This window comes from Aliidiomarina indica (assembly GCF_015354615.1).
Taxonomy (GTDB): Bacteria; Pseudomonadota; Gammaproteobacteria; order Enterobacterales; family Alteromonadaceae; genus Aliidiomarina; species Aliidiomarina indica.
In genome coordinates, this window is record NZ_JACAVQ010000006.1 from 115344 (window position 1) to 160334 (window position 44991).

Below are 44991 nucleotides of genomic sequence, written 5' to 3' on the forward strand. Positions count from 1 at the left end.
AGGCAATTGAACGGCACGGACACGACAGCCTTATTCAAACCGTACGAGGCGTTGGCTATCGGTTCTCAACACGCTAAATGGAAAGGCATTATACCCTCTATCGCATTTTCAAACGCTTACTCCTTTGGGTATTACCGTTTGCTTTCGTCGGCTGGATAACTGGCCATTTTTGGCTGTCTATTAGCTTATCGTTGGCTTGCGCGCTGCTCTGGAACTACCTCTTTTTACATCGCTTGAATATGTGGTTGTGGCAAAGCCGCACCATGTTGCCACCCCATGCGCCGGGAATGTGGAGTGATATTTACGATGGTATATATCGAACCCTGCGCCGTGCTCAAATAAAGCGTCGCCAACTGGCGGTATTGCTGCAACGCTTTCGACAAGCGGCGGAAGCTATGCCAGATGCCAGTATGGTGTTGCAACGCAATGGCAATATCGAGTGGACCAACAAACTTGCGCAAATTTATTTTGGCTTACGCTGGCCGGCAGACAAAGGCATTCAAGTCACAAATCTAATTCGCGATCCCCGCTTTAAAAAATACTTTGAGAAGGGCGAATTCGATGAGCCTTTTACGCTAAATTCGCCACAGGGGGATGATCGAGAGTTAGAGCTGCGCGTGATGACCTATTCAGAAGATGAACTCCTGTTAATTGCGCGCGATGTGACGCAATTGCGAAAGCTTGAACGCATGCGTAAAGACTTCGTCGCTAATGTGTCTCACGAATTGAAAACGCCTCTTACGGTCATGAATGGGTACTTGGAGATGATGGACTCACCCACAAAGCTGCCGCCCGAAATGCTAGATAAAGCGGTTCATGATATGAGCTTGCAGACGCAGCGGATGCAAAAAATGGTGAATCAACTGCTGTTACTCTCGCGCATGGAATCGCAAATGCAGGATAACTTCACGAAACGCGTTGAAGTGGGAGCTGTGTTGCGACAAATACTAAATGAGATGCGGCCGTTGTTTACTGACAAAGATATTTATTTAGATGCTCATATCGATGAGAACTTGCACGTGTGGGGTAACGAAGAAAAACTCCACGCAGCCTGTTCAAACTTGCTTACCAACGCCATTAAATATACGCCACCGAATGGTCAGATAACCCTCCGTTGGCACAAAGTAGGGCCTTTTGCGGAATTCTCGGTTGCAGATACTGGAAACGGAATCGCCCATGAGCATATTCCGCGCCTCACAGAGCGTTTTTATCGAGTCGATAAAGATAGAAATAGCGCGACGGGCGGAACGGGGTTGGGCCTATCCATCGTAAAACATGCACTTGAACATCATCGCACCTACCTTCAAGTAGAAAGCCGTATCGGCCAGGGCAGTCGGTTCTGGTTTCGTCTTGCGCCAGAGCTGTTAAGTCAGCCTGATTAATCTCTCCCCTCAAGCGCTAGAAATTGTCATGCAATTGTCATGAAAGTGACAGATGACTGTCATTTACCTGCCTCACAATGTCTCCCAGACATGCAGCAAGTCTAGCGTCTAAGAAAAAATTCCGGTTGTCATTTTAGTGTCACAATTCATCACTATGATGGCGTCGGCTTAACTTGAAATACCTGTAACAGCAGGAATTGGAGACAGACATGAAGAAAACTATCTTAGCAACCGTAACCGCCGCAGTGTTCGCTGTGGGTTTCGCTGCATCAGCTAATGTTGATCCGCGTTTACCTGATTATGAGCGTGCGTCTGGTGTGTCTGGAAACATGAACTCAATTGGTTCAGACACGTTGAACAACCTGATGACTTTATGGGCTGAAGAGTTCAACAAATTCTATCCGAATGTGAATGTGCAGATTCAAGGTGCGGGCTCATCTACAGCGCCACCAGCGATTACTGAAGGAACAGCAAACTTCGCACCAATGAGCCGGGCGATGCGTCAGTCTGAGATTGAAGCCTTCGAAGCACGTCACGGTTACGCGCCTTACGCTATGCCAGTTGCTATCGATATGTTGGCAGTTTATGTCAATAACGATAACCCTATCGAGTGTTTGTCATTACAACAAGTCGATGCCATTTTCTCTGCTACTCGCCGTGGTGGCTACCCGAACGATATCACGCGCTGGGGCCAAGTAGGTTTAACCGGTTCTTGGGCAAACCGTGATTTCGCGCTGTACAGCCGTAACGCGGTATCAGGCACCTACGGTTACTTTAAAGATAACGCCTTATTTGGCGGTGATTTCAAATCAAGCATTAATGAGCAGCCAGGTTCTTCGTCAGTGGTTCAGGGTGTGACTGAATCTTTGAACGGTATCGGTTACTCAGGTATCGGCTACCGTACCTCGGGAGTTCGTGCTATCGCATTGTCAGCAACGGAAGGCGGTGAGTGCTTCGAACCAACTGCAGAAAATGCTGCCACAGGCGACTACCCATTAGCGCGCTACTTATACGTGTATGTGAACAAGCATCCGAATCGTGACCTCGACCCGATGACCCGCGAATTCGTAAAAATGTTGTACTCGAAAGTAGGCCAGGAAGTTGTTGACCGTGACGGTTACGTGCCGTTGCCAGAGTCGCTAGCTTCTCGCATCCGCCGTGAACTAAACGTTCAGTAAACGGTGTGTGAAATAACCCCAAAAGAGGCACAGGATGTGCCTCTTTTTTTATTTATGACATTTTTATGTCGTTGTCATATTGCTGTCATAAAAGTTGGCTACATTCGCCTTCAAGATATTCAACTATCTGCCACTATGAGACTTTCGTATCATGACAGATTCAATTGCTAGCTCGATGCGCCACCGGCGTGAGTCCCGATTACCTAATGCGGAGTTACGTGCAAAGCGTCGTCGCATTCGGATGTTTAAAAATGGTTTATCTCGCTGGGGAATTACCGCTGCCGGATTTGGGGTAGTGTTGTCGTTGGCGACGATTTTCATATATCTCTTTTATGAAGTGATGCCCATTTTTAAAGGCGCATCGGTCACTCAAGAGCAGACATTCCAACTACCCGGTGAATCGTCCCTGCATTTAACCATTGAGCGTTATCAGGAACTGGGCTTGAATTTTGATGCCAGCGGTCAAGTTACGTTCTTTGAACTCGACTCAGGCACAGTGCGATTTCAAGATCAGGTGATGGGAAACCCAGGCGCGACCATTAGCACCTTTGCGAAGGGCGAAGATATTGGTGGTTTAGTCGGTTTTGCCTACGATGACGGTTCTGTGAATCTTGCACGTCCCGAATATCAAGTAACCTTCCCCGATGATGAGCGTTTAATTACGCCATTGTTAGCGCGGCCTTATGGCTCTGAACCCATTCAGCTTGATCCCGAAGGACACGCTATTACTCACTTAAGTGTTCAGGAAAGTACCCGCGGTGCTCGTTCGGCGATGCTCGTAGGTTACACAGACGATGGCCGTTATGTCACCGCGCGCCTGACAACTCGGGAAAACTTATTTACCGGTGAGGTGGAAACACAGGTGACGCGTGGCGTGCTCCCGGCACTGCCAGTTGCTCCTCGCGGCATTCTTGTTGATAAAGAAATGCGCAGCGTGTTTGTAGCAGATGCCGCCGGTTACTTGCACTACATTGATATTCGAAATCCTCGCCAAGCGGAGTTAATGCACAGCATACGGGCAGCCGACGGCGAGTATATTACCGCAATGGATTTCTTAGTCGGGTCAGTCTCAATCATTGTGGGCACCGACAAAGGTACGTTGAGCCAATGGTTCCTAGTACGGGATGATGAAAATACGCGGGTACTGGTGCGAATTCGTGACTTTAAGTCACACCCAGCAGCAATTACGCACATTGCGCCAGAACATACGCGCAAGGGCTTTATTGTAGGAGATGCCAGCGGCACTGTGGGTGTTCATTACGGAACCTCGGCGCGCACGCTGTTGCAGCAACAGCTTCTCGAGGGCGGAGTGCAAGGTTTAGCGCTGTCTCCGGTTAACCGTCGTTTGATGGTCTTGGATCAAGCAAACAACCTTCATGTTCATGAGCTTTGGAACCGTCATCCACAGATTTCGTTTTCTGCGCTGTGGAATCGGGTGTGGTACGAAGGCCGCAGCAATCCCGAATATATCTGGCAGTCATCTTCCGCCAGCGATGAATTTGAATCGAAATTCAGTTTGGTGCCGTTGTCGATAGGAACGTTAAAGGCCGCTTTCTTCGCCATGTTGTTTGCCATGCCTTTGGCGATTATGGGGGCGATCTACACCGCTTACTTTATGACGCCGAAACTGCGCGGCATGGTAAAACCGACCATTGAAATTATGGAAGCGTTACCGACAGTTATCTTGGGCTTCTTGGCAGGGTTATGGTTGGCACCCTTTATGGAGAACAATCTACCTGCGGTGTTCTCCTTGCTTATCGGTATGCCGATTGTGATGTTACTGATGGCGTTCTTATGGCGTTTCTTACCTCTGCAGCTGCGTAATCGCATTCCAGGAGGATGGGAAGCGGCCATTTTGGTGCCCGTGGTCCTTCTGTTCGGATGGGCCATGGTCACCCTGAGCCCTCATATTGAAGTGTGGTTCTTCGATGGCAGTATGCGCCAGTGGTTTACCGAAAACGGTATCACGTACGATCAGCGCAACGCCATGGTTGTTGGTGTGGCGATGGGGTTTGCGGTTATCCCAACGATTTATTCAATCGCGGAAGACGCTGTATTTAACGTGCCTCGGCATTTAACCCAAGGTTCGTTGGCATTGGGCGCTACCCCTTGGCAAACCGTATTGGGCGTGGTGCTTCCAACCGCAAGCCCAGGCATTTTCTCTGCGATTATGATTGGTTTCGGACGCGCTGTCGGTGAAACCATGATCGTACTGATGGCTACCGGGAACAGCCCGATTGTGAACTTCAATATCTTTGAAGGCATGCGTACCTTGTCTGCCAACATCGCTGTGGAATTACCAGAAACAGCAGTAGGCAGTAGCCACTTTAGAATTCTGTTCTTGGCGGCGCTGGTGCTCCTCACCTTCACATTTATTTTGAATACCATCGCTGAAGTGGTTCGTCAGCGGTTACGTAAACGTTACAGCAGCCTGTAATTACAAGGGGTATAAACGATGAAACAGTGGTTTAGAAGCGGTACGCCTTGGATCTGGTTAACTGGCGGCGCGGTAACGATTAGTATTGTCATGGTGGTCGGCCTACTGAGCTTGATCGCCGTACGAGGCCTGAGTCATTTTTGGCCGGGCAACGTGGCTGAAGTAGAGATTACCAATTTTCGCACCGGTGAAGTGAGCTCGGTGATGGGTGAAATAGTCCGCAGTGAAACCATCACAGCGACCATGGCACGGGAAGGCGGTAATCCAGTTTCCGAAGGACAGGATCTAGTCACCCGTTATTTGTTTAAGCAAGGTAACCGTGACCAATTTGGTACCGATTTCGTGTGGCACTTTGGCAACACCATGGGCGAAGTCACCTATCCGAAAGGCGTGTTTGCTGTCGAGCGCCGGGAGTGGGGGAATTTCTATGGATTTCCGGTGGCCTTGCTTACCGATGGTTTGGTGGTTTCCACCGCTGACGATGTCGGCTTTTCCGCGCAGTTAAGCGTAGCGCTCGATCGGGCAATTACACGTGCCGATGAGCAACGCCAAATTGAGCGTCGCGAAGTCGGGCGCATTAACACGGCCATGGAGCGAATCCGCCTTGAACTGCGCAGTATGGAGCTTCAGGGGTTAGATGAGTCCGAACTGGCAACTCGTCGCGCTGAGTTAGATCGCCAACGCGAAGCCTTAGATGCGGAATATAGTGTGCTGCGTCAGAAAATGGACGAGCTGCAGCGGGAGCGTCGCCGTGATGCATTAGTGATGCGCATGACCGATGGCCGTGAGGTTACGTTAAACCTAAGCACCATCATTGCCATTACTCAGCCTAATGATATGTCGCTGACAGCAAAGTTTATTCAATACTTTGCCAAAATCGGTGAGTTTCTCAGTACTGAACCCCGTGAAGCGAATACCGAGGGCGGGATCTTCCCGGCGATTTTCGGCACCATTACCATGGTGTTTATCATGTCGATCATGGTGACACCCTTCGGTATTTTGGCGGCGATTTACTTACGAGAGTATGCCAAGCAAGGCCCGGTGACACGCATGATCAGGATCAGTGTGTATAACCTTGCGGGTGTGCCTTCCATTGTGTTTGGTGTGTTCGGTCTCGGCTTCTTCGTTTACTACCTAGGTGGAAATATCGATCGGATATTCTACGAAGCGGCGTTACCGTCACCGACATTTGGTACCCCGGGTTTGTTCTGGGCATCGCTTACGCTGGCGCTGTTAACGCTACCGGTGGTGATTGTGTCTACCGAGGAAGGCTTAGCGCGCATACCGAGCACGGTACGTCAGGGTTCGTTAGCCCTGGGTGCGACCAAGTCAGAAACCCTATGGCGGGTTGTAGTGCCGTTAGCGACTCCAGGCATGATGACCGGATTAATTTTGGCGATTGCCCGTGCAGCCGGTGAGGTTGCACCATTGATGCTGGTGGGTGTGGTTAAATTGGCACCGAATTTGCCGATTGATGGTGAGTTCCCCTTCGTTCACTTGGAGCGGAAAATCATGCATCTTGGCTTCCATATTTTCGACGTCGGCTTCCAAAGCCCGAACGTAGAAGCCTCACGACCATTAGTTTATGCAACCGCCTTGGTTCTGGTATTGCTGATTGTGCTGCTGAATTTAACCGCAATCAGTATCCGTAACCGCTTGCGTGAAAAGTATCGCAGTGATTCGGATTAATCCGAGTCACCTCGTCGCTGCAACGAATTCAATTTGAGAGCAAAGTGAATACTATGGAAAAACAAACTGAAAAGCCGACCCTTAAAACGCATTTAGCGGCGCCAAGTGAAGTGAATATTGCGGAGCTTCCTTGCAAGTTGGAAGTGAATAATCTGCGCTTGTCGTACGGCAAAGATGAAGCGTTAAAAGGCATCAACCTTGTGATTCCCGAGAAGCGAGTCACGGCATTTATCGGACCTTCTGGGTGCGGTAAATCAACCTTGTTGCGCTGCTTTAATCGCATGAATGATCTGGTGGATAGCTGCACGATTAGCGGTGAGATTTTGCTTGATAAGCAAAATATTTACGCGCCAGGTGTGGACGTTGCCGAGTTACGTCGTCAGGTGGGAATGGTGTTTCAGAAGCCCAACCCATTCCCTAAATCGATTTATGAGAACGTGGCCTACGGCTTGCGCCTGCAAGGCGTAAATGACCGCCGAACCCTTGATGAAGTGGTAGAGCAATCGCTTCGCGGGGCAGCACTGTGGGATGAAGTAAAAGACCGTTTGCATGACAATGCGTTTGGCTTGTCAGGTGGTCAGCAACAGCGTTTGGTGATTGCCCGGGCCATTGCCATTGAGCCAGAAGTGCTGTTATTGGATGAGCCGGCATCGGCATTGGATCCGATTTCAACGTTAAAAATTGAAGAGTTAATTAACGATCTCAAAGAGCAGTACACCATTGTGATCGTAACCCACAACATGCAACAGGCGGCTCGGGTTTCCGATCAAACCGCGTTCTTGTACATGGGAGAACTTATTGAGTACGCCGACACCAATACCTTGTTTACCACGCCGGCGAAAAAACAAACTGAAGACTATATTACCGGACGTTACGGTTAAGGGTGAATGGGGGTGAATGATGGAAAATAAAGGCAAACACATTTCCGAACGGTTCGACAGTGAACTCGAAAGCGTGCGTAATGCGGTACTGTCGATGGGCGGCATGGTTGAGAAGCAACTGAGCGATGCCTTGTTGGCAATTGAGAATAACGATAGTGAGTTAGCCGATGCGGTTTTGTCCAACGACAAGAACATTAACTCGTTAGAAATGGATATCGACGGTGCCTGTACGCGCATTATTGCCAAGCGTCAGCCAACCGCCAGTGATTTACGATTGATTGTTGCGACCCTGAAAACAATCGCCGATCTTGAGCGCATTGGTGATGAAGTAAAGCGCTTAGCACGAGTAGCCAAAGAGAGCTTCAGTAGTGATCAGAAGCACTTGCTCGTGAGCTTAGAAAATTTAGGGCAGCTGGTGATTCACATGTTGCGTCAGGCGCTAGATGCATTCGCCCGCATGGATGGTGAAGCGGCCCTTGAAGTGCATAAACTAGACGGCAATATCGATCGTCAATACGAAGCGATGATGCGTCAGTTAATGACCTACATGATGGAAGATCCGCGCAGCATTCCAAAGGTGATGGATGTGGTGTGGTCGGCGCGATCGTTAGAACGCATCGGTGATCGCTGTCAGAACATTTCCGAATACATTATCTACAATGTATACGGTAAAGATGTGCGCCACACATCAACAGAAACCATGACAGAAACCGTGCAACGTAAGCGTTGATTCGGGCAACGTGACCAACGCACTGCGTTGGTCACGAAGGAATACGGCACCACGGCACGTAGCCAACGCACTGCGTTGGTCAGGTGCCGATTTTCGCAGCCAAACAATTATCCATTAAAACTCCAGATATAGCGAAGCGCCGGTCTGAAGCTTTCTTCATACAATTTATCCCAAAGATCGAACAAGGCAGGGGTGCAGCCAAGCACATCGACCAATTCAAGGGCTTCCTCATTGAAAAACGCTTCGTCGACACCTTCCTCACTCACCATGTCCAGCGCTTCGAAATAACTGTAACTGGTTTTGTTGCGAATGATTTCATCGATCCGGAGAATATCGTGCATGGTAAGCAAGGAGTAATTGCATTGTTGACGAATGCGCTCGTTGATTTCCATGTAATACAGTACTTCACCGAGGCTCTCAAATAGCTTCATTTCTGCGTCGCTTGCCTTGGCAGCGGGTACACTTGGAACGAGTGCGAAAAGGACGGCAAAGGCCCCGATGATGAAAGATTTCATATCCATATATCCCGTGAAGGTTGAACCTTAGGTATATCTGTTTATAAAACAATCAGCAAATTTTTCTGGTGCGGCAGCCAAAGCGATGCGATGGTGCGGAGTGCGGTAACCAACGCAATGCGTTGGCTACGTTAGTGCAGTACGCGGCAGCGAATGGTTCCGGGTACTTGCTTTAACTGCTCAAGCGCTTGTTCCGCTAGCTCACTATCAACATCCATCACAACATAACCAAGTTCGTTGTCGGTTTGTAAGTACTGACCTGAAATGTTCACGCCCAACTCTGCAAAAATTTGGTTGATGCGGGTAAGTACGCCGGGTTGGTTGCGATGAATGTGGAGTAAACGACTGCTCTGTCCGTGGGTGGGTAAGTTCACCTCGGGGAAGTTCACCGCCGATAAGGTGGAGCCGTTATCGGAGTATTTAATCAACTTATGAGCGACCTCTGTGCCAATGTTTTCCTGCGCTTCTTGCGTGCTTCCCCCGATATGGGGTGTCAGAATAACATTGCTTAGGCCGCGTAACGGCGAGTGAAAAACATCATCGTTACTTTTCGGTTCGACCGGGAACACATCAATGGCAGCACCATTAAGATGGCCTGCTCGCAAGCGCTCTGCCAACGCTTCCAGATCAACAACCTGTCCGCGAGAGGCATTAATTAAACTGGCGCCTGGCTTCATTAGCGCAAGCTCACGGCTTCCCAGCAAGTTATGAGTTTGTTCAGTTTCAGGGACGTGTAAGGTGACGATATCGCTCGCGCTTAATAAGGCATCGAGGGTGGGCATCGGAAACGCATTGCCCAGAGATAACTTGGTTTCAATATCGTAGAACACCACCCGCATACCTAATTGTTCAGCGAGCACACCGAGCTGTGTTCCAATGTGACCATAACCGACAATACCGAGCGTTTTACCGCGAGCTTCGTGAGAGCCTTGAGCTGATTTCAGCCAGCCTCCGGCATGGCAGGCGCTGCTTTTTTCCGGCACCTTACGCAGCAACATAATAATTTCGGCAAGCACTAACTCAGCAACACTACGAGTGTTGGAGAATGGCGCGTTAAATACCGGAATACCAAATTCACGGGCCGCCGCGACATCCACTTGATTGGTGCCAATACAAAAGCAGCCAATGGCGTTTAAGCGCTCCGCATGTTGCAGAACGTTGCGCGATACCTGTGTGCGTGAGCGAATACCAAGAAAATGATAGTCTCCGATTCTTGCTGCAAGCTCATCTTCATTAAGCGCCGTGCTGACTTGATCAATTTCGGTGTAGCCATGCTGCTCAAAACAATCTACCGCACTGGGATGCACCCCTTCGAGCAGCAAAACCTTTATTTTTTCCTTGGCAAGCGAGTACATCGGGGGCATTGAGCAGGCTCCTAACTATTTACGGGTTTTTGTAAAAACGTCTTTTCCGTCACTTAACAGCGCAACGTCTGCGCCACGGGCAGCAAATAAACCGTTGGTGACTACCCCTGTAATTTGATTGAGTTTGGCTTCAAGCGCTATGGGCTCTTCGATATTCAGATTATAAACATCAAGAATAATGTTGCCGTTATCGGTGGTGACACCATCGCGATAAACCGGATCGCCACCTAACTTCACGATTTCGCGGGCCACATAAGAGCGCGCCATGGGAATCACTTCAACGGGGAGGGGGAAGGCACCGAGTACGTCTACTTCTTTGCTGGTATCTGCAATACAAATAAAGGATGTGGCCACGGCTGCGACAATTTTCTCGCGAGTAAGGGCACCGCCGCCGCCTTTAATCATCTGTAAATGACGATTAATTTCATCGGCGCCATCGACGTACACGGCAATATCGCTTACGCCGTTTAAGTCGTACACAGGAATACCATGAGATTTTAACCGCGCCGTCGAGGCTTCAGAGCTAGATACGGCACCGTCGATATCTTGTTTCAGCGCCGCAAGTGCATCGATAAAGAAGTTCACAGTGGAGCCAGTGCCAACCCCAACCACGGTTCCTGGTTTGACGTAGGCGATGGCTGCTTCTGCAGCGAGACGTTTGGCGTGATCTTGCGTGCTCATAGGTGCTCCATTCTGACGTTAAGGGGAAGGAATATGTTGCTGTCAGGATGGACACTCATTATACGTCTCTGGAGGAGAACTGCCAGCTTTTAGACGGTGTAATAATTCGTGGGAGCGGAACATCCCAGGGGGCATGTGGCAGTGTGTCTGCTTGTTGCTCATCGAAGGCAATGCCAACGGGCAAAAGATGCGGAAGTTCACCCCGTAGCCACGGCGCCAAAGTACGGTCGTAGAAGCCACCGCCCATGCCTAAGCGGTTGCCCACCGCATCAAATGCAACGAGCGGAACAAAAAGTAAATCGATGTCTTGCAGCGGAATAATGCGTTTTGCCTCATAAGGTGGCTCTGGAATACCATACTTATTGGCGCGCAGTGGCGTATTGTGATCGGTCTGCAAAAAAACTAAGTGGTTGCGGTCGAATTGATGAAGCACGGGCACGGCGAAGCGTTGGTCGTTATCAATATGATGGAGCAGTGGTGTTAGGTCGGGTTCACCGTCATTTGGAAAATAGGCACCAATAGTTTTGGCACCACGCTCATCAATGAGCGTTAACACGGCCTGAATAATGGCCTGTTCGGCGTGCACACGCTGCTCTGCTGTTAAATCCCGTCGAGTGCTTCGAAAATGTTTGCGCAGCATCGTCCGCGCTAAATCATCGGCGGCATTAAGCTCCGTCTGGATTGGCTGATTCGTGGTCACTTGCAGAGCCTCCTGATAGCGATACTTTACTTCAATACGAGAGCTTGCCACACTGACGCAGGCATTATGTCACAGTATGCGAAACTCAATCCGAGATTAGAAGCCTGAATACATATTAATTGGAAGCATTCATGAAAGCACACGCCACAGCAGGACTTGTTCACACAATCGCCAAGCATTGGCATGTCACCTTAAGCGCAATGGTTGCCATAGTATTGTTGCTGTCACCGCTCGCTCACGCGGCCAGTGAAGGCCCTTTTGAGCGCATTATTTTGCGTGGTGGCATTTTAGTGAACGGTGAAGGGGCGCCGCCGGTGGGGCCCGTTGATATTGTGATTGAAGGCGACACCATTACGCGGGTAGATGTGGTCGGGTATCCCGGGGTGCCGATTCATGAGCGCCGGCGTCCCCAGGCCGATGCCAATACCCGTGAAATTGATATTAGCGGTCACTATGTGCTGCCGGGCTTTGTGGACATGCATGGACACATTGGCGGCTCAGCGCAAAATATTCCTGCTGAATATGTATATAAACTGTGGTTAGCCCACGGTATTACCACGGTGCGGGAGCCGGGAAGTTTTCGCGGCGTTGAATGGACGGTGGAGGAAGCACGAAAGGCGGCCGCCCATGAAACCATCGCACCGCGCATTATTCCTTACGCGGGCTTTGGCCGCGGCTCTGAGGAGCCCATTATCACAGGGGAACAAGCGCGAGCCTGGATTCGCTCGGTTCAAGAACGGGGCGCGCAGGGCATTAAGTTTTTCGGAGCCACACCACGGGTAATTTCTGCCGCCATTGACGAGGCGAATCAGTTGGGTATGGGTACCATGATGCATCATGCCCAGCTCAACGTGGTGCGCACCAATGTATTAGATTCCGCACGCATGGGTTTGGGCAGTATGGAACATTGGTATGGTCTGCCGGAGGCGTTGTTTACCAACCAAGTGATTCAGAATTATTCGCCGGATTACAATTATCAGAACGAGCAAGACCGTTTTGGCGAAGCAGGCCAATTGTGGAAACAAGCGGCGCGCAAAGGCTCGGATCGTTGGAATGAGGTGCGTGATGAACTCATTGCTCTCGATTTCACCATCAACCCGACCTTAAATATTTATGAAGCGAGCCGCGATGCCGCCGCGCAACGCAACGCAGAATGGCATGATGACTACACCTTGCCAACGTTGTGGGAGTTCTTTAAGCCAAGTCGCTATGCGCACGGTTCTTATTGGTTTGATTGGACCACGGATCATGAGATTGCGTGGCGGGAGAACTATCGCCTGTGGTTTGAATTCTTAAATGACTACAAAAACCATGGTGGTCGAGTCACGGCGGGATCGGATTCAGGGTATATCTATAAGATTTACGGATTTGGCTATATTCAAGAGCTCGAGCTTCTGCGCGAAGCCGGATTTAACGCGCTAGAAGTGGTGCGCGCCGCCACGTTAAGTGGTGCTGAAGCTTTGGGTCTTGAAGATGAAATAGGCAGCATCGTGCCTGGAAAACGGGCCGATCTATTTATTGTGAAAGAGAATCCGCTAAGAAACTTGAAGGTTCTGTATGGAACAGGGCACTATAGGTTAAACGACCAAAATGAACCGGAACGCACTCAAGGGGTTCTATGGACGATGCGCGATGGTGTGTTGTACGACGCTCAACAGCTGTTAGCCGATGTTCGCGAAATGGTACGCCAGGCTCGAGAAGAGGCGGCTGAGTAACAGTTGAATGACAATAACGGAGTCTAAACTCCGGAGACAGTAAGATGAAATTATCATTTAGAACGCACCGCGTTATGTCCTATCAGCGTGCGACCGGCGCCGTGATCGGATTGATGCTAACGCTCTCGCTTGCAGCCTGTGGCCCTACTTATGGTCCAGAGCTTCGCGGCGAATGGAAGATTAAACAAATCCATACTACTGCGGCGGCCGATCTTGATTCGGGGCGAGCATTGGAATGGTTGGGTTATAGTGCTTATTTTGAAGAGCGCCGTATTCGCTTTAGTAAGTACGACTGTCGAGATCCGGGTATGACCACGGATTGGCAACAGTGGGGCTTAGTGGCAAATCGTATTGGTGTGAATCCCGACCTTTTTGGGACCCGCAGCGATACGCCCGTGCAATTGCTTTATATCGAGTGCGATGGGGAAGATTGGTTTACGCCGGGTGCGGAATTAATTCGCTTGGATGATGAGCGTCTGCTCATGGCATATCGAGGCGTTATTTTCGAGTTTCGCCAAGAGCGCTAACCATCAGTAACAGGCTCGACAGCTTCGCGGGCCTCTTCTTCGAGAGCTTCAGACCACGTTGAACGATTACTACAGGTATTCAAAATAAGGATGGTTGCGATCACAATGATTATCGCTGCAACTATTTCTACTTTTTTCATCGCTTAAACCCTAGTTACATTCGTCGTAAAGGTGTTCTCCAAGGTGCCGCTGCATCGTGTCAGCCCTTGAACCCATTGGTTCAAGGCGGGTGCTGGAGATACTACCGCAGGCTTCCCGATACGGGTCGGGCTTGCACACAGGTAGTTCAACAGGACCCTATACTAAGAGTATCGGCTCAGGGACATTCACATGCTGGCAAACACCCCAGAGAACAAAGCCAGTGTATCATATTCTGTCTGTAGCCTGTACCCAACGCATTGCGTTGGTTCGTTATTGGTTCGGGCCTCGGGTTTCTTATCGGCACCTGACCAACGCGGTGCGTTGGCTACCTAATCTCGCTGAGACCAACGCGGTGCGTTGGCTACGTATTCGCGCTGAGACCAACGCGGTGCGTTGGCTACTGTTCTTGATCGGATCGGGAGGGTTGTTCTTCTTCCGTGAGCTCAAGTGCGTGTGTTTCCGCGATTTGTTTCTCAGCAGCACGGGGATCACCGATGGCCTTCTCGATAGTGGCTTGCAATAAACTAATCTTATCCTCAAGCGCTGCAATTTTTTTGGTTTCAACAGCCCGATCTTGAATCCACTCATGACATAAATTGAGGGCCGCCATGATAGCGATTTGCTCCATATTCGTGAGCTTGGTCGAAGTACGCGTTTCTACCATGCGCTCGTCGAGTTGTTTGGCAGCTTCGCGCAACGCTGTTTCTTGACCATCCGGGCACATTACCCGATAGCTACGGTCTAGAATTTTGATGTCTACGACATTACTACTCATGTCACGCTCCCTCAAATCAACATATAGTGGTGAGTATAGTCCGTTTCTGAATCAACGAAAATGCCATAAAAATTTGATTTTCTCGTGTTCACTGCGGGGTGTCGCTACCGTGCGGACGACTAGCCGCAGGATAGCCCTAGTGCTGAGAAGTTGCAATGCCTCTGCGCAAGTAGTTTTGTAAGCCGATTTCTGGCTGAGAAGCGCAAGCAATGGTAGCATTAGGAATGTGATACCTATCCAAATTGGACCGATTAATATGAGTGAATCAAGTTCACAGTGGTTTGAGAAACTAACCCGACTCTTAGCCCAAGAGAATGTTATTGTCAGCGCTTCTGAGATGCACGGCATGCTTACGGGCCTGGTGGCCAGCAGCGCGCCCAGTAAAGAGCGTGATTGGCTGTTAGCACTATCAGACCTAACCCACGAGGGTGAAAAGTTTAGTGCAACACTGATCCACGAACTTGAAGCGCTGCATACCCATACTGTTTCGGGCTTAGAATGTCCTGATTTAAGCTTCCAGATGGTGCTGCCCAGTGATGATGAGCCTTTAGAAGATCGCGTCATTGCTCTCACCGAGTGGACGCAGTGCTTTTTAGTTGGATTCGGTATCCATCAGCAGAACCTTGCTAAAGCCTCTGAAGATCTAAAAGAAGCCATTCAAGATATGGCAGAAATCTCGAAGCTCTCAAGTGATGTGATGACGGGTGAGGAAGACGAGCGCGCGTTTTACGAAGTAAGTGAGTACGTACGTATCACGGCCATTATGTGTTTTAACGAGTTAAGCTCGGTATCGACACCGGTAGCCCCAATTAATCAAACGATTCATTAATCTGTTCTGTTGAGGACTCTGCGTTATGCCACAGGCGGCTGAATACCAAAAAAGGCGGCAAGCCTTTATGCAATCCATGAACTCTCAGGGCGTGGCTATTTTTCCCGCCGCCAGTGAGGTGATTCGCAGTCGTGATACGCATTTTCCTTTTCGCCAAGACAGTGACTTCTTCTATCTGACCGGTATTAACGAACCGGATGCCGTGCTTGTGCTTATGCCGGATACAGAAACCCCAGAGGTGTTATTTGTACTGCCGCGTGATGCCCATGCGGAGGTTTGGCATGGCCGCCGACTTGGGTGCGACAAGGCGCAAGAAATTTCTGGAGTGAGCCACTGTTATAGTTTGGACACCCTTGATGTTCAGTTGCCTGATTTTCTCAATGGCAGCGAGCATTTGTACTTTGCCTTTGATCAGTTTCCTAAGTTTGAAGCAGATCTGCGAGAGCACCTGCGTAACTTGCGTTCAGCGCCAAAACGCACAAAAACGGCACCGGCGCATTGGCACGATAGTCGTCCGCACGTGCATCAACAGCGTTTAATAAAGTCCGAGGCGGAAATTGCCTTGATGCAACAAGCCGCAGATATCAGCGTGACGGCGCACAAGCGAGCGATGCAAAGCGTGCAGCCGGGTGTTTTTGAGTACCAAATCGATGCGCTTCTCAGCCATGAGTTTATGCATCAGGGAGGCAGTGGCCCCGCTTATGGTTCCATTGTCGGTGGTGGCGAAAATGCCTGTATCTTACATTACACGGCCAATACCGATGTGCTGAAAGACGGTGATTTACTGCTGATCGATGCGGGTTGTGAATATCAGGGGTATGCCGCGGATATTACCCGCACGTTTCCGGTAAATGGTAAATTTAGCCGGGCGCAACGGGCCATTTATGAATTGGTACTGGCGGCCCAGGAAGCGGCATTTGCGCTGATTAAGCCAGGAAGCTCGCTTCCTAAAGCGCAAGATGCGGCAGTAAAGGTACTCACTGAAGGATTGCTGCACCTTGGTATTCTCAAAGGCAGTGTGCAACAGCATCTTGACGAGCAAAGCTGCCGGCGTTTCTTCATTCATGGGTTAGGCCATTGGTTGGGCTTAGATGTTCACGATGTGGGCACATACCAAACAGATGGCATCCCCATAAAGCTGCAGCCGGGCATGGTGCTCACCATTGAGCCAGGGTTATATTTTGCGCCGGATGACGACTCGGTTCCCGAGCAATACCGGGGCATGGGTATTCGCATTGAAGACGATTTATTAGTCACCAAGGATGGTTACTGCAACTTAACCGCCGGTGTGCCGAAAAGCGTTGAAGGCATTGAGGCACTCATGGCGAGCGGTCATCGCGATCGCGCAACCACGCGGCCCCAGCGTAACGAGGATTCCCAACGTGCGTCACGTTGATATCGTTATCGCGGGTGGCGGACTTACCGGTTGTTTGGCCGCGTTAGTATTTGCCCGGCGTTATCCTGATTTATCAGTGGTTTTGCTCGATCACCAACAAGGGGCCACTTATCAAGACCCACGTGGTCTTGCGTTAGCGCTGCGTACACAGCAGGTGCTGGCGGATTATGGGGTGTGGCAGGGTGACTTGCAGCAAAGTGCGGCGATTGCCAATATTCATGTGTCCGAAACCGAAGGGCCGGGCACAATGACCATGCATGCGGAGCGCGAGAATTTGCCCGCATTAGGGTACGTGGCGATGGCCGGGGTGTTGCAACAGGCGCTCGACCGTCGCTGTGCTGCGATTGCAAAAGAGCACAAAGAATTTAGCCACGAGCAGGGGGTTCATATCTCCGCCCTCAACGCCAATGAGAGCGGGTATCGGCTCTCCGTTGAGGGAATGGCAGAACCGCTCCAGTGTCGGTTATTGGTGGTGGCTGAAGGGTCGAATTCACACACCCGTCGGCTATTGGGCATAGAAATGACGCGTTCAGCCTATGATCAGGTGGCTCTGGCTGGCGTTGTCACTTATCAAAAACAGCACCAGGGTTGGGCTTACGAACGCTTTACCCCACATGGCCCAGCGGCCTTACTTCCGCAAGGCAAACAGCAAGCCGCATTGGTGTGGTGTATGCAGCCGGAGCGCGCGCAGGCACTACTGGCGCTTCCTGAAAAGGAGCAAGTTCGTGCGGTGCAAGCGATCTTTGGCGCAGCTCCAGGGCGCATTGAACAGGTTTCTTTGCAGGGACAATTTCCGTTGCAGTTAGCCTTGGCTGAGCGGTTTATTGGCCATCGGGCGGTAGTGATTGGCAATGCATGCCACACGCTCCATCCTGTTGCAGGACAAGGCTATAATTTAGGGGTGCGCGATATCCTCGAGCTGGCACAGCAGTTAGATGCTCGGGATCCGGGCGCCATTGCAGGGCTTCAGGCCTATCGTCAGCAGCGACAACGGGATTACGCGGAAATTATTAGCCTCACCCACGGGTTGGTGAATATATTCTCAAATCCGAATCCGCTGCTTCGGCACGGTCGCAGTAAAGCGCTTTATGCCTTGCGTGCATGCAGTACCTTAAGCAAACCGCTGATGCGAAAGGCTATGGGTTTTCGCTCACTTTTCTCGTCGGCCGGGCAGTAACCACAGGATAAAACATGGCTATTATTCGAACGCAAATCATCGTAGTTGGCGGCGGCATGGTAGGACTCGCATTTGCGACTGCCATGGCCAAGCATGGACGCGATGTCGTGGTTATTGAAAAACAAGCCCGCAGTGGCGCCATGCCGGATAAACCAACCCTGCGCGTGTCGGCGTTAAACCATGCGGTGCGCACGTGGCTGCAAGAGCTCGGTGCATGGGAGCGTATTCCCGCCGATAAATGCGGCGATTATCAAGGGATGCACGTGTGGGAGCACGATTCTTTCGGGCATATCCACTTCTCCGCCAATCAAGCTGATCTTGCCGATTTGGGCACCATTATAGAGAACGCGGTGGTTGAAGCTGCCTTGTGGCAAAGTGCCGAGGCCGCTGGCGTGCGCTTGCTCAGTGATGTCACTTTCACCACCCCGGAATATCATGAACACGATGTGAGTGTGCAACTGAGCAACAACGACGTCGTGATCGGGCAATTATTAATTGCTGCCGACGGTGGCCAATCGCGTTTACGCGGCATCTCCGGCACCCCAGTTCATCATCGCGACTATGAACAAGAAGGGGTGGTGTGTACCATTCAAAGCACGGAGCCACATCAGGGCATTGCCCGGCAAGTATTTTTGGGCGATGGGCCCTTGGCACTATTGCCGATGGCGGATCCGTTCCAGTGCTCTATTGTGTGGAGCACGCCCAAAGATAAAGCACAATCGCTGTTGGCACTAAGCGATAGCGCGTTTAATCAGGCCTTAACGGCGGCGTCCGATGGCCAACTCGGTGTGCTCTCTGTGGTGAGCAAACGGGTGAGCTTCCCGTTAACCATGCGTTACGCAGAAGATTGGTTATATGGCCGGCAAGTGCTTATGGGCGATGCTGCGCACACTATTCACCCATTGGCGGGGCAAGGCGCAAATTTGGGCTTCGGCGATGCCTTTGTATTGGCAGAGCGCTTGCGCAGTTTGGGAACCTTAAATGGTCAATGGAATCAAGACGAACTGATGCGCGCCTTGCGCGGTTATCAGCGTGCCCGAAAGGCCGCGGCGCTGCGGCACATTGCAGTGATGGAAGGCTTTCATCAATTGTTTACCAAGAAGCACCCGTTGGTGCGCTTAACGCGCGCCGCAGGCTTAGCCTTAACCCAAGAAATAAACCCACTAAAAGATTTCTTTTTAAACCAAGCGAATCACTTTTAGGCGGTTTTGCGTCCGGTCAGGCCCAGATCCGTATTAGGGATTTAAGAAATCACTTAAATACGAGAGCAAATGCTCGGAAGCGTCGTTGGGCGATTGGCTATGGCGCTCAAGATAAATCCCAACCGTGCCGAGTTGCGGAAGATCTGGGTGGCGAATTTCCACTAAATCACTCGGCAGCGAGCTTTTGGCCAGCACGGTAATGCCCAAATCACTTTTCAGTGCGCTGCTAATGCCAGTGAGATCGGAGTTGGTGTAAGTAATGCGACAGCTTCGTCCGCTGTGTTTTAATGCCTGCAAAGTACGCCGCCGATAAATGCAGCCTTCTGCGGCAAGCACCAAGGGCACCGGACCTTGCCAAATAAATTCGGAACGACCGCTCACCCACACCAGCTGATCTTCTTTTACTTGCACCGCCGTTGGCGGCGCTTGCTCGGCCACGGTAAGAATGACATCAAAATGACCCCGACTGGCGCCAAGACGCAAATCACGACTTAGGGCAGAGGTTACTTCCAAGGTGATTTGCGGATAAGTTGCAGCAAACTGACCGAGCACGCGGGGTAATAGGGCCGTGGCAAACTCACTGGGAATGCCCAAACGCACCTGGCCGGAAATCGGTGTTTTCTCAAAGCGGGCTAGCAGTTGATCATGACTTTGCAGCAGTTGTCGGGCGCCTTGATACAATTCTTGTCCCGCGGCCGTTAGCTTAAGTTTGCCGCCCTCACGATCAAACAAAATAGCGTCGATTTGCTCTTCGAGTTTCTTTAACTGCAAACTAATGGCCGGCTGTGAGCGCCCTAAGCGTTCACCAGCAAGGGTAAAGCTCTGTAAATCAGTAACCATGACAAAAGATCGAAGGCTCTCGAAGGATAAGTGTTTCATAGGACGCCCTAGTGTTCGTTGGTGCCACATTGCTGCGGTTAAGTATTTATTTTAGCAATGTTTAACGCCTCTGTATAAGAAAACTTAATACAGGTATTAGGGTTTTTAATTTGTTGGCAACCTCTGAGCAACCTATAATGAGGGCCATCGAATCGAACAAAAAACCAACAGAAGTGAAATACGCAATGGCGCAACGCACTCCGTTATACCCACAGCATCTTGCTGCTGGCGCAAAGATGGTCGATTTTCATGGCTGGGACATGCCGCTGAACTACGGCTCACAAATTGAAGAGCACCATGCAGTGCGTCGTGAAGTAGGCATGTTTGATGTGTCTCACATGACGATTGTTGATGTCACTGGTCCCGAAGCTAAAGCTTACCTGCGTCGGTTGTTAGCCAATGACGTTGAGAAATTAAAAGTCCCGGGTAAAGCACTGTACTCTGCCATGTTAAATGAAACCGGCGGTGTGATTGACGATTTGATTGTGTACTTCTTTAGCGATGTTTCTTATCGCTTGGTGGTTAACTCAGCAACCCGTGATAAAGATTTGCAGTGGCTTGAAAAGCAAGCGGGCGAATTTGATGTGGCCATTACTGAGCGTACTGAATTTGCGATGCTGGCCGTGCAAGGCCCGCAAGCAAAAGAGAAAGTAAGTGTACTGATGAACGAAGATCAGCATGCGCTGGTAAGTGACATGAAGCCGTTCTTTGGTATGCAGCTCGATGATTTATTTATCGCCACCACAGGTTACACCGGTGAAGCAGGCTACGAGCTAATTATTCCAGCCGACCAAGTGGGTCAGGTGTGGGATAAGCTGTTACAAGCAGGGGTTCACCCTTGTGGCTTGGGCGCACGTGATACGCTGCGCTTGGAAGCGGGCATGAACCTTTATGGCCAAGATATGGACGAAAATGTATCGCCATTGGCTGCCAACATGGCGTGGTCGGTTGCGTTTGAGCCAAGTGAGCGTAACTTCGTAGGTCGTTCAGCGCTAGAAGAGCAAAAAGCTGCAGGTACAGAAAAACTGATTGGCTTGGTAATGGAAGAAAAAGGTGTTCTACGTGCCGGCCTAAAAGTAATTGTTGAGGGTGGTGAAGGCGTGATTACATCAGGCACTTTTTCGCCCACGTTAGGATACAGTGTCGCCATGGCTCGAGTCCCTCAGCCAGTAGGTGATACCGCGCAAGTGGAAATGCGCAAAAAAATGGTTACAGTAAAGGTGGTGAAACCCTCCTTTGTTCGGCATGGCAAGGCGGTTGTTTCCGCTTAAACTTCAGCACACATTTTTCAACGGACTTAGTCTTTTGACACAAGGGTTACAACATGAGCAATGTACCAAACGAATTAAAATATGCGTCAACCCATGAATGGATTCGCGATGAAGGCGATGGCGTATACACAGTAGGCATCACAGATCACGCGCAAGAGCTATTAGGCGACATGGTGTTTGTTGAATTGCCAGAAGTTGGCGACAGCGTTGCAGCCGGCGACGATTGCGCAGTAGCCGAATCGGTAAAAGCTGCCTCTGATATTTACGCACCTATTGCAGGTGAAATTATCGCTGTAAACGAAGAGCTAGAAGACTCACCAGAGTTAGTAAATAACGACCCATTTGGTGATGGTTGGTTATTTAAAATTAAAGCCGACGACGAGAGTGAAGTGGCAGGCCTGCTCGACGCAGAAGGTTATGCAGCTTCTATCGAAGAAGACTAACATCTTGAACACAGCAAGGCCCCGGTATTGCCGGGGCTTTGTTGTTCATTAATCCAAGAACAAGGCAACTTGTTCATACACGCTGAAGCAATGCAGGTATAAGGTCAATGAGCAGTAAATCACTGAAGCAGCTCGAACGTCATGATGAATTTGTGGCGCGTCATATTGGTCCGGATGAAAATGAACAGCAGGAGATGCTGGCATACGTAGGTGCCGAGTCATTAGAAGCAATGACCGCACAAACCGTTCCTGGGTCGATTCTTCGCGACCCGTTTTTGGCCGTGGGTGATTCGATGACAGAGCGAGATGCTCTGGCGCGATTAAAAACCATCTCCAAGAAAAACAAAGTATTTAAGAGCTTCATTGGGCTCGGGTATTACGATACCTTGCTGCCGAATGTTATCTTGCGCAACGTGTTGGAAAACCCGGGTTGGTATACCGCCTATACGCCGTATCAGCCTGAAATCGCGCAAGGTCGCTTACAAGCTATTTTGAACTTCCAACAGATGACCATCGATTTGACCGGCCTTGAGCTGGCGTCGGCGTCTCTGCTTGATGAAGCCACCGCTGCAGCAGAAGCCATGGCGATGGCCCAGCGTGTGAGTAAATCAAAAGCCAACGCATTCTTTGTGGCCGACAATGTGTTCCCACAAACCATCGACGTGGTAAAAGCACGGGCTGAAATGTTTGGCTTTGAAATTATCCAAGGCCCTTGGCATGAAGCGGGCAACCACGACGTATTTGGTGCCTTATTCCAAAGCCCAGCAGCTGACGGTGAATTGCTCGACCTCACCGACGTGATTGCCCAGGTGCAAAGCAAGAAAGGCCTCGTGGCTGTTGCCTCTGATTTGATGGCTTTGGTTGCCACTAAATCGCCGGGCGAAATGGGCGCCGATATGGTGTTCGGTTCTGCCCAGCGCTTTGGTGTACCTATGGGCTACGGCGGTCCACATGCTGCTTTCTTTGCCACTCGTGAGAAATTTAAACGTGCGCTGCCAGGACGTGTTATCGGTGTATCTAAAGATGCCCGTGGTCGCGTCGCACTGCGTATGGCGATGCAAACGCGGGAGCAGCATATCCGTCGTGAGAAAGCGACGTCTAACATTTGTACGGCTCAGGTACTACTGGCCAACATCGCGTCGTTTTATGCGGTGTACCACGGCCCTGAAGGCCTAAAGAACATTGCTGATCGTATTCACCGTTTAACCGACATTCTTGCGCTGGGTTTAAGCAAGAACGGCTTTTCACCGGTGCATCAAAAGTATTTCGATACCTTAACCATTGAAGCCAGTGGCGAGCAGCGTGCCGCTATTTTAGCGCGCGCAGAAGCCGCGGAAGTGAACTTCCGTACCGATCGTCCGGGCATGCTTGGCATTAGCGTAGATGAAGCGAAAAACCGTGCCGATATCGCCACCTTGTTTGATGTGATTTTAGGCGAAGGCCATGGTTTAGACGTGGCTGCGTTGGATTCAGAAGCACAATCCATGCAATCTATTCCAACGGAGCTAAAACGTACGTCGGAGATTTTGACGCACGAGGTATTTAACCAGTATCACTCTGAAACCGAGATGCTGCGTTACATCAAACAGCTTGAGAACAAAGATTTAGCCTTGAACCACAGCATGATTTCATTGGGCTCATGCACCATGAAATTAAATGCCACCGCGGAAATGATTCCGGTGACGTGGCCAGAGTTTGGCGGATTGCATCCGTTCTGTCCGCTGGATCAAGCCCAAGGTTACCAAGAGTTGTTATCAACCCTTTCAACCTGGTTACTGGACATTACCGGTTACGATGCAATGTCGATGCAGCCGAACTCAGGTGCGCAAGGTGAGTACGCAGGATTGCTAGCGATTCACCGTTATCACGCCAGCCGCGGGGAAGGGCATCGTAACATCTGCCTAATCCCTGATTCAGCTCATGGCACCAACCCAGCGTCTGCACAAATGGCGGGCATGAAGGTGATCGTGGTTGATTGTGATAAGAACGGTAACGTGGATATCGCCGATTTACGCGCCAAAGCCGAAGAAGTGAAAGATCAGCTAAGCTGCGCGATGGTGACGTACCCATCAACTCACGGTGTGTACGAAGAGAAGATTCGTGAAATCTGTGACATCGTGCATGAGTTTGGCGGTCAGGTATACATGGACGGTGCCAACATGAACGCACAGGTGGGTGTGACCTCGCCTGGCTATATCGGCTCCGATGTATCCCACCTGAACTTGCATAAAACCTTCTGTATTCCACATGGTGGTGGCGGTCCGGGTATGGGTCCTATTGGCGTGAAGAGCCATTTAGCACCGTTCTTACCAGGGCATGCGTTGCTGAATGGCGAAGGCTTAGCAACAGGCAACCCAGCAGTATCGGCAGCACCCTTTGGTAGTGCCAGCATTCTGCCTATTTCGTGGATGTATATCGTCATGATGGGCAGCGCCGGCTTGCGTAAAGCAACCGAAGTAGCCATGCTCAACGCGAACTATATGGCGAAACGTCTGAAAGAGTACTACCCAGTGCTGTATACAGGCCGTAACGACCGTGTAGCGCACGAGTGCATTATCGATTTGCGCCCACTTAAAGATGCCTCTGGCATTGCTGAGATTGACGTGGCAAAGCGCCTGCAAGATTTTGGCTTCCACTCGCCCACCATGTCGTTCCCGGTAGCGGGCACGCTCATGATTGAGCCAACGGAATCGGAATCGAAAGCTGAAATGGATCGCTTCTGCGACGCCATGATCGCGATTCGCCAAGAAATCGACAAAGTGGCCAACGGCGAATGGAGCTTAGAAGCGAACCCACTAGTGAATGCCCCGCATACCTTAGCGGACATCACCGAAGCGTGGGATCGCCCATACAGCGTTGAGCAAGCCGTATTCCCGAAAGCCTGGTTACGCGACCATAAATTCTGGCCAAGCGTAAACCGCATCGACGACGTGTACGGCGACCGCAACTTTATGTGCAGCTGCCCACCGTTGAGTGCTTATCAGGAGTAGGTGGGGGTTGATATTCCCATGAAATAAGTCGTTTAATGGGAATAAATAAGTCGTTTACGGTAAATAAGACGTTTAAAAGTGAAGCCCGCCTTGTGCGGGCTTCACTTTTCAATTTGCCTAACTGTGCTTTTGTAAAAATTGATGCTTGTCTTCGAAGCTTCTGATCCTGCTACTTCGGCTGTCTGCATAGTTCTTAGCATACGGAAAGGTCGTAGTTGAATAGCAGCGATTCATTTGTAAATAATTCTCTAAATCTCTAATTGGACGAATATTCAAAAAGATTATAAAAAAACTCTTAACTACTCATTTTTTATATTGTGATAAAAACTTTTCATCAACAAAGTACAGATTTCCATTTGCTCTAGTACAAGCGACGTATAGCTTATTTCTTGTTGTAGCAGCCAGAGAAGCTAGTCTACCCTGCTTAAATGCCTTGTATGTAGTCGGGTTTAATACAGCGCAGACATCAATGTGGTGATCAATACCCTTAGTATTGCCCCAGTTATCTGTGTTTCCTGTATATTTATTGCTCTTCTGATAAAATAGTTTAACAATAGAATTATCTGCATAAATGGCATCTATTTCATCGGGACGATCTATCAATCGAACCTCAACTTCGGATGATTTATTCGAGCCAATATTTATACCTAGATTGTCTTCGACAAATGAGCAAACAGCAGGTGGGCAACGGTAGCTATTCGAAAGCGTTACTAAATCAATAGTATATCCTGCTTTTATAAGTTGTCTAGAATATGCCTCAAAGCTGTCATGGAGGCTTTTTTGAACATTCAGATCTATGCTAGTTTTGAATGTATGTTGATAGAAGTCACCGACCAGACAAACATTAACATTCAGTTTGGCTAGCTCACAGGCGAAATTGAAGTCATTGCCTGATAAATCTTGAATTTCGTCAATATAAACACTGTCAAAAAACTTTTCTATTCGTTCAAGAACCTTATTGATTGCTTTGGATTTGATAAGTAGTTTAGATATTCGGTTCGAAAAAACTCTTCCATTCTTATCGATATAATGTTCTCGCTTATTCATCTTTGAGAACTGAGCGTATTTCGGAAGAGGATAATCAAAATTTATACCTTTGGTTTTTAGGTCATAACCTAAGATTGGTCTATAGCAAAAAGCGTAAAGAAATGAGAAATAGCTATAAACCCTTACACCCTTTGGAATGCATCCTAACTTTTTAATTATTCGACGTACTAGTTGATCTGTGTTGTTGTCTGTATAAGTTATAATCAGACAACGACTATCCTCAGTAACTGAATTGATTATTAGAGATGTTTTACCTGCTCCAGCAACCGCAAATACTACTCGTTTATCCATGCAACCGCCTCTGCTATATAGCTTGGAATTATTAATTCAGCAGCATGGCTTTCCAGTAGTCTTAGAGCACTCTCTGTTTTGTTGTCTAACATGAACTGTAAAGGTGTCTTCGTGATGTTCCCCCCGGAAAACAAAGCATCACAAATAGCTGAGTTGGCCTGATACAGACAAATTTCAAAGGTGGATTTGGTAACATCTTTTTCAGCAAATATCGCTATAGCTTGATCAGTATACTCGGAATAGTTATCTACGCATTTTGACTGAAAATCACCATCATTATCCCGAACAACGGCGGTTCTAATGCTAAGAATTCTTGCCAAATCTAAATATCTCTTAAAACTAGTTCCCCCGACAGAAATGAGATGCACACCGTCTGCCTCTGGTCGTTTCCCTGTAGCCAATTGGTAGAACGCATCAAAAAGGATATATTCAGCATCACCTTCAACCAAAATTACCTTTTGTGAAAGTGCGAACTCTAGAATGTTATTGTCAGGTGCTTTCACAAAAAACTTAGCAGTTGATGCAGGTAAGGTATTAAGTGTCAATGGTTCGAGACTTGAGCTGTTTATCAGTATTGAATTCCTTAGGTCTAATCGTGAACTGATTAGGCTGTTATGAGTAGCAATTATTATCTGATTTTGATGAGATTCCGATATTTTTAAAATCAACCGCTTCATATTTGTGTGGCTTAGGTGATTTTCTGGCTCTTCAAGTAGCAGTGTATCTATTACTCTCTTCTCTGAGTTTCTGCTCAGTGCAAATTCAGTTTTAATAAAACACTGCTGCCCTTTACCTCTTTCATCTATCGGAATATTGTCTTGAGTTAAGGTGATATCAGTTTCTAGGTTATATTTTGAGCCAGTTCGAAGCGAGAAATCATAGTCACCCAGAGTATCATTTACTATCTGCAATGAATTATTTTTAAATGAAAGTTTTTGCTGTCGATAGTCGTTTTTTAACAGCGCTCTATTTGGGGAGTCAACAGTAGATTCATATACACTTTTGATATACTCCCGATTGGCGTGTTCACTGTTAATTTGAGAACTGTCTATGGTTAAGCATTTAAACAAACGTCTATATCCAGAGAATGCCTCTCCACTGAAAGTGATAAACTTTACTTCATAAAACTCAAATGGAAAGTTCTGGCTACCAACCGCAAGCACTGTATTTATTTCTTTTGCTAGCTCTTGATTCGGCTCACAGACCATATGTAGGCCGCTTGCATCAACTTTATCGGTATTGTGATTTCCGAATAAATCAGGATTAGTCTCGTCACTTAAATAAATTTCTACATGTATCTTTGGTAAATCTTCGAATTGTTGCGTTCCGTGCAAAAACTCATCAACACATTCTTTGTTAAATAAGGTTTCAAAACCAACATTCTCTAACTTACTTCGGTTACCGCTGGCAACCAGTTCAATGGCTTGTAGTATCGTGCTTTTACCAGCCTCATTGTCACCAATAATGGTATTTATGTTTGGATTAAAGTCTATCAATAGCGTTCTAAATCGCTTGAAATTTGTCAGCTTAAGTTTTGTAACATTCGCCATGCTTAATCAATCCTTGAATTGTTTGAGATATCTAGACGCCTGCTTAATTGCCACCAATAAACTGCGCACTGATCAATCATTTTTAGCCGAGACTCTTCCTCTTAGGGGAGGGGAGTTCCGTTTTTCGTTCTAACCTTACAGTCCAACCCCACTAAAGTGTGTATATTTCATTGACTGCCGCTGCTGCATGAAAATATGCTGGAACACCAGCTCTGCTTTTTCGTCCACTTCATCGGGGCCAAAGCTGGCTGGTAGGCCGCTGTTTTCGTCCCATAGGAAGTCTTTGATCTTTACCTTTATTTCGTCGCGGGTGCCTTGCTTGGCGGCGAAGTCTTGAATTCGTTGTAGCTCTTGGTTGAGCGTTTTATACAGCGATTCGGCAACCTTCTTTATTTTGTTTGTGTCGGCTTTGGCTAGATTTGGTTTGAGTAGAAGATCAAATAGCGCTAGCGACTCCTCGGTTAGACCTTCTTTCACTGCGCGTTGCTCTTCTTCAGATAGGTCTTCAACTAATTTGAGCAGCGCATCAAACGTAGCTTCGATGGTCACACGGTCTTTCTCGCTGTTGTATTCGCTCACGATTTCTTCGTAATGTTTTTGAAAGTCGGTACGAGTAGGGTTTTGCATCAGCAGCCTTAGTAACTTGCGTTCGACCATTTCTTTGAGGCTTGCAACGGTGCTGTTTTTGGCAGGGGATCGCTCAAATTCCTTGCGTAAGCGTTCAAAGTCGATTTTGCTGATATCGTAGGGCTTGGTTGGCTCTCGCGTGCCACCGCCTGTCTCGATGCTATCCTCGATGATTTTATGAAGCTCTTGCATAATGTCTGAGATGTCTGCTCGCTCAACATCTTTCTGCAAGCTCTTATAAATAATATTGATGGCATCGTAAGCTGCTCGATATTGATTGATCGCCTTGATTGTCAAGCAAGCTTTGAACTTCTTGAATACTTCACGAGATAAAATCTCGTAGCGTTTTCGGGATTCATCGTTTTCGTTCACGGCCTCTTTGGCGTCAATAATAGCCTTGTTGCGGGCAAAACCAGCTTTTTCTAATACGTCCTCAAGTCGGAACTGTTTCGCAGTCAAAAATGCTCGAACGGTATCAATTGACTCGCTCAAATCAGCTAGCAACTCTTCATCAGGCTTAACTGGATCGACTTCATTGGGGAGTTCGCCTTCACCACCGCCGATACCAACATGCCCGGCGAAAGTGGCAAGTGCTTTACGTAGGTTTTTAAGAATGCCGCAATAGTCGACAATTAATCCATTGTTCTTGCCTTCAGCAACACGGTTCGCACGGGCAATGGCTTGCATCAGTGTATGAGCCTTCATTGGCTTGTCGAGATAGAGGGTAGAAAGTGTAGGGACATCAAATCCAGTGAGCCACATGGCGCACACAATAGCTACCCTGAATGGATGTTCTTCTCTTTTAAAGGCACTTTCCATATCGATGCGTTTACCATCGGGTGTTTCAAATCCTTCTTTTATCAGTCGACGGTGCGGGGTGATATCCAAGCCCCACTTTCTGAATTTATCGACTTCACCTTGCTCTTCACTGACGACTACCGCCGTGATGGTTTCTTCCATCCAAGCCAGTTTGCGTTCAATCTCCATAATGGCTTGTTCATCGCTCAGCCTGTCGCGTTCTTTTTTAAGTTCTGCGACCTTAGCTAGCCACTTCTCAATAATAATTTGCTGCATGCGCACGCAGGTGACTTTATCGATGCAGACCAACATCGCTTTGCCTGTTTGCCAGCCTGTACTGTAGTGTTCAACAAAGTCTTCCGCGATACTGTCGAGGCGGGACTGAGCCGTAATGATATGATAATCGCGTTTCAGTTCGCGCTCTAAACGCTCTGAAACATCCTGATCATCAATTTCCAGCTCTTCTACTTTCGCGGCAATTTTTTCATTCAATTCATCGGTTGCCAGTCCCAACTTCTCACCTCGCGCATCGTAGTAAAGTGGTACTGTGGCGTTATCTTCTACAGCGCGCTGGAAACCGTAGGTTGAGATGTAGTCGCCGAATACGCGTCGGGTTATCTGGTCATCTTTGAAGAGTGGGGTGCCGGTGAACCCGATATAACTGGCGTTGGGCAATGCATTACGCAGATTTAGCGACAAGCGACCATATTGCGAGCGGTGTGCCTCGTCGGTAATCACAATAATGTCACTACGATCTGAGTAAGGCTCGTCAGGGTCGACATCCTGATTAAATTTCTGAACCAACGAGAATACGTAGGACTTATGCTGATTCAGCAGTTCTTTTAAATGATTACCTGATGATGCGCGGCAAGGATCTTTGTCATTGTCGACTAGTTTACAGCCAGCAAAGGTGTTGTAGATTTGCTTGTCGAGATCTTCACGATCGGTACAGATTAAAAACGTGAAATTACCGCCCAGTTTGCGGTGGATTTTGCGAGCAAAAAATACGATAGAATAGGATTTGCCCGAGCCCTGTGTGTGCCAGAAGACTCCCAGTTTTCCCTTGCGCGCTTCGCGATCTTCGAATGCGCTGATAGCCTTGTTTACCCCGAGGAATTGGTGGTTGCGGGCGATAATTTTGACCAGCTTACCGTTGCTCTCATCAAAAACGGTGAAGTTCTCAAACAAATCGAGGAAATTGTGTTTGTTACAAATTCCTTTGAATAGGGTTTCCATATCCACTATGCCGGGTTCGGCTTCGGCCAGTCGCTTCCAGTCATTAAAATGTTCAAACTTACTGGAGATTGAACCGATCTTGGCATCCACACCATTAGCTAAAATTACAAAGGCATTGTGATAAAAAAGGTGAGGAATAGTGTCTTTATAGTCAGATAGGTTGCTCTCGTAGGCGTGACGGATGTCCTTGTGAATGGTCTTACACTCGATAAACAGCAGTGGAAGACCATTCACAAACCCAACAATATCAGCACGGCGGCGATAGATATCACCGCGCACCCAGAGTTCGCGTACACAGAGGAAATGATTGTTCTCTGGGTTTTCAAAATCAAACACCTTCAGACGTTTCTTTTCCAGCTCACCTTTGGCATTGCGATATTGTACGAGCACACCCTTTTTTACGCGCTCGTACTGCTCAAAGTTGATTTGTAGGGTGTTTTCAGTCACAGGAGCTTCGGTGATTTGACGAAGCGCATCCTGGTAAGCGGCCTGAGGCAGGCCGGGGTTAAATTTAACGAGCGCCTCACCAAGATAGCGGGTTAACACCACCTCTTTATCGGAATCACGGCCAAGCAAACCCTCCTTGCCAAAGGTTTCCATGTTGTAGGCAAACACGTTGTCCCAGCCCAGCTCGGTTTCCAGATAGTCGGCTGTAGTGGCTTGAACCAGCGTATCTTCGTTCAGTGGTGGGTTCATACGGTAAGTTCTCCGCTCATGAGTTTAGGCAATAATAAATTTCTGGCACGAACCAATTTATTGTTTTGGTCTATCAGGTTTAAGCGTAGTGAAAAGCTAGATTCCGTTTGATCTAAAAATGAATGTAACATTTTAAAGGGAGGACAAGGGCAAGGAATGGATTCAATTTGCTTAGCACTAATATTAGGTTGAGCTGCACCACCAGCCAAATTTGAAATTGAAGCTTGAGCACTATCAGAGTTAAAAAAGGAGAGTAAAAATGGTGTTACATCTCTTCCTATCAAAGAAGTAAACTTGCCGACTCGCTGATTTAAATAAAAGCGTTTTGAACTCGGTGGTAGTATTCCAACTTTGCCCACCGTTGCTCCAGTCATTGCGATAAGCATGTCACCTGCTCGCAATTCGAACTTTGCGGCTTTTTCGGCCACACTATCATCAACGCATTGGCAGTTTTCGGTATGTATCGTGTTGGCGCTGCTAATATTTTTAATTTTGATTACAGGGTTCCCTTCATCAATCCAGTCTCTACTCTTAAAAGCAAACCCTGAAAGCACTTTAGAGAAATTACCTACACATCCTTTCGCCCATCCTTCTGGCACTCCATCGACAATTCTGGCGTGCTCATGGCCGGGGAAACGGAAGCGGACGAACCATTCTTTATAAAGCTGCCGCGCCGATTCTTCCAGCAAGGCAATCCTGCGCTTGTTGTTTTCAATAAGGTCATCGTATGAAGATAAAATATTACCTATTACTATCTGCGTTTTTAAGGGGAAGTAATCAATCTCAAAACGCTTAATTATTCCGATGCTTAAATTTCGTTGGGCTCCGGCTACAACCAAACCAAGAAGCCTTCTTCGATTTTGCATTAGAGAATAATACAGAAACCTGTAGTCACACTTTTCTGGGGCCGCGAGCATTGCACAGCATGCTTGGTTAGTTGCAAGCTCACTTTGCAGTATGCCTAGGCTGGTGATTGTTTTACCATCACCATACATCGCCATTAAAATTGTATTTTCAGGAAGCTTCTTGGCTGACGAGTTCTCAAGTCCTGCTATTGTTATTTTCTCTTCGGCGTCGAATATTTTAGAGTCTTTTAACTCTCCAGTTTTAACCCAAGGTATAGTGCCTCCCTCCCAGTATTCTTGTACTTTCCTTGAGGGCGTTCCGCCGCTAGAAACTCTAATGCAAAGCTCTTCAATGGAGATTTTGGTTGGATAACCACTCATACACCTAACTCCTCAAAGTTCTTCTGGATCTGAGCAGCAAGCTGGTCGGCTTCTTCATTAAGGCCTTTTAGTTCAATATGGATATCCCTCAGAGTTTCTTCAAAATCGAAGTCTTCATCTTCGACTTCTGCGGCAACGCCGACATAACGTCCGGGGGCTAGGCTCCAGTCGTTCGCGGCAATTTCTTCTCTGTCTACTAACCTCACAAGTCCTGCAACGTCTTTTAGATCAGCATCGGGGAAGCGCTCTTGCAGCCAATGAGCTTGTTTGTAGAAATAACGAATAAGTTTCAGCTGCTCGACTGTCTTTTTGCGATGTTCATCTAACCCTTTAATCAGTTTGTTGAGGCCTTTCTCGCCGCTCTCTTTCGCCCGCTTTTCGGCGAATTTGTATAGCTGGTCGATTTGCTTGATTAAGTCGCGGCTAGTTTCGGCAATCGGCTCCAGTCCATTGGCGAAAGCAAGCAGTCCTGAATTGTCTTTATTGGCTTGCTGCCATGCTGTGCTTTTAGCATCAATGTCTGACCCAAAGGACGCGATGTCTTGGCGTAGCACATCAAATGCAGAGCTTGTATCGGCATCCACCTGAGGCAGCTTGTTTAGCAAATCTTGGGCTTGATCAACAAAGGTATCCATGGCTACCTTGCTTGTTGCAGCTTCCTCCAACGCATGCGATAGATGCTGCTCAACGAGTCCAACATAACGGTCGGTTTCACCTCGATACAGCCAAACAATAGCGGTCAGATTGGCGAGTTGCTCAGGAGAGAAGTCATAGATTTTACGGGTAACTTTGCGATACACATGACGCGCATCCAGCATGAGTACTTTGTCGTTATGTTTGGCAGGCTTTGCCTTGTTGAAGAACCATAGTTCACAAGGAACAGAGCGGGTATAGAAAAAGTTTGAGCGAATGGATACCATGGCATCAACATGGCCGGTTTCCACCATCTTGCGCCGCACCTCAGTCTCGCCACCACCAGAACTGGAAGCTTGTGATGACATGACAAAGCCTGCGCGGCCATTCTCATTCAAATAGCTGTAAAAATACGACATCCATAGGTAGTTGCCGTTGGATACACTGCCTTTTTTATTGACGCCCGGAAGACCAAACGGCAATCGCGGATCGTTTTTGATTTTCTCGGCGTCCACATCGTCGACGTTGAATGGTGGGTTCGCCATAACAAAGTCGGCTTTGCCGATAAAATCGTGCGGGTCTTCGTAATAAGAAATCGCTTTGTTGATGCGTCCTTCTAAGCCATGAACTGCAAGGTTCATTTTGGCTAAACGGATGGTGGTCGGGTTTTTCTCTGCCCCATAAAAAGTAACCAAATCCTGCGGGTTCTTGTGCATACTCTCTATGAAGTGAGCACTTTGCACGAACATGCCGCCAGAGCCGCAGGCAGGATCAATGACATTGCCGTGGTCGGGCTCAATTATATTCACGATGAGCTGAACCAGTGAAACTGGTGTAAAAAACTCCCCACCGTCATGAGCGCTTTGGTTAGCAAACTGGGTCAGGAAGTATTCGTAGATACGGCCAAAGATATCCCCCGTCGCCTTCTTTAGTGCAGGATCATTGAAGGTGCGTATTAAGTTACCCAGAACATCATTGTCCAGCTCCTGATACTCGCTTTTGGGCAAAATACCATGAAGTGTTTCATAGTCAGCTTCGATGGCTTCCATGGCATTAATAATGGCCTGAGCACGGTCGTCGGCTTCAGTTAAATTAACGAGGAATTCAAACTGGGCTTCATCGCGTAAGAAAATCGCGCCTTTACTGGAAAAGTCCTCTTTGGTTAACGGGCGGGTAACGCCGCCACGCGAGGGTAGCGAAGCCTCAATTTTTGGTTTCACCGCAAGGTAGCGACTGTAGGCATGGCGCAAGAAAATCAGCCCCATCACGGGCATAAAGTACTCGTTACTGGCGTAGTTACTATTCGCCCGCAAGTTATCTGCGCTGCCCCATAAGCGATTTTCAATTGCTTCGATATTTTCCAGTTGTGCCATTACTTCTTCTTCTCCGGCCTATGGCCTAGTGTTATTTGTCTCAAAGGATACTTTTGGCTAAATGCGCCGACGCAACTCAAAAAATAAAACCTGTGATTGCTACCGCTAAAGCAGCAACTGAGATCCATAAAGCTTTCTTAGCGGTTTGCACTGATTTATATGATAAATAGCTGAAGTAGGCATTGGCATTTAACTGCCAATGACAAAAAGTATTATCGGCATTGGTGTTATCTACCGTGGTATATCTTGCAAGGCTACCATCATCTTTCGGGTCGAGGCAGATATCCCGCATGATCCGAGCAAGTTGATGTCGACTTAATCGGTTTAACTCTTTGCTTTTAGTCGCTGACTGCACGCTGAATGCTTCATTCTGCGATGCTTTTTCTAAAACGTATTCAACGACCCTCAGCACATCAGGGTGCTTCTTGCGTATCATTTGACCAATCCTTAGTATCAACGCATGTTGGTGTAACCTTGGCGATTCGTGCTAATGCAAGCGCTGCGAGATATATTAAATTTCTTCGATATCGTGCCACAAAGGCGGTTTAAACGGAAATGATTCAAATCATCAAGTATACATATCCTACTGAGAAGATATTTGTCAGCTCCTGCATGGATTCTGGAGAGGATGACTTCAGTGGTTTTGACTGGAGCGCATTCCGTAACGACCTATCCAAATTGCCTAAAAGTCAGCAGGCAGACTATTTTACTCGACGTGAAGTGCTGTCGGAGCACAATGATTGTCACAAGCATACGATGATGCAAATACTCAATGAATCCATAAACCAATATCAGTCCAACGATCCAGCGATTGGATATAACCTGTCTCAAGCGGGGTCAGAGGGCTGTGATAATCACTTGGATGGCTGGCGAGTGGGTATGGATGGCTGCAAGGCAGGATGGCTTTACATAGCTTCCTGTGGCTCAGAAACAAGGTTTGGAATCATAGGCACAGTAAGCGAAATATTTGAATTGTTTGATAACATCACTGGTGTTTTCATTGATATTCCAATTGGCCTTTACGATAGAGACGCTCAAGCGCGAGAATGCGATACGTTAGCTCGTAAAGCACTTAAGCCTAGAGGGTCAACCGTTTTCCCAGCACCTGTTCGACCATGCTTGCAAGCCGAGTCGTATGATAACGCCTGTAGCATTAGCGCTGAGCTTACAGGCAAAAGGTTGTCTCAACAGGCCTTCCATATTTTCAACAAGATAAAAGAAGTTGACGATCTATTGCAGCAACGCCCCGAACTCAAAAGCATAGTTCGAGAAGTCCACCCTGAACTTGGCTTTTGTATGCTCAACAAGCGTATCCCACTGCTAACGCAAAAGAAACGATCTGAAGGTATTGAAGAGCGGCTGCATCTGCTTGAAAAGTACATTAGCGATGCTCGCGCCATCTACCAAAGCGCCCTTGCACAATACCCACGCAAATTGCTGGCTAAAGACGATATAGTTGATGCGATGATGTGCTGCTGCATAGCTAGAGCACCTGTTAGCGAAAGAGCGACACTTCCTAATGCCCCAGCTAAGGATGCCATAGGTATTGAAATGGCTATGCATTTTTATTTGCCAGCGAAGTAACAGGTGTAGTGGCGAAATCAGTTAGTTTTTAACACTAACGACCTGATAGCGTCAGCACAATTATCGCTCTCCAGTAATTCGAAAACAGCTTTATCTTCGAAGCATGTCTGAGGTGAAGTAAATGCCTCAAAGGCACTGTTCTTACCGCACTTTTGGTGGCTTAGAAATAACTCAAATGCAATTAGTTTGTCTTCAGTGACTTTAATCATGACTAGACTCGTAAATGTTTTCTATTAATTTATTAGTCTGCCTCAGAGCCATTGTCAAAGGGAGGTGTGTTGACGTTTTAATATTTTTTGTTATTATAAAGAGGTTCTCGCCTATATTTCATAGTCAATCAGTCATAATTATAAAATAAAAATCTGAAATGGTCTCATATAATGATCTATAAGCGTTAGTTATTTTTTTAGATTTGCGTATTTTATTGGCTTTTACAATGGATATTGTGTTTTTTAAAGGTTTTGTTTGATCGGTTTGTTATTTGCGTCTAATTTCAGATTTGTAGCCACTGGAATTAGACAATGAAGAACCCAAATAAACCAAAGATTAAACAGCCAAGAGTCACCGAGCTGACTCAAAACAAAATTGAGGCGTATCTTGAGCGCCGAGCTTTTGAGGGTAAATACGTTTCGTATATAACTGCGCGACAATTCTCAAGTGCGGGAAATGCTTCTTCTGAGCAGCTCGGAGCAGACTCAGGCCGACATGAATACTTCTCAGACTTAGAGCGCCGATTCGGAATCACGCTCTCATATCTTAAAAACGTATCAGCTGTTAAGACGCAGTATCCGCTTCTCGATGTTGATACAACCCTGAGTGTAGCTTCTCGCTTGAATATCCCTCACCCTCGATTTGCACCAAAGAGAGGGTTGGTGAAAGAGGAAAATCAAGGCTATCAAGCAGCCATCATGACGACTGACTTTCTCTTTCAGTACGCAGATGTCATAACGGGCGAGATAAAGAAAATTGCCGTTTCGCTCAAGTATGATGACGATATCGTGGTAAAGGATGACTCGAACAGGGTTATTGCGCGAACGCAAGATAAGCTTGAGATTGAGCGCACCTATTGGATCGAGGAGCGTAAAGCTGAGTTTAAGCTAATTACTTCCTCTCATTGGACAGTTGGCTCGATATTCGTTAACAATATCGACACCGCTCGCCGCTTTCGAGATCTTGATATACCGCATGGTATTCTCAGAGCGTCCCAAATAGCGTTTTTGGAGGAGCTTCAACGTTCACCAAGATATCGCCTAGCAGACTTAGTCCATAAAGTGTCGACTCGAACAGTCATATCGTTTGAGAAGACATTCGCCATATTCTGGTATTTGATATGGCACAAAGGTCTACAGCTCGATTTGTTTCGACCATTGAATGATGCAAGTTTTGTTTTCCCTGCGAGGGAGGACTTTGCATGGGCTTGGTAGTAGCACATTCCTCCGGCAAATTTGATTTTAGCGTCAACGAGTTGTTGGTTCATAAATCATCTCCCGACAAGGTGTATACCGTCTGTTGGGTCTTTCCAAAACGCAACCAGATAGCGCTTTCTCTTCAGCGAACTCGGCCAACAAAACCAATTATCTTACCCGTCGGTGGTGATATCGATGGTGATGCATGGGAAGAGTATGAAAGGAAGCCTAATGACTTTACAGGGTCTCGATTATATTGCTCAGAAACGAACGAAAAGCGGGCTATAGCGCTAGCCAAGTACGACAAGATAAAGCCAATTATCGAGTCAGGGGATATTGAACTTTACGTGAAAGGCGATCTCGGAGGGTTGCAGCTCCGAACATATGTAAAAGAAGCCCGGCTCACGGTACAGACGCTCTACAAATATCTCAACCAGTATCTTGCTTTTGGCAGCCACCCGCTGGCGTTGCTGCCGCTGACATTCGTGTGTGGAACCCTTAGAGAACTTCCACTTAACGCAAAATTAGCCGAGCAGAGACGTATTGAACGAGGGGGAAATTACTTTGGTGTCAAAGGTGCTTCGGACGATTACCTGCGGCGTGAATTTACTGCTGAAGATCTGGAAAGACTACAGAAATTCATTTCAAAATTCTTGCCGAATGCTCCAGATCATAAGCTAGCATCCTTACATGGATTGTTTGGCGCCACCCTTTGTAAATCAACTACTACGGTATTTGGCCAAGAAGAGGCATTTACAGACCCCCAAAAGCGACTATCGATTAATCAATTCAGTTATCACTTTATTAAGCATGTCGATCATGTGGCTTGGGCTAGCTATCGAAAAAGCCAAAAGCACGTTCAGAATAATAATGATATCTCCAGAGGTAAGGCACAAGACTACTCACTCGGGCCATCTCACACTTATGAAATTGATGCCACTCGCCTGAACCTATATGTCGTGTCCCGTATTCCAGCAAAAGATGGGGAAAGTAAGAAAAGGATTCTGGGTAGGCCTTACTTGTACTTCGTGGTGGACAGCTTTTGCAGCAAAATCGTTGGATACGCCATCACTTTTCAGGAGGGCACCTCAGCGGTAAAGAAGGCCTTGTACAACGCGTTTACAGATAAGGTAGCTTTTTGCGAGCGCTATGGAATTCGAATCAATGAAGATGATTGGCCTTGCCATCATATTTGTATCCGACTGCTGTGCGATAGGGGAGCGGATTACAAGAAAAAGCTCTTCGATGACATGGTTGCGGCTGATCTTCTTCTCGAAACTATCACCTACGCAACCGCTTATATCAGTCGTAGAAAAGGAAGCGTGGAAGTTAACTTCAACGCCTCAGATTTGATCTTGTTTCAACAATTACAGGGAGCTGTAAAGCCAAATCCTGCAAAGGACGCGGCGCATGTATCCAACGATGCGGAAGTTGATATAGTGACGCTAAATCAACTTATTATTGAAGCAATTTTATCGTTCAATAAGCGCAGAATTAACTTTACTCGACTGCAAACTTTTGATGTTTTTGAGGGCGTCAAACCCACTCCTTTAAGTCTGTGGAAGCGCCATATTTCTCGACGCATGGGCGGCGGCATCCAAAAACCAAAGGAATTGGTAATGTACTCGCTACTAGATCAAGAAGTGGGTGTAGTGAAAAAGGATGGGATTCATTTAACTTCAAATAAATTAGTTTACCGCACGACTCATAAGGGCTTTCAAAGCTGGCAGCAAGAATGCCTAGTAAGGGGCAAGGCTCCCGAAATCAAAGTCAGAGTAAACCCTGATGATCCCAGATATATGTGGTTTCGCTCTGAGCAGTTTGGCAATGAAATCATCGAATTCACGCTTGCGTCTCACTGCGAGAGATTTGAGGAGCTTCTGCAACAAGAGATTGAGGAGGTTCGGGCCATGGAAAAACGCAGTACTTCAATAAATAATAAAGATCGAAGCGGAGACCGAATTGAGTTACAGGAGTCTATTCTTGAAGCCCAACATGCAATCCATGAAGGCGGCGCTGCACCGAAAGTTGACCGAAAGGGAATCGCTGCGGGAATCAAGGAAAACTTTAAAACTGAACAAAAACTTGAAGTGGCTGGTGACGTCATTGAGACCCGTCGAGTTTTTGGTACTTCGGCTGAAGACTATTCGTATAGCCCTGAATCCTCCTCAAATAAAGGAGGGTTTGACGATGAGTAACAATGTATTTTTGCAACAATGGGTGGATGGAAACCCATTCATTATGACTCTTGAAAAGTTGAAGCTGACTGAGCCTGAATTGATGTCAAAGCTGGCAGAGCGTGACGATTTACTAGACGGTTTTAGCGCAGCTCCCGAATCTATCAAACGTATTGGCCTTTCAAAAAAGTTTTTTGTGCCACCTGAGTACAGCTACGAACTCTATGAGCGTATTTACCACTTGGTGTTAGTTGGCTACTTGAATCGTCACCCAAAGACGGATGACTATGACAAGTATCTGCATGATATCGAAGCAGGCAAGCAAAGTGTAAAAAATGTCCCTAAGCCAACGTCTATTCTTGATGCTGGTACATCGATGTTGATGTTAGGAAGGTCTGGGCATGGCAAAACCAAAGAGGTCGATAAGATTTTGTCTTGCCTAGATGTAAAGGGTCACTTCCACCCACCTAGTGAGGAAACTGGCTGGCGTCGCGTTCCTCAAGTTTTGTGGATAAAAGTGTTCATCAAAAGCACCAGCAGTAAACGCCCATTTTTGCAGTCAATTCTCAATGCTATAGATGAAAAGCTCGGTAGTAATTTAGCCTCTCGGTTGCCGTCCGCGACAGTAGGTGACGAAATAATCTACGTGATAAAGATGTGCCGAATGGTCGGGCTAGGGATGATTGTCGTTGACGATGTCCAGTTCGTATTAAATGCCAATAAAACCAAAGACGCGAAGAAGCTAACGAACGAGTTTTTGGAGGATTTATATAACGATCTGTGCATTCCCATGTTTTTCATTGGAACACCTGAGGTTACGGACTTATTCGCTGATAAAAATCAGCCTGAACAGACTGAACGACGCTTGATAAGTGATGGGTTATTTCGCGTTCAAGACTACAAATCTGACTCTCCCACGTGGCACGAGCTGGTTGAGGCGACGATGCTTAACTTCCTAGGTTTAAAACGAGACTGGCTTAATGACAATCTTAAACAGATACTTTTTTACTACTGTGAGGGAAACGTAAGTAAGCTCAAACGGTTAACTGAGTTTTTGCTGACTGAGAAACAAAAGCTAACTAAATCAAGCCTGTCAGAGCGCATTTACCGTGCGCATTGTGAAACTCATATTCGAAGCGAATCGATAAAGCCGAAACTGCGAGGACCTCAGGCGGTGTCTCCTGTTCGCAAGCAAACTGAAGAGCCTGTAGCGGATAATAAGGAGCCAACAGAAACACTACCCGTAGACCCTAAAGTGCAAGCTCGTAATGAGCGTGTGAAAGCATTGATTGCGCAGGACATGGAGGTCGAGTAGCCATATGAACAATGACTCACTCGTAACCATGATGTTTGACAATGTGCTGCTTCAAAAGGAGGAGTACTTCCCCAGTTATGTGTATCGATTGATGCAATTTGCCAACTTTATGGGGGCAAACCATTTTCTTGATTTACTGAAGATCTCCAGCTCGCGACAGATTGGTGAGACACTCCCCCGGTGGGCGGTATCCTTGGTTACTCAGAACTACGGTAATCATCGAGTTTCAGAGGTTGTTGATAACAACTTACTTGGGTGCTTCTGGCGAAGCTTTATTGAAGATGATGAAGTTACGCGATTCCTAAATCAGCAAACGGGCAAGCGAGCGACTGGAAGAGTCCTGTTTAACGCCGAAAAGGTATTTCTGCCTTTTCAGTCTATCAAGCTGTGCCCTGAGTGTTTTAATACATCGGTAGAGGCGTATGGCGTTGGCGTTTGGAATGCTCAGCATCAGGCTGCGACATCGTTTATTTGCCATAAACATCAGCAAATACTTCTTCAGCGCCCCGTGTCTCAGTTTAACGGCTTTGAATTCAGTCAGTCGTTCTTTGATAAAGACGCATACGTTGCCCCCAGCATAACACTGTTTCATCGATGGCTGGATTTTGAGACAAATCGAATTTACCAGTTGGGCGTTGAAGCGCACAGGGAGGAGGTAAAACTTCACAGAAACGTATTCATGGAAAGTAGTTTTTACTCACACAAGCGCTGCGCAAAGGGTGTTTATTTGGATAAAAAGTGGAGACGGGCGCTGAGCAAATACTTAACGATTCTGTTCCCGCATATGAAAAACGAGGCTGAAAAAATTTCGAGCAACGCTGCACTGCACGCTAGCAATATCATGAGCGTTAAGTCATCCGTACACCCTTTGCTTTACCTGCTGTTTAAGTTCTTTTACTTGTACGATTTTAAGCCATGAGCATCGCTCTCTACGCACCAAGGATTCAGCCGGATGAGACGCTCTACTCATACGTAGCAAGGTGTCAGCACGTATGGGGCATGCGCAATTCTCGGAGTCTTGCTAAAGACTGGTTTGGTCGAGAGTCGGTAAGCATCAACCAAGTGCTCCCAATTGAAATCAGCAAGATCGCGAATTGGTCTGACTATGAAACGAATTATTTGTTGAGCAAGCATACGCTACTTGATCTGTATGGCATCTTCACTGGCCGCAATACAGAGTTGAAGCGTGTAATGCTGGGCAGCAATGCGCTATCGCTGGCTAACACATCGACGTTGTCACAGCTCGGGCATAAGTCGGTGGGTTATTCTTGTATCTGCCCCATTTGTTACAACAGTGATGTTGCAAGAATTGGTGTGGGTTACTGGCATTTAATTCATCAGTTCAATGGAGTAACAGCTTGCCCTACTCACCAGTGTGAGTTGGTTGAAAGCCGAACGGACAGTCGTCAATACATACTGCCATCGTTACCCAACAATTATGTTTATGACCGAGCGCCTGAGATGCAGGTGAGATTTGCTAAATTTGTGGCTAACTGTATTGAGCAATCAAGGCTGTCAAATGAGAGAGCCCACGATGATTTGCATCGTTATCCAGTTCTCTTCAAACGAGGACAAAATCTGGATATGAGAAGTTTAATGCATTTGCTTGATGCAATTGAGCTTGGACTGGACATCCCGAAAATCGTTAACGAACACCACGTTCGTAAAATCCTCCGCAAACCCTTAAGTCCGATACATCCATTTAAGGCTCTAATCTTACGGTTTGCGCTCTCATTCCTATCCGTAGACAACAGAGAAGCGCCTGTCAGCGCCCCTAAAGGCGTGACCGACAAACAGGCTCGTCGGTGCGCTGTACTGCTTCGCGAAGCAAAGTACAGTATGCGAGAGGTTTCAAGACGCGTTGGAGTCAGTGTCGGATATGTAAAGCAAACTGCCAAACTGATGGGGGTGAGTATCGACCAGCGACGACAAACGATAACCCCAGACATTGAGCGCAACATTAAAGGTATGGCTATCGGAGGGGCGTGCCGGAATGATATCGCTAGCAAGTTTGAGGTATCAGTTGGTGCGGTAGAGCAGATTATTCAATCTGTGAGTGGTTTAGTGGTTTGGCGACAATATTTGCGTTTGCTTTCAAAGCGAAATAGCGCTCGTAAGGTTTTATTGGAGATGATGAAGCAAAACCCAAATCACAACCGGACCCAGCTTAGACAGCTTGTTCAGAAAGAGTATGGTCTGCTGTACAAGTACGATAAAAAGTGGCTCTTTGATGCACTGCCTGCCAATGAGAAACGGCAATATTATGGGCACAAATTATGGTTGCGAAGAGATAAAGAGCTGCTCCCTCAACTGAAAGAGTTCATTCGTTTAGCTCTTGAGGATAAAGGGGAACTGCCATCGCAATATGAAACCGATCAAGCATTAGGCGGACACAGTTGGTTTAACAGATCACCAGCAAAGCTGCCAGTTTGTAGCCGCTTTTACCGAAGAGTCACGAGGAAATTTTCACACTGTAAGGATAAGGAAAATGTCACAGTCGCAAGATAACAAAGGCGAAATAAGCATTGACGATGATTTGATTGCCGCTGCCGAGGCTGCTTTGGAAGAACTACCCAAGACAGTTGATGAGATGATCGAGAGATGGGTCTATCTCGGCAAAGCTGCGGCTAATCAGCTCACTGAGGAAGAACAGTTACTGCTTATGGTTGGGTCGGGAAGGATTGTAATTAAAGATGCTAATGGCAATGGTTGATGACAGAATTTATGCTCTACCGATGTATTTCAACACTTACTACCTCGATGGCAAAAGCCCGCAGTAGCTCTATATAAGCTCGTGCTCTTAATGATTTGTAAAGTTCAAATTTTATGATAACGTTAGATAGTCGTCGTACCGACGATTCGTTACGCCACTGATAATAGATTCAGCTGATCTTTCTGATTTAAATCAGAAGCTCTCAAATTGGAGAGCAATAGGGGAGAACTCCGACAGCCTCCTCAACGAACCGCCGTTGAGTTGGACGGTAGGATCAGCCATGGTAGATAGTATCATTATCAGCTGAGAGTTAGTGGTATTCGAGCTATCTACCTGAGCTCTTTAGTATGGGCTGGCTGATTCCTATATCGGAAAAGGAATTAAATAATGACGTATAGGATGTACTTTGAAAGAAAAGTAAGCGGTCCGATAGATTCCAGAGCTAAACTCTGCCAAGCCCTTTCCATAGGTGACGAAGAGTTAACGCAGGCTCTAGCGCTCACTGAGGCTGAGAGATACACTGAAAGCAGTGTGCCTAAAGCAGATGGAACTACTCGAACTATATACAACCCTCACCATAAAATCAGAAAACTACAGCGACGTATTAACACTCGATTTTTTAACCCTAGCAAAAAGATTCACGGAAATGACTCCGGCATCATTCGATGGCCATCTTACATATTTGGTTGCGTCCCCAACGACATAGGGGATGATGGTGAAACGGAAGTACAGAAAGATTATGTAGCCTGTGCTCGTGTCCATTGTCCTTCAAAAAGTATCCTTAAAATGGATATTAGCGATTTTTACAACAATGTTCATCGGGATTTAGTTTTAGAAGTCTTCAAAGATATGCTTGGATTCACAGATGATGAAGTAGCATCTCTTCTGACAGATATATGCTGTAAGGGCGATAGCTTAGTTCAAGGCGGTTTAACATCTAGTTACTTAGCATGTTTAGCGCTCTACGATGAAGAGCCAGAAGTAGTTAGAAGGCTGAAGCGAAAAGGCTTCAGGTACACGCGTTTAATTGATGACATAACGATTTCAAGCCCAAATGAAAATGTTAATTTTGACTACGTAAAAGATCTAGTAGTCAATATGCTTCACGCAAAGGAACTCCCTGTTAACAGAGATAAGACGAAAGTTCAGTATGTTTCGACCGAACCTTTGTTAGTTCACGGACTTAGAGTTAACTTTAAGGAACCAAGACTCCCAAAGGGAGAAGCTGCACGAATTCGCGCCAATGTTCATAACGTAGAAAGGTTGGCGAAGGAGAGGCATTACCGCACTATTCACCCATACAGGCGTGACTTTAATAAGTGTATGGGGCGCGTCAATAAGTTGGCTCGTGTTAATCCCCCTCTGGCAGGATAGTTGTCACCCCTTAAAATTTAACCAGTTGGGGCGTTAAGGCTTA

Annotated in this window: 36 protein-coding genes, 1 other RNA gene and 1 pseudogene (1 of these 38 cut by a window edge); 24 read left to right on the forward strand and 14 right to left on the reverse strand. The window is 47.5% G+C overall.

The window, feature by feature from the left end:
• The 7 genes and pseudogenes from phoB to phoU all read left to right on the forward strand — a co-directional run.
• Positions 1 to 77 carry the end of a phosphate regulon transcriptional regulator PhoB gene (gene phoB, locus HXZ99_RS09840; RefSeq protein WP_194757124.1) on the forward strand. 610 nt of this gene lie to the left of the window's left edge, so the window shows 77 of its 687 coding nt (coding positions 611–687); the start codon falls outside the window, past its left edge; it ends in the stop codon at positions 75 to 77.
• Positions 78 to 1382: a phosphate regulon sensor histidine kinase PhoR gene (gene phoR, locus HXZ99_RS09845; RefSeq protein ID WP_194757125.1), complete on the forward strand. Its 1305-nt coding sequence runs from the start codon at positions 78 to 80 to the stop codon at positions 1380 to 1382.
• A gap of 209 nt (positions 1383 to 1591) precedes the next feature.
• Complete coding sequence (locus tag HXZ99_RS09850) at positions 1592 to 2560, forward strand: PstS family phosphate ABC transporter substrate-binding protein (RefSeq protein ID WP_194757126.1); 969 nt, start codon at positions 1592 to 1594, stop codon at positions 2558 to 2560.
• Between the two features lie 151 nt (positions 2561 to 2711).
• Positions 2712 to 4997, forward strand: coding sequence for an ABC transporter permease subunit (locus tag HXZ99_RS09855; RefSeq protein ID WP_194757127.1), 2286 nt, complete (start codon positions 2712 to 2714; stop codon positions 4995 to 4997).
• A gap of 18 nt (positions 4998 to 5015) precedes the next feature.
• Positions 5016 to 6686, forward strand: a complete 1671-nt coding sequence (gene pstA / locus HXZ99_RS09860; protein ID WP_194757128.1) for a phosphate ABC transporter permease PstA — start codon at positions 5016 to 5018, stop codon at positions 6684 to 6686.
• A gap of 137 nt (positions 6687 to 6823) precedes the next feature.
• Positions 6824 to 7567 (forward strand): annotated as a pseudogene (pstB, locus tag HXZ99_RS09865) (phosphate ABC transporter ATP-binding protein PstB); the annotation flags it as partial.
• 16 nt (positions 7568 to 7583) lie between these two features.
• Positions 7584 to 8297, forward strand: a complete 714-nt coding sequence (gene phoU / locus HXZ99_RS09870) for a phosphate signaling complex protein PhoU (protein WP_407928517.1) — start codon at positions 7584 to 7586, stop codon at positions 8295 to 8297.
• A 107-nt stretch (positions 8298 to 8404) separates the two neighbouring features.
• On the opposite strand, the gene HXZ99_RS09875 is transcribed toward phoU, so the two are convergent.
• The 4 genes from HXZ99_RS09875 to HXZ99_RS09890 form a co-directional block, all read right to left on the reverse strand.
• Positions 8405 to 8812: a hypothetical protein gene (locus HXZ99_RS09875; protein ID WP_194757130.1), complete on the reverse strand. Its 408-nt coding sequence runs from the start codon at positions 8810 to 8812 to the stop codon at positions 8405 to 8407.
• Positions 8813 to 8943: 131 nt separating this feature from the next.
• Positions 8944 to 10176, reverse strand: coding sequence for a phosphoglycerate dehydrogenase (serA, locus tag HXZ99_RS09880; protein WP_194757131.1), 1233 nt, complete (start codon positions 10174 to 10176; stop codon positions 8944 to 8946).
• 15 nt (positions 10177 to 10191) lie between these two features.
• Entirely contained in the window at positions 10192 to 10857 is a 666-nt protein-coding gene (gene rpiA / locus HXZ99_RS09885; RefSeq protein ID WP_194757132.1) for a ribose-5-phosphate isomerase RpiA, read from the reverse strand.
• 58 nt (positions 10858 to 10915) lie between these two features.
• The gene (locus HXZ99_RS09890; protein WP_194757133.1) at positions 10916 to 11608 is read right to left on the reverse strand and encodes a 5-formyltetrahydrofolate cyclo-ligase; all 693 of its coding nucleotides are present in this window, start codon (positions 11606 to 11608) and stop codon (positions 10916 to 10918) included.
• Positions 11609 to 11757: 149 nt separating this feature from the next.
• Between HXZ99_RS09890 and HXZ99_RS09895 the strand changes: the two genes are divergently transcribed.
• Both HXZ99_RS09895 and HXZ99_RS09900 read left to right on the forward strand, forming a co-directional pair.
• Positions 11758 to 13272, forward strand: coding sequence for an amidohydrolase family protein (locus tag HXZ99_RS09895; protein WP_194757168.1), 1515 nt, complete (start codon positions 11758 to 11760; stop codon positions 13270 to 13272).
• A 44-nt stretch (positions 13273 to 13316) separates the two neighbouring features.
• Positions 13317 to 13799, forward strand: coding sequence for a hypothetical protein (locus HXZ99_RS09900; RefSeq protein WP_194757134.1), 483 nt, complete (start codon positions 13317 to 13319; stop codon positions 13797 to 13799).
• Here the strand turns inward: HXZ99_RS09900 and HXZ99_RS09905 are convergent.
• The 3 genes from HXZ99_RS09905 to HXZ99_RS09915 all read right to left on the reverse strand — a co-directional run bounded on the left by HXZ99_RS09905 (position 13796) and on the right by HXZ99_RS09915 (position 14715).
• On the reverse strand, positions 13796 to 13939 hold the full coding sequence (locus HXZ99_RS09905; protein WP_194757135.1) for a hypothetical protein: 144 nt from the start codon (positions 13937 to 13939) through the stop codon (positions 13796 to 13798). The genes HXZ99_RS09900 and HXZ99_RS09905 overlap by 4 nt on opposite strands.
• Before the next feature lie 31 nt (positions 13940 to 13970).
• Positions 13971 to 14154, reverse strand: a non-coding RNA gene (gene ssrS, locus HXZ99_RS09910) — 6S RNA.
• 183 nt (positions 14155 to 14337) lie between these two features.
• Positions 14338 to 14715, reverse strand: a complete 378-nt coding sequence (locus HXZ99_RS09915) for a cell division protein ZapA (RefSeq protein WP_228517891.1) — start codon at positions 14713 to 14715, stop codon at positions 14338 to 14340.
• A 256-nt stretch (positions 14716 to 14971) separates the two neighbouring features.
• Here HXZ99_RS09915 and HXZ99_RS09920 point away from each other — a divergent pair, with 256 nt between their 5' ends.
• The 4 genes from HXZ99_RS09920 to HXZ99_RS09935 are packed head-to-tail and all read left to right on the forward strand — an operon-like array spanning position 14972 to position 19319.
• On the forward strand, positions 14972 to 15544 hold the full coding sequence (locus HXZ99_RS09920) for a UPF0149 family protein (protein ID WP_194757136.1): 573 nt from the start codon (positions 14972 to 14974) through the stop codon (positions 15542 to 15544).
• 25 nt (positions 15545 to 15569) lie between these two features.
• Entirely contained in the window at positions 15570 to 16940 is a 1371-nt protein-coding gene (pepP, locus tag HXZ99_RS09925; protein WP_194757137.1) for a Xaa-Pro aminopeptidase, read from the forward strand.
• Positions 16927 to 18117 carry an FAD-dependent monooxygenase gene (locus HXZ99_RS09930; protein WP_194757138.1) on the forward strand — a complete coding sequence of 397 codons (1191 nt, stop codon included), beginning with the start codon at positions 16927 to 16929 and terminating at the stop codon, positions 18115 to 18117. The genes pepP and HXZ99_RS09930 overlap by 14 nt, the downstream gene beginning before the upstream one ends.
• A 14-nt stretch (positions 18118 to 18131) precedes the next feature.
• Positions 18132 to 19319 carry a UbiH/UbiF/VisC/COQ6 family ubiquinone biosynthesis hydroxylase gene (locus HXZ99_RS09935; RefSeq protein WP_194757139.1) on the forward strand — a complete coding sequence of 396 codons (1188 nt, stop codon included), beginning with the start codon at positions 18132 to 18134 and terminating at the stop codon, positions 19317 to 19319.
• A 33-nt stretch (positions 19320 to 19352) separates the two neighbouring features.
• Here the strand turns inward: HXZ99_RS09935 and HXZ99_RS09940 are convergent, their stop codons facing one another.
• The gene (locus HXZ99_RS09940; protein ID WP_194757140.1) at positions 19353 to 20198 is read right to left on the reverse strand and encodes a LysR family transcriptional regulator; all 846 of its coding nucleotides are present in this window, start codon (positions 20196 to 20198) and stop codon (positions 19353 to 19355) included.
• Between the two features lie 185 nt (positions 20199 to 20383).
• Between HXZ99_RS09940 and gcvT the strand changes: the two genes are divergently transcribed.
• From gcvT to gcvP, 3 genes are all read left to right on the forward strand, one after another.
• On the forward strand, positions 20384 to 21469 hold the full coding sequence (gene gcvT, locus HXZ99_RS09945) for a glycine cleavage system aminomethyltransferase GcvT (RefSeq protein ID WP_194757141.1): 1086 nt from the start codon (positions 20384 to 20386) through the stop codon (positions 21467 to 21469).
• A gap of 53 nt (positions 21470 to 21522) precedes the next feature.
• On the forward strand, positions 21523 to 21912 hold the full coding sequence (gene gcvH / locus HXZ99_RS09950) for a glycine cleavage system protein GcvH (protein ID WP_194757142.1): 390 nt from the start codon (positions 21523 to 21525) through the stop codon (positions 21910 to 21912).
• A gap of 107 nt (positions 21913 to 22019) precedes the next feature.
• The gene (gcvP, locus tag HXZ99_RS09955; RefSeq protein ID WP_194757143.1) at positions 22020 to 24902 is read left to right on the forward strand and encodes an aminomethyl-transferring glycine dehydrogenase; all 2883 of its coding nucleotides are present in this window, start codon (positions 22020 to 22022) and stop codon (positions 24900 to 24902) included.
• A gap of 303 nt (positions 24903 to 25205) precedes the next feature.
• On the opposite strand, the gene HXZ99_RS09960 is transcribed toward gcvP, so the two are convergent.
• The 6 genes from HXZ99_RS09960 to HXZ99_RS09985 form a co-directional block, all read right to left on the reverse strand.
• Complete coding sequence (locus tag HXZ99_RS09960; RefSeq protein ID WP_194757144.1) at positions 25206 to 26240, reverse strand: UvrD-helicase domain-containing protein; 1035 nt, start codon at positions 26238 to 26240, stop codon at positions 25206 to 25208.
• Positions 26225 to 27790 carry an ATP-dependent nuclease gene (locus tag HXZ99_RS09965; RefSeq protein ID WP_194757145.1) on the reverse strand — a complete coding sequence of 522 codons (1566 nt, stop codon included), beginning with the start codon at positions 27788 to 27790 and terminating at the stop codon, positions 26225 to 26227. Before HXZ99_RS09965 ends, HXZ99_RS09960 begins: the two co-directional genes overlap by 16 nt.
• 135 nt (positions 27791 to 27925) lie before the next feature.
• Positions 27926 to 31147 (reverse strand): type I restriction endonuclease subunit R, encoded by a 3222-nt coding sequence (locus tag HXZ99_RS09970; RefSeq protein ID WP_194757146.1) that lies wholly within the window; start codon positions 31145 to 31147, stop codon positions 27926 to 27928.
• Positions 31144 to 32373 (reverse strand): restriction endonuclease subunit S, encoded by a 1230-nt coding sequence (locus tag HXZ99_RS09975; protein WP_194757147.1) that lies wholly within the window; start codon positions 32371 to 32373, stop codon positions 31144 to 31146. Before HXZ99_RS09975 ends, HXZ99_RS09970 begins: the two co-directional genes overlap by 4 nt.
• Positions 32370 to 34379 (reverse strand): class I SAM-dependent DNA methyltransferase, encoded by a 2010-nt coding sequence (locus HXZ99_RS09980; protein ID WP_194757148.1) that lies wholly within the window; start codon positions 34377 to 34379, stop codon positions 32370 to 32372. The genes HXZ99_RS09975 and HXZ99_RS09980 overlap by 4 nt, the downstream gene beginning before the upstream one ends.
• A 76-nt stretch (positions 34380 to 34455) precedes the next feature.
• Complete coding sequence (locus HXZ99_RS09985) at positions 34456 to 34815, reverse strand: hypothetical protein (protein ID WP_194757149.1); 360 nt, start codon at positions 34813 to 34815, stop codon at positions 34456 to 34458.
• A 119-nt stretch (positions 34816 to 34934) separates the two neighbouring features.
• Between HXZ99_RS09985 and HXZ99_RS09990 the strand changes: the two genes are divergently transcribed.
• The 8 genes from HXZ99_RS09990 to HXZ99_RS10025 all read left to right on the forward strand — a co-directional run bounded on the left by HXZ99_RS09990 (position 34935) and on the right by HXZ99_RS10025 (position 44948).
• A complete protein-coding gene (locus HXZ99_RS09990) occupies positions 34935 to 35963 on the forward strand; it encodes a DUF429 domain-containing protein (protein WP_194757150.1) in 1029 nt (342 codons plus the stop codon).
• Between the two features lie 521 nt (positions 35964 to 36484).
• Positions 36485 to 37387 carry a TnsA endonuclease N-terminal domain-containing protein gene (locus HXZ99_RS09995; protein ID WP_194757151.1) on the forward strand — a complete coding sequence of 301 codons (903 nt, stop codon included), beginning with the start codon at positions 36485 to 36487 and terminating at the stop codon, positions 37385 to 37387.
• On the forward strand, positions 37375 to 39567 hold the full coding sequence (locus tag HXZ99_RS10000) for a hypothetical protein (protein ID WP_194757152.1): 2193 nt from the start codon (positions 37375 to 37377) through the stop codon (positions 39565 to 39567). Before HXZ99_RS09995 ends, HXZ99_RS10000 begins: the two co-directional genes overlap by 13 nt.
• Positions 39560 to 40861, forward strand: a complete 1302-nt coding sequence (locus HXZ99_RS10005) for an AAA family ATPase (protein ID WP_194757153.1) — start codon at positions 39560 to 39562, stop codon at positions 40859 to 40861. The genes HXZ99_RS10000 and HXZ99_RS10005 overlap by 8 nt, the downstream gene beginning before the upstream one ends.
• Before the next feature lie 4 nt (positions 40862 to 40865).
• Complete coding sequence (locus HXZ99_RS10010) at positions 40866 to 41780, forward strand: TniQ family protein (RefSeq protein WP_194757154.1); 915 nt, start codon at positions 40866 to 40868, stop codon at positions 41778 to 41780.
• Positions 41777 to 43369, forward strand: a complete 1593-nt coding sequence (locus HXZ99_RS10015) for a TnsD family Tn7-like transposition protein (protein ID WP_194757155.1) — start codon at positions 41777 to 41779, stop codon at positions 43367 to 43369. The genes HXZ99_RS10010 and HXZ99_RS10015 overlap by 4 nt, the downstream gene beginning before the upstream one ends.
• The gene (locus tag HXZ99_RS10020; protein WP_194757156.1) at positions 43350 to 43574 is read left to right on the forward strand and encodes a hypothetical protein; all 225 of its coding nucleotides are present in this window, start codon (positions 43350 to 43352) and stop codon (positions 43572 to 43574) included. The genes HXZ99_RS10015 and HXZ99_RS10020 overlap by 20 nt, the downstream gene beginning before the upstream one ends.
• A 387-nt stretch (positions 43575 to 43961) precedes the next feature.
• Positions 43962 to 44948 (forward strand): reverse transcriptase family protein, encoded by a 987-nt coding sequence (locus tag HXZ99_RS10025; protein WP_194757157.1) that lies wholly within the window; start codon positions 43962 to 43964, stop codon positions 44946 to 44948.
• Positions 44949 to 44991 lie beyond the last annotated feature (43 nt).

Bases quoted from the DNA above. Each gene is read 5' to 3' on its own strand.
- HXZ99_RS09970 (WP_194757146.1), bottom strand. From the start codon at position 31,147: ATGAACCCACCACTGAACGAAGATACGCTGGTTCAAGCCACTACAGCC.
- HXZ99_RS09935 (WP_194757139.1), top strand. From the start codon at position 18,132: ATGGCTATTATTCGAACGCAAATCATCGTAGTTGGCGGCGGCATGGTA.
- HXZ99_RS09995 (WP_194757151.1), top strand. From the start codon at position 36,485: ATGAAGAACCCAAATAAACCAAAGATTAAACAGCCAAGAGTCACCGAG.
- HXZ99_RS09915 (WP_228517891.1), bottom strand. From the start codon at position 14,715: ATGAGTAGTAATGTCGTAGACATCAAAATTCTAGACCGTAGCTATCGG.
- HXZ99_RS09920 (WP_194757136.1), top strand. From the start codon at position 14,972: ATGAGTGAATCAAGTTCACAGTGGTTTGAGAAACTAACCCGACTCTTA.
- HXZ99_RS09940 (WP_194757140.1), bottom strand. From the start codon at position 20,198: ATGAAACACTTATCCTTCGAGAGCCTTCGATCTTTTGTCATGGTTACT.
- HXZ99_RS10020 (WP_194757156.1), top strand. From the start codon at position 43,350: ATGTCACAGTCGCAAGATAACAAAGGCGAAATAAGCATTGACGATGAT.
- HXZ99_RS09895 (WP_194757168.1), top strand. From the start codon at position 11,758: ATGGTTGCCATAGTATTGTTGCTGTCACCGCTCGCTCACGCGGCCAGT.
- pepP (WP_194757137.1), top strand. From the start codon at position 15,570: ATGCCACAGGCGGCTGAATACCAAAAAAGGCGGCAAGCCTTTATGCAA.
- gcvT (WP_194757141.1), top strand. From the start codon at position 20,384: ATGGCGCAACGCACTCCGTTATACCCACAGCATCTTGCTGCTGGCGCA.
- HXZ99_RS10000 (WP_194757152.1), top strand. From the start codon at position 37,375: ATGGGCTTGGTAGTAGCACATTCCTCCGGCAAATTTGATTTTAGCGTC.
- pstA (WP_194757128.1), top strand. From the start codon at position 5,016: ATGAAACAGTGGTTTAGAAGCGGTACGCCTTGGATCTGGTTAACTGGC.
- HXZ99_RS09905 (WP_194757135.1), bottom strand. From the start codon at position 13,939: ATGAAAAAAGTAGAAATAGTTGCAGCGATAATCATTGTGATCGCAACC.
- rpiA (WP_194757132.1), bottom strand. From the start codon at position 10,857: ATGAGCACGCAAGATCACGCCAAACGTCTCGCTGCAGAAGCAGCCATC.
- phoU (WP_407928517.1), top strand. From the start codon at position 7,584: ATGATGGAAAATAAAGGCAAACACATTTCCGAACGGTTCGACAGTGAA.
- gcvH (WP_194757142.1), top strand. From the start codon at position 21,523: ATGAGCAATGTACCAAACGAATTAAAATATGCGTCAACCCATGAATGG.
- phoR (WP_194757125.1), top strand. From the start codon at position 78: ATGGAAAGGCATTATACCCTCTATCGCATTTTCAAACGCTTACTCCTT.
- HXZ99_RS09900 (WP_194757134.1), top strand. From the start codon at position 13,317: ATGAAATTATCATTTAGAACGCACCGCGTTATGTCCTATCAGCGTGCG.
- HXZ99_RS09985 (WP_194757149.1), bottom strand. From the start codon at position 34,815: ATGATACGCAAGAAGCACCCTGATGTGCTGAGGGTCGTTGAATACGTT.
- HXZ99_RS09980 (WP_194757148.1), bottom strand. From the start codon at position 34,379: ATGGCACAACTGGAAAATATCGAAGCAATTGAAAATCGCTTATGGGGC.
- HXZ99_RS10010 (WP_194757154.1), top strand. From the start codon at position 40,866: ATGAACAATGACTCACTCGTAACCATGATGTTTGACAATGTGCTGCTT.
- HXZ99_RS09875 (WP_194757130.1), bottom strand. From the start codon at position 8,812: ATGAAATCTTTCATCATCGGGGCCTTTGCCGTCCTTTTCGCACTCGTT.
- HXZ99_RS09965 (WP_194757145.1), bottom strand. From the start codon at position 27,790: ATGGCGAATGTTACAAAACTTAAGCTGACAAATTTCAAGCGATTTAGA.
- HXZ99_RS09975 (WP_194757147.1), bottom strand. From the start codon at position 32,373: ATGAGTGGTTATCCAACCAAAATCTCCATTGAAGAGCTTTGCATTAGA.
- HXZ99_RS09855 (WP_194757127.1), top strand. From the start codon at position 2,712: ATGACAGATTCAATTGCTAGCTCGATGCGCCACCGGCGTGAGTCCCGA.
- serA (WP_194757131.1), bottom strand. From the start codon at position 10,176: ATGCCCCCGATGTACTCGCTTGCCAAGGAAAAAATAAAGGTTTTGCTG.
- HXZ99_RS10015 (WP_194757155.1), top strand. From the start codon at position 41,777: ATGAGCATCGCTCTCTACGCACCAAGGATTCAGCCGGATGAGACGCTC.
- HXZ99_RS09960 (WP_194757144.1), bottom strand. From the start codon at position 26,240: ATGGATAAACGAGTAGTATTTGCGGTTGCTGGAGCAGGTAAAACATCT.
- gcvP (WP_194757143.1), top strand. From the start codon at position 22,020: ATGAGCAGTAAATCACTGAAGCAGCTCGAACGTCATGATGAATTTGTG.
- HXZ99_RS09990 (WP_194757150.1), top strand. From the start codon at position 34,935: ATGATTCAAATCATCAAGTATACATATCCTACTGAGAAGATATTTGTC.
- HXZ99_RS10025 (WP_194757157.1), top strand. From the start codon at position 43,962: ATGACGTATAGGATGTACTTTGAAAGAAAAGTAAGCGGTCCGATAGAT.
- HXZ99_RS09850 (WP_194757126.1), top strand. From the start codon at position 1,592: ATGAAGAAAACTATCTTAGCAACCGTAACCGCCGCAGTGTTCGCTGTG.
- HXZ99_RS10005 (WP_194757153.1), top strand. From the start codon at position 39,560: ATGAGTAACAATGTATTTTTGCAACAATGGGTGGATGGAAACCCATTC.